Annotated in this window: 53 protein-coding genes and 1 pseudogene (2 of these 54 only partly in view); 27 read left to right on the top strand and 27 right to left on the bottom strand. The window is 58.9% G+C overall.

Features of this window, described 5'->3' with window-relative positions:
• Positions 1-831 carry the 3' portion of a heat-inducible transcriptional repressor HrcA gene (hrcA, locus tag SULPSESMR1_RS15690; protein ID WP_089421714.1) on the top strand. Its footprint begins 234 nt before the window's first position, so 831 of the gene's 1,065 nt are visible here — the last part of the coding sequence; its start codon lies beyond the left edge, outside the window; the stop codon is at positions 829-831.
• A 9-nt stretch (positions 832-840) separates the two neighbouring features.
• Positions 841-1,404: a nucleotide exchange factor GrpE gene (locus SULPSESMR1_RS15685; RefSeq protein ID WP_089421713.1), complete on the top strand. Its 564-nt coding sequence runs from the start codon at positions 841-843 to the stop codon at positions 1,402-1,404.
• Between the two features lie 31 nt (positions 1,405-1,435).
• Here SULPSESMR1_RS15685 and mutS read toward each other — a convergent pair whose 3' ends face one another.
• Positions 1,436-4,066, bottom strand: a complete 2,631-nt coding sequence (gene mutS, locus SULPSESMR1_RS15680; RefSeq protein WP_240311431.1) for a DNA mismatch repair protein MutS — start codon at positions 4,064-4,066, stop codon at positions 1,436-1,438.
• Positions 4,067-4,188: 122 nt separating this feature from the next.
• Here mutS and SULPSESMR1_RS15675 point away from each other — a divergent pair, with 122 nt between their 5' ends.
• Entirely contained in the window at positions 4,189-6,444 is a 2,256-nt protein-coding gene (locus SULPSESMR1_RS15675) for an NADP-dependent malic enzyme (protein WP_089422359.1), read from the top strand.
• Positions 6,444-7,319, top strand: coding sequence for a ribokinase (locus SULPSESMR1_RS15670; RefSeq protein ID WP_089421711.1), 876 nt, complete (start codon positions 6,444-6,446; stop codon positions 7,317-7,319). The genes SULPSESMR1_RS15675 and SULPSESMR1_RS15670 overlap by 1 nt, the downstream gene beginning before the upstream one ends.
• Here SULPSESMR1_RS15670 and msrA read toward each other — a convergent pair.
• Entirely contained in the window at positions 7,316-7,960 is a 645-nt protein-coding gene (gene msrA / locus SULPSESMR1_RS15665) for a peptide-methionine (S)-S-oxide reductase MsrA (RefSeq protein WP_089421710.1), read from the bottom strand. The two genes, SULPSESMR1_RS15670 and msrA, sit on opposite strands and share 4 nt — an antisense overlap.
• A gap of 101 nt (positions 7,961-8,061) precedes the next feature.
• Here msrA and SULPSESMR1_RS15660 point away from each other — a divergent pair, with 101 nt between their 5' ends.
• A complete protein-coding gene (locus tag SULPSESMR1_RS15660) occupies positions 8,062-8,772 on the top strand; it encodes an HAD family hydrolase (RefSeq protein WP_421086562.1) in 711 nt (236 codons plus the stop codon).
• On the opposite strand, the gene SULPSESMR1_RS15655 is transcribed toward SULPSESMR1_RS15660, so the two are convergent.
• Positions 8,762-9,982, bottom strand: coding sequence for an argininosuccinate synthase (locus tag SULPSESMR1_RS15655; RefSeq protein ID WP_089421709.1), 1,221 nt, complete (start codon positions 9,980-9,982; stop codon positions 8,762-8,764). The two genes, SULPSESMR1_RS15660 and SULPSESMR1_RS15655, sit on opposite strands and share 11 nt — an antisense overlap.
• A gap of 114 nt (positions 9,983-10,096) precedes the next feature.
• Between SULPSESMR1_RS15655 and ilvA the strand changes: the two genes are divergently transcribed.
• Together ilvA and SULPSESMR1_RS15645 are read left to right on the top strand one after the other, a co-directional pair.
• Positions 10,097-11,323 (top strand): threonine ammonia-lyase IlvA, encoded by a 1,227-nt coding sequence (gene ilvA / locus SULPSESMR1_RS15650; protein ID WP_089421708.1) that lies wholly within the window; start codon positions 10,097-10,099, stop codon positions 11,321-11,323.
• A gap of 10 nt (positions 11,324-11,333) precedes the next feature.
• Positions 11,334-12,146: an SDR family NAD(P)-dependent oxidoreductase gene (locus SULPSESMR1_RS15645; protein WP_089421707.1), complete on the top strand. Its 813-nt coding sequence runs from the start codon at positions 11,334-11,336 to the stop codon at positions 12,144-12,146.
• Here SULPSESMR1_RS15645 and SULPSESMR1_RS15640 read toward each other — a convergent pair.
• Entirely contained in the window at positions 12,143-12,475 is a 333-nt protein-coding gene (locus SULPSESMR1_RS15640; RefSeq protein ID WP_089421706.1) for an Hpt domain-containing protein, read from the bottom strand. The genes SULPSESMR1_RS15645 and SULPSESMR1_RS15640 overlap by 4 nt on opposite strands.
• Before the next feature lie 158 nt (positions 12,476-12,633).
• On the opposite strand from SULPSESMR1_RS15640, the gene SULPSESMR1_RS15635 reads away from it, so the two are divergent.
• Positions 12,634-13,914 (top strand): PP2C family protein-serine/threonine phosphatase, encoded by a 1,281-nt coding sequence (locus SULPSESMR1_RS15635; protein WP_089421705.1) that lies wholly within the window; start codon positions 12,634-12,636, stop codon positions 13,912-13,914.
• Here the strand turns inward: SULPSESMR1_RS15635 and SULPSESMR1_RS15630 are convergent.
• The gene (locus SULPSESMR1_RS15630) at positions 13,893-14,339 is read right to left on the bottom strand and encodes an NUDIX domain-containing protein (RefSeq protein WP_089421704.1); all 447 of its coding nucleotides are present in this window, start codon (positions 14,337-14,339) and stop codon (positions 13,893-13,895) included. The genes SULPSESMR1_RS15635 and SULPSESMR1_RS15630 overlap by 22 nt on opposite strands.
• Positions 14,340-14,416: 77 nt before the next feature.
• On the opposite strand from SULPSESMR1_RS15630, the gene SULPSESMR1_RS15625 reads away from it, so the two are divergent.
• The 5 genes from SULPSESMR1_RS15625 to SULPSESMR1_RS15605 all read left to right on the top strand — a co-directional run bounded on the left by SULPSESMR1_RS15625 (position 14,417) and on the right by SULPSESMR1_RS15605 (position 20,956).
• Positions 14,417-15,406, top strand: coding sequence for an Hsp33 family molecular chaperone HslO (locus SULPSESMR1_RS15625; protein ID WP_089421703.1), 990 nt, complete (start codon positions 14,417-14,419; stop codon positions 15,404-15,406).
• A complete protein-coding gene (locus SULPSESMR1_RS15620; protein WP_198362809.1) occupies positions 15,378-15,989 on the top strand; it encodes a CoA pyrophosphatase in 612 nt (203 codons plus the stop codon). The genes SULPSESMR1_RS15625 and SULPSESMR1_RS15620 overlap by 29 nt, the downstream gene beginning before the upstream one ends.
• On the top strand, positions 15,968-17,140 hold the full coding sequence (locus SULPSESMR1_RS15615; protein ID WP_089421702.1) for a CCA tRNA nucleotidyltransferase: 1,173 nt from the start codon (positions 15,968-15,970) through the stop codon (positions 17,138-17,140). The genes SULPSESMR1_RS15620 and SULPSESMR1_RS15615 overlap by 22 nt, the downstream gene beginning before the upstream one ends.
• Positions 17,141-17,288: 148 nt before the next feature.
• The gene (locus SULPSESMR1_RS15610) at positions 17,289-19,127 is read left to right on the top strand and encodes an ABC transporter ATP-binding protein (protein WP_089421701.1); all 1,839 of its coding nucleotides are present in this window, start codon (positions 17,289-17,291) and stop codon (positions 19,125-19,127) included.
• Positions 19,124-20,956, top strand: coding sequence for an ABC transporter ATP-binding protein (locus SULPSESMR1_RS15605; protein WP_089421700.1), 1,833 nt, complete (start codon positions 19,124-19,126; stop codon positions 20,954-20,956). The genes SULPSESMR1_RS15610 and SULPSESMR1_RS15605 overlap by 4 nt, the downstream gene beginning before the upstream one ends.
• A 61-nt stretch (positions 20,957-21,017) precedes the next feature.
• Here the strand turns inward: SULPSESMR1_RS15605 and SULPSESMR1_RS15600 are convergent, their stop codons facing one another.
• From SULPSESMR1_RS15600 to SULPSESMR1_RS24975, 4 genes are all read right to left on the bottom strand, one after another.
• Entirely contained in the window at positions 21,018-22,550 is a 1,533-nt protein-coding gene (locus SULPSESMR1_RS15600; RefSeq protein WP_162791906.1) for an alkaline phosphatase D family protein, read from the bottom strand.
• 814 nt (positions 22,551-23,364) lie between these two features.
• The gene (locus SULPSESMR1_RS15590) at positions 23,365-25,074 is read right to left on the bottom strand and encodes a sensor histidine kinase (protein ID WP_157729029.1); all 1,710 of its coding nucleotides are present in this window, start codon (positions 25,072-25,074) and stop codon (positions 23,365-23,367) included.
• Positions 25,075-25,100: 26 nt separating this feature from the next.
• Positions 25,101-25,658: an RNA polymerase sigma factor gene (locus SULPSESMR1_RS15585; RefSeq protein ID WP_089421697.1), complete on the bottom strand. Its 558-nt coding sequence runs from the start codon at positions 25,656-25,658 to the stop codon at positions 25,101-25,103.
• Positions 25,655-25,819, bottom strand: coding sequence for a NepR family anti-sigma factor (locus tag SULPSESMR1_RS24975; protein ID WP_114284807.1), 165 nt, complete (start codon positions 25,817-25,819; stop codon positions 25,655-25,657). The genes SULPSESMR1_RS15585 and SULPSESMR1_RS24975 overlap by 4 nt, the downstream gene beginning before the upstream one ends.
• Before the next feature lie 108 nt (positions 25,820-25,927).
• On the opposite strand from SULPSESMR1_RS24975, the gene SULPSESMR1_RS15580 reads away from it, so the two are divergent.
• A complete protein-coding gene (locus SULPSESMR1_RS15580; protein WP_089421696.1) occupies positions 25,928-26,743 on the top strand; it encodes a response regulator in 816 nt (271 codons plus the stop codon).
• Between the two features lie 64 nt (positions 26,744-26,807).
• Here the strand turns inward: SULPSESMR1_RS15580 and SULPSESMR1_RS15575 are convergent, their stop codons facing one another.
• Positions 26,808-27,176, bottom strand: coding sequence for a hypothetical protein (locus SULPSESMR1_RS15575; RefSeq protein ID WP_089421695.1), 369 nt, complete (start codon positions 27,174-27,176; stop codon positions 26,808-26,810).
• Positions 27,177-27,271: 95 nt separating this feature from the next.
• Between SULPSESMR1_RS15575 and SULPSESMR1_RS15570 the strand changes: the two genes are divergently transcribed.
• Entirely contained in the window at positions 27,272-28,000 is a 729-nt protein-coding gene (locus SULPSESMR1_RS15570; protein WP_089421694.1) for a Crp/Fnr family transcriptional regulator, read from the top strand.
• Positions 28,001-28,045: 45 nt separating this feature from the next.
• Here SULPSESMR1_RS15570 and SULPSESMR1_RS15565 read toward each other — a convergent pair whose 3' ends face one another.
• A complete protein-coding gene (locus SULPSESMR1_RS15565) occupies positions 28,046-28,894 on the bottom strand; it encodes a formate/nitrite transporter family protein (RefSeq protein WP_089422355.1) in 849 nt (282 codons plus the stop codon).
• A gap of 136 nt (positions 28,895-29,030) precedes the next feature.
• Between SULPSESMR1_RS15565 and SULPSESMR1_RS15560 the strand changes: the two genes are divergently transcribed.
• The 4 genes from SULPSESMR1_RS15560 (at position 29,031) to SULPSESMR1_RS15545 (ending at position 32,208) form a co-directional block, all read left to right on the top strand.
• Entirely contained in the window at positions 29,031-30,257 is a 1,227-nt protein-coding gene (locus tag SULPSESMR1_RS15560; RefSeq protein WP_089421693.1) for a DUF2254 domain-containing protein, read from the top strand.
• Positions 30,258-30,326: 69 nt separating this feature from the next.
• Positions 30,327-31,022 carry a fumarylacetoacetate hydrolase family protein gene (locus SULPSESMR1_RS15555; protein ID WP_089421692.1) on the top strand — a complete coding sequence of 232 codons (696 nt, stop codon included), beginning with the start codon at positions 30,327-30,329 and terminating at the stop codon, positions 31,020-31,022.
• Positions 31,019-31,663 carry a maleylacetoacetate isomerase gene (gene maiA, locus SULPSESMR1_RS15550; RefSeq protein WP_089421691.1) on the top strand — a complete coding sequence of 215 codons (645 nt, stop codon included), beginning with the start codon at positions 31,019-31,021 and terminating at the stop codon, positions 31,661-31,663. The genes SULPSESMR1_RS15555 and maiA overlap by 4 nt, the downstream gene beginning before the upstream one ends.
• Before the next feature lie 86 nt (positions 31,664-31,749).
• The gene (locus tag SULPSESMR1_RS15545) at positions 31,750-32,208 is read left to right on the top strand and encodes a c-type cytochrome (protein WP_089421690.1); all 459 of its coding nucleotides are present in this window, start codon (positions 31,750-31,752) and stop codon (positions 32,206-32,208) included.
• Here the strand turns inward: SULPSESMR1_RS15545 and SULPSESMR1_RS15540 are convergent.
• From SULPSESMR1_RS15540 to SULPSESMR1_RS15505, 8 genes are read right to left on the bottom strand one after another with little or no spacing between them, the layout of a single operon-like run.
• Complete coding sequence (locus tag SULPSESMR1_RS15540; RefSeq protein WP_089421689.1) at positions 32,205-33,581, bottom strand: tetratricopeptide repeat protein; 1,377 nt, start codon at positions 33,579-33,581, stop codon at positions 32,205-32,207. The genes SULPSESMR1_RS15545 and SULPSESMR1_RS15540 overlap by 4 nt on opposite strands.
• Positions 33,574-34,575: a P1 family peptidase gene (locus SULPSESMR1_RS15535; RefSeq protein ID WP_089422354.1), complete on the bottom strand. Its 1,002-nt coding sequence runs from the start codon at positions 34,573-34,575 to the stop codon at positions 33,574-33,576. The genes SULPSESMR1_RS15540 and SULPSESMR1_RS15535 overlap by 8 nt, the downstream gene beginning before the upstream one ends.
• A gap of 4 nt (positions 34,576-34,579) precedes the next feature.
• Complete coding sequence (locus SULPSESMR1_RS15530) at positions 34,580-34,930, bottom strand: cupin domain-containing protein (protein ID WP_089421688.1); 351 nt, start codon at positions 34,928-34,930, stop codon at positions 34,580-34,582.
• Positions 34,927-35,667 (bottom strand): SDR family oxidoreductase, encoded by a 741-nt coding sequence (locus tag SULPSESMR1_RS15525; RefSeq protein WP_089421687.1) that lies wholly within the window; start codon positions 35,665-35,667, stop codon positions 34,927-34,929. The genes SULPSESMR1_RS15530 and SULPSESMR1_RS15525 overlap by 4 nt, the downstream gene beginning before the upstream one ends.
• 22 nt (positions 35,668-35,689) lie before the next feature.
• Positions 35,690-37,138: an aldehyde dehydrogenase family protein gene (locus SULPSESMR1_RS15520; RefSeq protein WP_198362808.1), complete on the bottom strand. Its 1,449-nt coding sequence runs from the start codon at positions 37,136-37,138 to the stop codon at positions 35,690-35,692.
• Positions 37,116-38,738, bottom strand: a complete 1,623-nt coding sequence (locus tag SULPSESMR1_RS15515; protein ID WP_089421685.1) for an ABC transporter ATP-binding protein — start codon at positions 38,736-38,738, stop codon at positions 37,116-37,118. The genes SULPSESMR1_RS15520 and SULPSESMR1_RS15515 overlap by 23 nt, the downstream gene beginning before the upstream one ends.
• Positions 38,735-39,550 carry an ABC transporter permease gene (locus SULPSESMR1_RS15510; RefSeq protein ID WP_089421684.1) on the bottom strand — a complete coding sequence of 272 codons (816 nt, stop codon included), beginning with the start codon at positions 39,548-39,550 and terminating at the stop codon, positions 38,735-38,737. The genes SULPSESMR1_RS15515 and SULPSESMR1_RS15510 overlap by 4 nt, the downstream gene beginning before the upstream one ends.
• Positions 39,547-40,494 (bottom strand): ABC transporter permease, encoded by a 948-nt coding sequence (locus tag SULPSESMR1_RS15505; RefSeq protein WP_089421683.1) that lies wholly within the window; start codon positions 40,492-40,494, stop codon positions 39,547-39,549. The genes SULPSESMR1_RS15510 and SULPSESMR1_RS15505 overlap by 4 nt, the downstream gene beginning before the upstream one ends.
• Positions 40,495-40,620: 126 nt before the next feature.
• Between SULPSESMR1_RS15505 and SULPSESMR1_RS15500 the strand changes: the two genes are divergently transcribed.
• Complete coding sequence (locus SULPSESMR1_RS15500; RefSeq protein WP_089421682.1) at positions 40,621-41,748, top strand: acetoin utilization protein AcuC; 1,128 nt, start codon at positions 40,621-40,623, stop codon at positions 41,746-41,748.
• Here SULPSESMR1_RS15500 and SULPSESMR1_RS15495 read toward each other — a convergent pair whose 3' ends face one another.
• Both SULPSESMR1_RS15495 and SULPSESMR1_RS15490 read right to left on the bottom strand, forming a co-directional pair.
• Positions 41,749-42,156 carry a (R)-mandelonitrile lyase gene (locus tag SULPSESMR1_RS15495; RefSeq protein ID WP_089421681.1) on the bottom strand — a complete coding sequence of 136 codons (408 nt, stop codon included), beginning with the start codon at positions 42,154-42,156 and terminating at the stop codon, positions 41,749-41,751.
• A gap of 69 nt (positions 42,157-42,225) precedes the next feature.
• Positions 42,226-43,704 (bottom strand): ABC transporter substrate-binding protein, encoded by a 1,479-nt coding sequence (locus tag SULPSESMR1_RS15490; RefSeq protein WP_089421680.1) that lies wholly within the window; start codon positions 43,702-43,704, stop codon positions 42,226-42,228.
• A gap of 131 nt (positions 43,705-43,835) precedes the next feature.
• Between SULPSESMR1_RS15490 and SULPSESMR1_RS15485 the strand changes: the two genes are divergently transcribed.
• Positions 43,836-45,086: an Hsp70 family protein gene (locus tag SULPSESMR1_RS15485; protein WP_089421679.1), complete on the top strand. Its 1,251-nt coding sequence runs from the start codon at positions 43,836-43,838 to the stop codon at positions 45,084-45,086.
• Here SULPSESMR1_RS15485 and SULPSESMR1_RS15480 read toward each other — a convergent pair.
• From SULPSESMR1_RS15480 to SULPSESMR1_RS15470, 3 genes are read right to left on the bottom strand one after another with little or no spacing between them, the layout of a single operon-like run.
• A complete protein-coding gene (locus SULPSESMR1_RS15480) occupies positions 45,083-46,357 on the bottom strand; it encodes an acetylornithine deacetylase/succinyl-diaminopimelate desuccinylase family protein (protein WP_089421678.1) in 1,275 nt (424 codons plus the stop codon). The genes SULPSESMR1_RS15485 and SULPSESMR1_RS15480 overlap by 4 nt on opposite strands.
• 39 nt (positions 46,358-46,396) lie before the next feature.
• The gene (locus SULPSESMR1_RS15475) at positions 46,397-47,500 is read right to left on the bottom strand and encodes a CaiB/BaiF CoA transferase family protein (protein ID WP_089421677.1); all 1,104 of its coding nucleotides are present in this window, start codon (positions 47,498-47,500) and stop codon (positions 46,397-46,399) included.
• Entirely contained in the window at positions 47,493-48,746 is a 1,254-nt protein-coding gene (locus tag SULPSESMR1_RS15470; RefSeq protein ID WP_089421676.1) for an aminotransferase class V-fold PLP-dependent enzyme, read from the bottom strand. Before SULPSESMR1_RS15470 ends, SULPSESMR1_RS15475 begins: the two co-directional genes overlap by 8 nt.
• Before the next feature lie 103 nt (positions 48,747-48,849).
• Here SULPSESMR1_RS15470 and SULPSESMR1_RS15465 point away from each other — a divergent pair, with 103 nt between their 5' ends.
• The gene (locus SULPSESMR1_RS15465; protein ID WP_089421675.1) at positions 48,850-50,067 is read left to right on the top strand and encodes a class I SAM-dependent RNA methyltransferase; all 1,218 of its coding nucleotides are present in this window, start codon (positions 48,850-48,852) and stop codon (positions 50,065-50,067) included.
• A gap of 104 nt (positions 50,068-50,171) precedes the next feature.
• On the top strand, positions 50,172-50,669 hold the full coding sequence (locus tag SULPSESMR1_RS15460) for a L,D-transpeptidase family protein (protein WP_089421674.1): 498 nt from the start codon (positions 50,172-50,174) through the stop codon (positions 50,667-50,669).
• Between the two features lie 168 nt (positions 50,670-50,837).
• Here the strand turns inward: SULPSESMR1_RS15460 and SULPSESMR1_RS15455 are convergent.
• Positions 50,838-51,350: pseudogene (locus SULPSESMR1_RS15455) on the bottom strand (CAP domain-containing protein); the annotation flags it as partial.
• A 169-nt stretch (positions 51,351-51,519) separates the two neighbouring features.
• On the opposite strand from SULPSESMR1_RS15455, the gene SULPSESMR1_RS15450 reads away from it, so the two are divergent.
• Positions 51,520-52,110: a L,D-transpeptidase gene (locus SULPSESMR1_RS15450; protein ID WP_089421672.1), complete on the top strand. Its 591-nt coding sequence runs from the start codon at positions 51,520-51,522 to the stop codon at positions 52,108-52,110.
• Between the two features lie 138 nt (positions 52,111-52,248).
• Complete coding sequence (locus tag SULPSESMR1_RS15445) at positions 52,249-52,428, top strand: hypothetical protein (RefSeq protein ID WP_089421671.1); 180 nt, start codon at positions 52,249-52,251, stop codon at positions 52,426-52,428.
• Between the two features lie 104 nt (positions 52,429-52,532).
• Here SULPSESMR1_RS15445 and hemH read toward each other — a convergent pair whose 3' ends face one another.
• Positions 52,533-53,594, bottom strand: coding sequence for a ferrochelatase (hemH, locus tag SULPSESMR1_RS15440; RefSeq protein WP_089421670.1), 1,062 nt, complete (start codon positions 53,592-53,594; stop codon positions 52,533-52,535).
• Positions 53,595-53,646: 52 nt separating this feature from the next.
• On the bottom strand, positions 53,647-54,465 hold the full coding sequence (locus SULPSESMR1_RS15435; protein ID WP_089421669.1) for a methyltransferase domain-containing protein: 819 nt from the start codon (positions 54,463-54,465) through the stop codon (positions 53,647-53,649).
• A gap of 14 nt (positions 54,466-54,479) precedes the next feature.
• On the opposite strand from SULPSESMR1_RS15435, the gene SULPSESMR1_RS15430 reads away from it, so the two are divergent.
• Together SULPSESMR1_RS15430 and grxC are read left to right on the top strand one after the other, a co-directional pair.
• Positions 54,480-55,214 (top strand): ComF family protein, encoded by a 735-nt coding sequence (locus SULPSESMR1_RS15430; RefSeq protein WP_089421668.1) that lies wholly within the window; start codon positions 54,480-54,482, stop codon positions 55,212-55,214.
• 35 nt (positions 55,215-55,249) lie between these two features.
• Positions 55,250-55,403, top strand: the 5' portion of a protein-coding gene (gene grxC / locus SULPSESMR1_RS15425; protein WP_089421667.1) for a glutaredoxin 3. It continues 104 nt past the right edge of the window; only the first 154 of its 258 coding nucleotides appear in the window; it begins with the start codon at positions 55,250-55,252; its stop codon lies off the right edge, out of view.

The raw sequence follows: 55,403 nt of genomic DNA, 5'->3' as shown, positions 1-55,403 counted from the left end.
GGTTTGCGGATGTTCGTAGACGGGTTGATGGAAGTGGGCGTGCCTGACTCGGCTGACCGTGAAAAAATCGATGCGACGCGCGGTGGCAATGAACGCGATGTTGCGGGGCTGTTGGATCGGGTGGGGTCCGCCCTGTCTGGCGTGACGCAGGGTGCATCATTGGTGCTGGCACCCAAACACGAGGCGCCGATCAAACATATCGAGTTTGTCTCGCTTGGGCATGACCGCGCCCTTGGTGTGCTGGTGCTGGCTGACGGGCATGTTGAAAATCGCCTGTTTACTCCGCCGCCCGGTCAAACTCCCAGTTCCATGCGAGAGGCCGCGAACTTCCTGAACGCGCTGATTGAGGGCAAAACCCTGAGCGAAGTGCAATCGGTGATACAGGTCGAGATCAAGAAGCGCCGCCGCGAGATCGACAGTCTGGCAGCCGAACTGGTGCAGCAGGGGTTGGCCGTTTGGGACGGTGATGACGACCGTAATCAGCGGCTGATCGTGCGGGGAAGGTCGAATCTGCTGGGGTCTGCAGGCGAAGGCGAGGATCTGGACCGAATCCGCACGCTGTTTGACGACCTTGAACGCAAGCGTGATATCGCCGAATTCCTTGAACTGACCGACGAAGGTCACGGCGTGCGCATTTTTATCGGTTCAGAGAACAAACTTTTTTCACTTTCGGGTTCCTCTCTGGTGGTTTCCCCATATATGAACGCAGATCGAAAGATCATCGGAGCGGTCGGGGTCATCGGACCCACGCGCCTGAACTATGGGCGCATCGTTCCGATCGTGGATTACACGGCGCAATTGGTGGGCAAATTGCTGACCGATAAAAGTTAGAGGTGAAGAATGGCGGAGCCGAAAGAAAACGATTTCCTGGACGACATCGATGCGGTTGAAGCGGATGAATATGCCGACGAAATGGCCGAGATTGATGACGAGGCGTTGGAGCTGGACCAGCTGCGGGCTGAGCGGGATCAATTGAAAGACCGGTTCATGCGTGCGCTGGCAGATGCGGAAAACGCGCGCAAGCGGTCGGACAAGGACCGTCGCGAGGCAGAGAACTATGGTGGGTCCAAGCTGGCCCGCGATATGCTGCCAGTATACGACAACATGAAGCGCGCGCTTGAAGCCGCAACCGAGGACCAGCGCGATGTGGCCGGTCCTTTGCTGGAAGGCATCGAACTGACCATGCGCGAGCTGCTGAGCGTGTTCAAGAAACATGGTATCGACATGATTTCGCCCGAGGTGGGCGATAAATTCGATCCGCAGCACCATCAGGCGATGTTCGAGGCACCCGTGCCCGGCACAAGGGCAGGCGAGATCATTCAGGTCGCCGCCGAAGGGTTCATGTTGCACGATCGTTTGCTGCGCCCTGCGCAGGTTGGCGTGTCTTCGATGCCTGCATCGTAAAAGAACCCAAAAGCAAGTTCGAAAGGGGCGGTCAGGTTTTGGCCGCCTCTTTCAGTTTATAAAGCGCTTCTAGCGCTTGTTTCGGCGTCATCTCGTCCGGATGCAGTGCGCCTATAATCTCTAATAAAGGGCTTTGTGCCTGTTTCAGAGCAGGCGGTGCAGCCTGCATGCTGAACAGTGGCAGATCGTCGATCAATGCCTTTTGCGTGGCGCCGCCTTCGCGTTCGCCCTTTTCCAGCGCTTCAAGAACAGTGCGGGCGCGGGCGATGACCGAGGGTGGCAGTCCGGCCAGTTGGGCGACCTGCACACCATAGGACCGGTCAGCAGCACCCTTTTGCACCTCGTGCAAGAACACCACCTCGCCATCGAATTCCTTGACCGCGACGGTGGCATTGTCGACATGGTCCAGCTTGCCGGCAAGGGCAGTCAGTTCGTGGTAATGGGTGGCAAACAGCGCGCGACTTTTGTTGGCGTCGTGCAGGTGTTCCAGCGTGGCCCATGCGATGGACAGACCGTCATAGGTGGCAGTGCCACGTCCGATTTCGTCCAGAATCACCAGCGCGCGATCGTCCGCCTGATTCAGGATCGCAGCAGTTTCCACCATCTCGACCATAAATGTGGATCGTCCGCGTGCCAGATCGTCGGCTGCGCCAACGCGGCTGAACAACTGACTGATAACACCGATGCGCGCAGAGGTCGCGGGCACATAACTGCCCATTTGCGCCAACAGGGCGATCAGCGCATTCTGGCGCAGGAATGTTGATTTACCCGCCATATTCGGACCGGTTAGCAGCCAGATGTTTGATCCGTCTTCGGCAGTCAGGTTGCAATCGTTGGCGATGAACGGCTCGCCCGAACCGTCGCGCAGGGACTTTTCCACAACAGGGTGACGCCCGCCAACAATGTCAAAGGCACGACTGTCATCCACGCGCGGGCGACACCAGTCTTCGGCCCGTGCCAGGCGGGCCAGCGCGCAAGATACGTCAAGTTCTGCCAGTGCAGTCGCGGTTTGGAAAATCTCGGCGGCCTTGGCCAAAACAGTCTCGGAAAGCATTTTATAGAGACGCTTTTCCGTCTCGATCGCACGGTTGCCTGCGTTCAGAATCTTGGTCTCCATCTCGGACAGTTCGACCGTGGTAAAGCGCACTTGGTTGGCTGTGGTCTGACGATGGATAAAGGTTTCGGACAGCGGCGGTGACAGCATTCTTTCCGCATGGGTCGCCGTGGTTTCGATGAAATAGCCCAGAACGTTGTTGTGCTTGATCTTCAACGAGGTGATGCCGGTGATGTTGGCAAAGTCTTGCTGCATGGCGGCGATTACCGACCGACCCTCATCTCGCAGGGTGCGGGCCTCGTCCAGATCTGGGTCATAACCCGTCGCGATAAAGCCGCCATCGCGAGCCAGCAGCGGCGGTTCGGCCACCAGCGCGTCGTCCAGCAGGTTGATCAGATCTTCCATCCCACCCATGCGGTTCAGTGCGTCCGCGACACCATGTGGTGCGTCGGGGCCCAAACCATCCTTGGCGATAGAGGCGGCCTGTATCAGACCATCGCGAATGGCTGTCAGATCGCGTGGGCCGCCACGGTCCAATGACAGCCGCGACAGGGCGCGGTCCAGATCGGGGACATGGCGCAGCCGTTCGGTCAGACCATCAGAGAGACTGTTTTCAAGGAAAAAACTGACAGAATCCAACCGGTCCTGTACGATGCGCACATTGCGCGAGGGACTGGCAAGGCGCCGTTCCAACAAGCGTGCACCGCCGGCGGTCAGTGTTTTATCAATGGTAGCCAACAGCGATCCGGCACGACCACCGGACAGCGCGTGGGTCAGTTCCAGATTGCGCCGTGTGGCCGCGTCGATCTGAACTTGCCCCAACTGGTCCTCTTGTTGCGGGGTTCGCACCAAGGGCAGTTTGCCCTTTTGCGTGATGTTTAGATATTCAACAATCGCACCCATCGCTGAAATCTGAGCGCGATCAAAGCTGCCGAATGCGTCCAGTGTCTGCACCGCGAACAACTCGCACAGCCGTTTTTCGCCACCAGTGCTGTCAAAGCTGGCGCGCGACAACGGCGTCATCGAGATACCGAAATCAGAGACGAATTCGGATAATTTTGCCTCGGATGCATCCATAACGATCAATTCCGACGGGGCCAGCCGTGCCAGTTCCGGCCCCAGACGCATCTGGTCCAGTGGCATCACCCGAAAGGCACCTGTGGACATATCCAGCCACGCCAGCGCTGACGCATCGCGCACCTGTGCGAAGGCTGCCAGATAGTTGTGCTGCCGCGCGTTCAGCAGTGAATCTTCGGTCAGGGTGCCGGGGGTGACCAGCCGCACAACACCGCGTTTGACCACAGATTTGTTGCCGCGTTTCTTTGCTTCGGCGGGGTTTTCCAACTGCTCGCAGACGGCCACGCGAAACCCCTTGCGGATCAGCGTCAGCAAATATCCTTCTGCGGAATGTACGGGCACGCCGCACATGGGAATATCGTCGCCGTCATGTTTGCCGCGTTTGGTCAGGGCAATGTCCAGTGCTTCGGCAGCTGCCACCGCGTCTTCAAAGAACATTTCGTAAAAATCGCCCATCCGGTAGAACAGCAGCGATCCGGGATGCGCCTGCTTGATCTCCAGAAATTGCGCCATCATCGGCGTTACCGTCATACCTGCCCCCATGCGAACCAGCGCGACCTTACAAACGCCAGAGGCCGAGCGAAAGCCAAAGCTGATTGAGCGCGGATCATCGCTCGGTTATGAGAGGTCAATGCATTGGAGGAATGTTGCACATGTCGAAGACCAAAGTCACAGCAGAAGAGGCTCTGGCCTTCCATCTTGAGCCCACGCCGGGAAAATTCGAGATTACTGCAACGGTACCCATGACCACCCAGCGCGACCTAAGCCTGGCCTATTCGCCCGGTGTCGCTGTGCCCTGCGAGGCGATCGCGGAAAACCCCGAGACGGCGTATGACTATACCAACAAGGGCAATCTTGTGGCGGTCATCTCGAACGGTACGGCTGTTTTGGGTCTGGGCAATCTTGGGGCGCTGGCGTCCAAGCCGGTAATGGAAGGCAAGGCGGTTCTGTTCAAACGCTTTGCAGACGTGAACAGTATCGACATTGAACTAGACACCGAAGACCCCGACGAATTCTGCCGCGCCGTGCGACTGATGGGGCCGACATTCGGTGGCATCAATCTTGAGGATATCAAGGCACCCGAATGCTTTATCATCGAACAGCGTCTGAAAGAGGAAATGGACATTCCCGTTTTCCACGACGACCAGCATGGCACAGCCGTGATCTGTGCTGCTGGATTGATCAACGCGCTGCACCTGTCGAACAAAAAGATTGAAGACGTCAAAATCGTGCTGAACGGTGCAGGGGCGGCAGGAATTGCCTGCCTTGAGTTGCTCAAATCGATGGGCGCGCGACATGAAAACTGCATCATGTGCGACACCAAGGGCGTGATTTTTCAGGGCCGCACCGAAGGCATGAACCAGTGGAAGTCGGCCCACGCGGTCAAGACCGAACTGCGCACGCTGGAAGAGGCGATGGTGAACTGTGACGTGTTTCTTGGCGTGTCGGCCAAGGGGGCCGTAACGCCCAAGATGGTCGCCTCAATGGCGGACAATCCGGTGATCTTTGCGATGGCCAATCCCGACCCTGAGATTACGCCCGAAGAGGCGCATGAGGTGCGGGTGGATGCGATCGTGGCCACAGGTCGCAGCGATTATCCAAATCAGGTGAACAACGTGTTGGGCTTTCCCTATCTGTTCCGCGGGGCGCTGGACATCAACGCACGCGCGATCAACGACGAGATGAAGATTGCTTGCGCCCATGCTTTGGCGCAACTCGCCCGTGAAGATGTGCCGGACGAGGTGGCGCTGGCCTATGGCAAGAACCTGACCTTTGGGCGCGATTACATCATTCCGACGCCGTTCGATCCGCGTCTGATCCACCGTATTCCGACAGCCGTGGCCAAGGCGGGCATGGACACGGGTGCGGCGCGCCGTCCGATTATCGATATGGAAGCCTATGAACTGTCGTTAAAGTCGCGGATGGATCCCACCGCAAACATCCTGCGGGGCATCAATGCGCGGGCCCGTGCTGCGCAAGCAAGGATGATTTTTGCTGAGGGTGATGACCCTCGCGTGTTGCGCGCAGCGGTGATGTACCAGCGCTCTGGCTTGGGAAGCGCGCTGGTCGTTGGACGCAACAGTGACGTCAAGGCCAAGCTGGAAGCAGCAGGCTTGGGCGATGCAGTGCGCGAGATTGAAGTGGTCAATGCCGCCAACACCCAGCATCTAGAATCCTATAAAACATTTCTCTACGAACGACTGAAGCGGCGCGGATTTGACCGGTCGGATATTCACCGTCTGGCTGCGCGCGACCGGCATGTGTTCTCGTCTCTGATGCTGGCGCACGGACATGGTGATGGACTGGTGACCGGAGCCACGCGTAAATCGGCGCATGTGCTGGAACGAATCAACAATGTCTTTGACGCTGATGCAGAACATGGCGCTGCGGGCATCACGGCGCTGTTGCACAAGGGGCGCATCGTGTTGATTGCCGACACGCTGGTGCACGAATGGCCGGACGAGGAAGATCTGGCGAACATCGCCGAACGCGGTGCGGTTGTCGCCCGTCATCTGGGGATCGAACCGCGCGTGGCTTTTGTTAGCTTCTCGACTTTTGGCTATCCTGTGTCCGAGCGGGCGGAAAAGATGGCGTTGGCGCCCAAAGTTCTGGACCGGCGCGGCGTTGATTTCGAATATGAGGGCGAAATGACCGTTGATGTGGCAATAAACGCCAAGGCACAGGGGGCTTATCCGTTTTCGCGTTTGACGGGGCCTGCGAATATCCTGGTCGTGCCTGCCCGCCACTCGGCCAGCATTTCGGTCAAGCTGATGCAGGAAATGGGCGGGGCGACTGTGATCGGGCCGATTTTGTCGGGCGTGGACCGGTCGATCCAGATTTGTTCGACGGTTTCAACCGCCAACGACATCCTCAACATGGCCGTGCTGGCCGCCTGCAAGGTTGGCTGATGGCGATCTGGAATCTTGGGTCGATTAACATCGACGTGGTTTACCGGCTGCCGCATCTGCCTGCGCCCGGTGAAACACTTGCTGCGACCAAGGTGACACGCGGATTGGGTGGCAAGGGTGCGAACATGTCTGTTGCCGCCGCCCGTGCTGCGGCGCGTGTTGCGCATATCGGTGCGGTGGGGGCTGACGGTGGTTGGGCCGTGGACCGGTTGATGGAATACGGTGTCGACGTGCGCCACGTTGCGCGTCTGTCTGGCGAAACCGGCCATGCCATCATCGCCGTCGATGATGCGGGCGAGAACAATATCATTCTTTATTCCGGGGCCAACCGCACTCTGGCCGATGACATGATCGCGGGGGCTTTGTCCTCTGCTGATCATGGCGACACGTTGTTGATGCAGAACGAAACCAACGGCCAGACCGAGGCTGCGAAAATTGCCAGCCAACTGGGTCTAAAAGTGGTCTATGCTGCCGCACCCTTTGACGCGGATTCAGTGCGGGTGGTCATGCCCTACCTGGATATGTTGGTACTTAACGCGGTTGAGGCGGCACAGCTGAGCGACAGTCTGGGGGCGGAATTGGGCGATTTGCATATCTCGCAGATTGTGGTGACGCGTGGTGCGGATGGCTGCGACCACTACGACAACATTCGCAAAACCAAGGTGCATTACCCGTCGGTCAAGGTCGATCCGGTTGATACCACCGGTGCGGGTGACACGTTCACCGGCTATCTGGTGGCGGGGTTGGACCGGGATTTACCCACTGCGCAAGCGATCAAACTGGCCATGACCGCTGCGGCGATCATGGTGACACGCCACGGCACGGCCGATGTGATCCCAGACCTAAAAGACATCGAAGATTTTAAACTGGGTTAACTGCCGGGCAAAAAGGGCGCGTCACTGCCCCAAAGTTGCTTTACCCGTTCGTCACGTCCGCACGCCTCGCGATATGCGGTGTAGGCGTTGGCTTTGGTCTTTGGGCCGAAACGGGTCAGGATCAAGCTGGATTGTTTATAATAATCTTGATGATAGGCATCTGCCGGATAAAATGGTTGCGCTGAAAAGATGGGCGTAACGACAGTCTTTCCCAGGGCTTCTTGGGCGTTGGCTTTGGCCTGTTCTGCTGCCTGCTTTTGTGCGGTGTCAGCGGCAAAGATCGCGGTGCGGTAGCTGTCGCCGCGATCACAAAATTGGCCGCCTGCATCCAGTGGATCAACCGACCGGAAGAACAGGTTCAGCAATGTGTCGGCTTGTACCACCGCAGGGTCATAGGTGATCTGTACCACCTCGTAGTGGCCGGTGCCGCCCGCGACGACCTCTTTATAGGTCGGATCGGACACCGTACCACCGGCAAAGCCGGACACCGCGCTGGTCACGCCATCGACCTTTTCAAAATCGGCCTCTACGCACCAGAAACAACCGCCCGCGACGGTCAGTGTTTTAAGGTCTGCGGCCTGCGCCGCGGTGGAAATGCCGATGCAAGCAGCAGTGATCAAAAACAGTCGTTGAATATTCATGACAAACTCCCTTTGTTCAGAAATAGGGGAAAGGCTGCCCCACTCAAGAAATCGGGGTGGAAAGTCACGCCAAGGTGAAGTCGCGTCAGAAGGATCAGCGCATGAAAACCAAACGGATCGCAATGTGGTCGGGGCCACGCAACCTGTCCACTGCCATGATGTACAGCTTTGGTGCACGGGTGGATTGTAAGGTTGTGGACGAACCGTTTTACGCGGCATACCTGCATGCGTCCGGTATCGAACATCCCATGCAAGCCGAGATTCTGGCAGCTCAGCCGATTGACGGTTACAAGGTCGCTGAAACGCTGGTTTCCCCCGTGTCAGAGCCTGTATTTTACCAAAAGCACATGGCCCATCATATGGTCACCGGTGTCCCGCGCGACTGGATGAAGCAGGTCACCAACGTGTTTCTAATCCGTCATCCTGCCCGCGTTCTGGCCAGCTATGCGCAAAAACGCGAGGGGCCAAGTCTGAACGATATCGGCTTTGTCCAGCAGGCCACGCTGTTTGATGCAGCGCAGTCGCCAGTGGTGATCGACTCCGCCGACATTCGCGACAACCCCGAGGGGATGCTGCGCGCGCTGTGCGACGCCATCGGGATAGAGTGGGATGCGGGAATGTTGAATTGGTCTGCCGGGGGTCATGCCGACGACGGTGTTTGGGCATCGCACTGGTATGGCGCAGTGCATCAGTCAACAGGGTTTGCAGGGTCCGAGGGCCCGCTGCCGGATTTGCCGCCCGAATATCAGGACATCGCCAATGCAGCGATGCCCCATTATATTCGGATGGCAGAGAAAAAGCTTAGGATTTAAGGCGACGATCCCGTGCCGCCAGCAGCTTCAGTCGCAGGGCGTTCAACTGAATGAACCCTGCGGCGTCTTTCTGGTCATAGGCGCCTGCGTCATCTTCAAAGGTTACGTGCGCTTCTGAATAGAGGCTGTGTTCAGACCAGCGGCCCACCGTGCGCGCCAAACCTTTGTACAGCTTCAAGCGGACAGTGCCTGTCACATGCTCTTGGCTGCGGTCGATCAACGCTTGCAGCATCTCGCGCTCGGGTGAGAACCAGAATCCGTTATAGATCAGTTCCGCATAGCGCGGCATCAATTCGTCTTTCAGGTGGGCAGCGCCGCGGTCCAGCGTGATCTGTTCAATCCCGCGGTGCGCTTCCAGCAGGATGGTGCCGCCTGGCGTTTCGTAGATGCCGCGCGATTTCATGCCGACAAAACGACCCTCAACCAGATCAAGACGGCCAATGCCGTGCTTGCCGCCCAGTTCGTTCAGCTTGGTCAGAACCGTCGCAGGCGACATCGCTTCGCCGTTAATAGAGACTGCATCGCCCTTCTCAAAACCGACTTCGATGTATTCGGGCGTATTTGGCGCATCCTCTGGGGCGACGGTACGCTGATAGACGTAATCGGGCGCGTCCTGCGCGGGGTCTTCCAGCACTTTGCCCTCGGACGAGGTGTGCAACAGGTTCGCATCAACCGAAAACGGCGCTTCGCCGCGTTTGTCCTTGGCGATCGGAATCTGGTTTTTCTCGGCAAAGTCGATCAGCTTGGTGCGGCTGGTTAAATCCCATTCACGCCATGGCGCGATCACTTTGATGTCGGGGTTCAGCGCATAAGCTGCCAGTTCGAACCGCACCTGATCGTTGCCCTTGCCCGTGGCACCATGGGCCACCGCATCGGCACCTTCTTTTTCAGCAATCTCGACCAGACGCTTTGAAATCAGCGGCCGTGCGATGGATGTGCCCAGCAGGTACAGCCCTTCGTACAGCGCATTGGCGCGGAACATCGGGAAAACGAAATCTCGCACGAATTCTTCGCGCAGGTCTTCGATATAAATCGACGACGCACCCATCAGCTCGGCCTTGGCCCGTGCGGGCTCCAGCTCTTCGCCCTGACCCAGATCAGCGGTAAAGGTGACGACTTCGCAACCGTATTCGGTTTGCAGCCATTTCAGGATAATCGAGGTGTCGAGGCCGCCGGAATAGGCCAGCACTACTTTCTTTGGCGCGCTCATTGGTTCTTTCCACATTATGGTTTTGCTGGCCGCGATATAAGGTTTCGGCCCTAGGGGCAAGATTGACCCTTGCAGGCGGGGCGCTTAGGGCTGGAATGACCTGAAAGGACTGCCATGACGTTCAAAGATGATGCACGGGCTGCCACCGCCGCGATGCGCAGCGTATTTCCCGCGACCCCGCTGTTGCGCAACGATCTGCTGTCGGCCCGTTATGACGCTGATATCTGGTTGAAACGTGAAGACCTTAGCCCTGTGCGGTCCTACAAGCTGCGCGGTGCGTTCAATGCGATGCGCAAGGTCATTCCGGGCCAAACAGTTTTTGTCTGTGCCTCTGCGGGCAACCACGCGCAGGGCGTGGCGTTCATGTGCCGCCATTTTGGCGTGCGCGGTGTGATCTTTATGCCAGTGACGACACCTCAGCAAAAGGTGCAAAAGACACGCATGTTTGGCGGTGACGCAGTCGAGGTGAAGCTGATTGGTGACTATTTCGACAATACGCTGGCCTCGGCGCAGGCGTTTTGCGCGCAAGAGGGGGCGCATTTCCTGTCGCCCTTCGACGACGAGGATGTGATCGAAGGCCAAGCCTCGGTTGCAGTCGAGATCGAGGAACAGTTGGGCCGTGTGCCGGATCGTATCGTGCTGCCCGTGGGCGGTGGCGGATTGTCGTCGGGCGTTTACAGTTATTTCGGGGGCGACACGCGCTATACCTTTGTCGAACCTTCCGGTGCTAAAAGTCTGGCAGCGGCGGTCGAGGTTGGTCAACCGACCGAGGTGAAGCCGGTCAATACATTCGTTGACGGGGCAGCCGTTGCTACCATCGGTGTGCGGACGTTCGCGCGGCTGCGCGGTATCGACCGCAGTGATGTGATCGACCTGTCTGAAGATCGCATCTGCACCACGATTCTGGAAATGCTGAACGTCGAAGGTATCGTTCTGGAACCCGCAGGTGCGCTGTCCATCGAGGCGCTGGGCGATCTGCGGGACGAGATTCGGGGCAAAACTGTGGTCTGTGTCGCTTCTGGTGGGAATTTCGATTTCGAGCGTCTGCCCGAGGTCAAGGAACGGGCGCAGCGGTACTCTGGCGTCAAAAAATACTTTATCCTGCGGCTGCCGCAGCGTCCCGGTGCGCTAAAGGATTTCCTGTCGCTTTTGGGGCCGAACGACGACATTGCGCGGTTTGAATATCTGAAGAAATCGGCGCGCAACTTCGGTTCGGTCCTGATCGGGATCGAAACCAGCGCGCCCGAGAATTTCACCGATTTCTTTGCACGGCTGGATGCGGGCGGGTTTGCCTATACGGACATCACCAACAACGAAACTGTAGCACAATTTGTCATCTAGGGAGAGAGACATGGATTTTCAGGGCAAAGTTGTCGTCGTCACCGGCGGGGCCAGCGGCATTGGCGCGGCGATGGTACGGAAGTTCGCGGCGCTGGGTGCGCAGACCTGCGTGGCTGATCTGGATATGGATGCAGCCCAGGCGCTGGCCGATCATGTGGGCGGTATGGCAATGCGCTGCGATGTGACGTCCGAGGGTGACATTATAGCAATGTGCAATGGTGTTACTGCGACTTTGGGCCCGATTGATGTGTTTGTGTCAAACGCGGGTCTTGGCCGTGGTCAGCCCAGCCACGCAGCGTCAGCGACTAATGAGACATGGATGCTGAACTGGAATGTACATGTGATGGCGCATGTTTATGCGGCACGCGCATTGCTGCCGCAGATGATCGAACGCGGCTCGGGATATTTCGTTAATGTCGCTTCGGCGGCGGGGTTGCTGAACCAGATTGGCGATGCGGCCTATTCGGCAACGAAACACGCCGCCGTCAGTTTTGCCGAATCGCTGGCGATCAGCCACGGTAATGACGGGATTGGCGTGTCGGTGCTGTGCCCACAGTATGTGGCGACGCCGCTGATTGATCTGTCGGATGCGGATGCTGCACATCATGTGTCATTGATGACGGCAGATGACGTGGCGCAATCCACCATTGACGGGATCACCGGCAAACAGTTCCGAATTCTGTCGCACCCCGTGGTCAGCGAATACGTCAAGGCGCGCGCGCTGGACCCCGATGGCTGGCTGGAAGGTATGCGCAGGCTAAAGGCCAAGGCCGAACGTGAGTTGGGACAGGCGGGCATCAAGGATTTCTACAAGCTGGTCTAAGCGGCCAGCACGCTGTCTTTCTGGGCCAGAAAACACGCCTTGGACTTGCTATAGCTGTGCAGCATCTGCGGGATGTCCACTTGATCGGCTTGCCCCTGTCGGGCCATCCGTTCGCCAGTCTGGCACAGGGCCGAGAAATCGGAAAACCCTAAGTTCAGCGCGCAACTTTTCAAAAAATGTAGGTCATGTTCAAGATTGGACGTGGCCCGTGACCGACGCAGTCGCTCAGTCACCTCTTCCACCTCTTCGATAAACAGGGCGATTACCTCGTCCATTTCGTTGGCGCCGATTTGGTCGCGCAGCGCGGTTACCTGAGTCCAGTCAATCATCGCAGCCCCCTTTTGGATTGTTCGGGGCAGGATGGATGACAGGGGTAAACATCAGGTGAGTCATTTCAATTTTAGGAAGGTTTCGGGAAATGATGACCAATCGTTAACGGTGCAGGGGCCACAAACGGTCAGATATAAAATTGATTGGATACCTATAGATGCAGTCCCCCGCCCCGTCATCTTCGCCGGAGCACCACAGCGACGCACCCCGGCGGCGGCGATTGGCGTTGATCGTAGACGACAGCCGCCTGCAACGTCGCATCCTCAGCACATCCGTGCGCGCGTGGGGCTTCAACGTGATTGAAGCTGCGTCGGGTGATGCTGCGCTGGAAATGTGCCGCGAGGTGACCCCCGATCTGGTCCTCAGTGACTGGATGATGCCGGGGATGAACGGGCTGGAATTTTGCGATGCCTTTCGCAAGCTTGGGGGGGACGATTACGGCTATTTTATCCTTCTGACCTCGAAGTCGGAAAAAGAGGAAGTGGCCTGCGGGCTTGAAGCGGGTGCCGACGATTTTGTCAGCAAGCCGGTAGATTTGAACGAGTTGCGCGCCCGGATCACGGCAGGCGACCGTATTTTGCAGATGCAACGCGAACTGACAGGCAAGAACCACCTGATTTCGCAAACCCTGCTTGAGCTTCAGCGCCTCTATGACAGCATCGACAAGGATCTGCTCGAGGCGAAAAAGCTTCAGCAATCTTTGGTGCGCGAACGCTCGGTCGCCTTTGATCAGGGGCATGTGTCGCTGCTTTTGCGGCCCAGCGGCCATGTGGGCGGCGATCTGGTGGGGTTCTTCCGGTCGGGCGACGGGCACCTTGGGCTTTATGCCATTGATGTATCGGGCCACGGGATCAGTTCGGCGCTGATGACGGCGCGACTGGCGGGTTATCTTTCGTCTACGGCGCCTGATCAAAACGTGGCGCTGATGCCCAACGGCGACGGCACCTATCGCATCCGCCCGCCGCTGGCGGTCATGCGGGCGATTAACAACCTTGTACTTAATGAAATGGACACCGAGCATTATTTTACGATGATCCTTGCCGATGTCGATCTGGCCACCGGCAAGGTTGCGTTGGCGCAGGCGGGGCATCCGCATCCTGTGGTGCAGCGCAGCGATGGCCGCATCGAACAGATTAGCCCTGGCGGCTTTCCCGTGGGGCTGATCCACGACGCCGAATTTTCGCAGTTTGACCTGCATCTTGGGGCAGGGGACAGGCTGTTGTTGTGTTCGGACGGCGTTACAGAATGTCCAAACGATGCTGGCGATCTGCTGGACGAGGGCGGGCTAGAGGCGATCATGCGCGATCTTCAGGGGGTCAATGGCCCTTCATTCTTCGAGGCGCTGATCTGGAAGCTGAGCGAATTTGCTGGCAATCAGGATTTTCCGGATGACGTGTCGGGTGTGCTTTTTGAATATCAGACCGAACTTGAGGCATAGCGCTGAAGGAACAACCGGTCGCCATCGTTGCCGATGCTTGCAATCGCCTCGGCCCATGGTAGCACCAACGACACGTGGTCGGGTTCAATCGGATCGGAAATGCGCCGGGTCGGGCGGGCGACAAAAACCGTACACAGTTTTTCGGCCCACATATCGTACTCGGGCATATAAACAAACCGCCGGAAAGCACCCAGTCGCAGGGGCTGTGCAATCGCCCAACCGGTTTCCTCGCGCACTTCGCGGTGCAGGGTCTGTTGCGGGGATTCGCCGGGATCAATGCCGCCACCCGGCAATTGAATGTCCAGCCAGTCGCCCTGCTGTCCGGTCAGCAAGACGCCACCTCGTACCGGTAAAATCGCATAGGCGCCGGAACGCTGTGTGTATTTCCGATCCTTGATCGGGGGTGGTCCGACACGACGGATCATGGGCTACCTCTTTTACTGCGGATTGCGTCACCTATATTGACGCGATATGCCAACGACCGGCGCATAAGGAAACCCCAATGACTCTCGGAAACCAACTCGTGTGGGACGACACGGTCCTGCCTTTTCAGCTTGATGCCTCGGACATTCGTGGCCGCGTGGCGCGGCTGGACGGTGTATTGGGCGGAATTCTCAAACAACATGACTACCCCGCTCAGGTTGAAGCGTTGGTCGCCGAGATGGCGCTACTGACCGCGTTGATCGGCCAAACCATCAAACTGCGTTGGAAGCTGTCGCTGCAAGTGCAGTCCAAAGGCGCTGTGCGGATGATCGCAACAGACTACTACGGCCCGACCGAAGAGGGAGAGCCCGCACGCATCCGCGCCTATGCCAGCTACGATGCCGACCGGCTGACCGACGGCGCACCGTTTGAAAATGTGGGCGAAGGTTACTTTGCCGTCATCATCGACCAAGGTCAGGACATGGCCCCCTATCAGGGTATCTCGCCATTGGTGGGGCCGACGTTGTCCTCCTGTGCCGAGGTGTATTTTGCACAGTCCGAACAGTTGCCGACCCGGTTCCAACTGAGCTTTGGCAAAAGCACCGAAGGCAACGGTGAAGAGCATTGGCGCGCAGGGGGTGTGATGTTGCAGCACATGCCCGAGGCTTCGCCGCTGATGGCCAAGGTCAAAGGCGAGGGGGACATCCTCAAGCCGTCCGATTTGCTATCGGATGACAAACACGAAAACTGGCGTCGCGTGAACATCTTGCTGGACACGGTGGAAGATCTGGAACTGATCGGCCCGCAAGTGCCGCCAAACGATCTGTTGCTGCGCCTGTTCCATGAAGAACTGCCGCGCGTGTTCGATCCGCAGGCCGTCCGCTTTGGTTGCACCTGTTCCGAAGCGCGTGTGCGTCAAAGCCTGTCAATCTATTCGGCACGCGACATCGAGACGATGACGACCGACGATGGCCGCGTGACCGCCGACTGCCAGTTCTGCGGGGCGCATTACGATCTGGACCCGAAGACAGTCGGCTTTGATGCAGAAGCGGGCCCAAGTGACGTTTGACCTGAATGATATCAAGGCCGCGCTGGACCGTCCGGGGCGGCCTTCGTCCGACTTTGATATGAACCCCGATGTGATCTTGCCAGCGGGGCGCAAGCTGCGTCCCGCCGGTGTGCTTGCAGCGGTGGTCGACGGGGTTGACGGGCTCGATTTGATCCTGACCACGCGATCTTCTGCGCTGAAACACCACCCGGGGCAGATCGCCTTTCCGGGGGGCAAGCAGGACGACACCGATTCAGACGTGACTGCCGCCGCCCTGCGCGAGGCGCACGAGGAAATCGGCCTGCCACCGGAGCTGGTGCAAGTGCTGGGCACCTTGCCCCCGCACGAGACAAGCACAGGGTTTCTGGTCACGCCGGTGCTGGCCTATGTCGGAAACCCGTTCGAGATTTTGCCCGAAACGGGCGAGGTGGCCGAGGTGTTTCGGGTGCCGCTGGCGCATGTTCTGAATCCCGAAAATTACATTACTCAATCGCGCCGTTGGCGTGGGGCGATGCGCACCTATTATACTGTTCCTTACGGACCCTATTACATCTGGGGTGCAACCGCGCGTATGTTGCGGGTATGGACCGACCGGATGATATGAAATTGCCCGCTGATGTGCCTTGGCTGAACGATGCCGGGGCGCTGGCGTTGTGTTCAACGTTAGAATCTGCGGGATTTCAGGCGTTGTTTGTGGGTGGCTGTGTGCGCAATGCCGTTATGGGCATTGCAGCCAGCGATATTGATATTGCCACAGACGCAACGCCTGACGAGGTTCAAAAGGTCTGCAAAGCGGCGGGGTTCAAGACAATCCCGACAGGCATTGATCATGGCACCCTGACCGTTGTGATCGGCAGTGAACCCTATGAGGTCACTACTTTTCGCAACGATGTCACGACCAATGGCCGTCACGCCGTTGTCGCGTTTTCGACTCACGTGGTCGAGGACGCCCGACGGCGCGATTTCACGATGAATGCGCTTTATGCGCGGTCTGATGGAACGCTGGTTGATCCGCTGGGTGGTTTGCCCGATGCGTTGGCGCGTCGGGTGATCTTTATCAACGATGCTGCGGCCCGCATCCGCGAGGATTATCTGCGCATTCTGCGGTTTTTCCGGTTTTCGGCTTGGTACGCCGACCCGGTGCATGGCTTTGATGCGGATGCACTGGCGGCAATTGCCGAACATCTGGACGGATTGGCGCAACTCTCTGCCGAGCGCGTCGGGTCCGAGATGACAAAGCTGTTGGGTGCACCCGATCCCGCGCCCGCCGTTGCGGTGATGGAGCGTGTCGGGGTGCTGCCGCGATTGTTGTGTGGCGCACAGGCGCGGTGGCTGGCGCCGTTGATCCACGCCGAATCCATGCTTGACCTGTCACCTGATCCGATGCGCCGTCTGGTAGTTCTGGGGGGCGAGGATGTGGCCGAGCGTCTGCGTTTGTCCAAGGCGGATGCGCGTAAAACCCAGTTGCTGGGTGAACTGGTTGGCACAGCCGTAGGCGCGGCAGAACTGGGTTACCGGTACGGTCTGGCCACAGCACTGGACGTGATCGCTTTGCGGGCTGCGTTGTTCGAAACCCCTTTAAACAAGGGCGATGCGGCGGCAGCGACACGTGGCAGCGCGGCAAAGTTTCCGGTCGCTGCGCATGACCTGATGCCCGCCCTGCACGGCCCTGCACTGGGTGCGAAATTGAAAGAACTGGAAACGCGCTGGATCGCTTCCGGTTTTATCCTGACCCGCGCGCAGCTTTTGGGCTGACATTTGCGGGTTTTGCCGCTATCTGGAATACAGACATGAGGAGAGTGCGAGATGTACCGCGGGATTTGGTTCACTTAACCACAGCTGTTTGATCGGGCTGCAAGCTTGGGCAGTCCGCAGTTGAATTCCGTCTTTCTACAGGTCTCCCATGTTCAAATACTTCGAAAACCTCGTCGACCCCTATGCACCTTTTGCTGAAACTAACACACCGCCCACGCGGTTGTGGCCGTTCATGCGCGCCTATGCCAAACCGTTCAAAACGGTTTTCATTCTTGCGGGCATTCTGTCCATCGTCATTGCCGCGATCGAGATTGGATTGATCTACTATATGGGGCGGGTCGTTGATCTGCTTCAGGGTGCGCCAGCCGAAGTATGGGCCGCCAACAAGGTTGAACTGATCGCGGTTGCGATCTTTATCCTGACGCTGCGCCCACTGATCCAGTTGCTGGACGTGATGCTGTTGAACAATACAATAATCGTCAATTTTGGCACGCTGATCCGCTGGCGGGCACACAAACACGTTTTGCGTCAGTCTGTTGGCTGGTTCGAGAACGACTTTGCCGGACGGATCGCCAACCGTATTATGCAAACGCCCCCCGCCGCGGGTGAGGTGGTGTTTCAGGTGTTTGACGCGATTTCCTATTCGCTGGCGTATATGATCGGCGCTGCGATCTTGCTGTCTTCCTCTGATGCGCGGCTGTTGCTGCCGCTGGTGATCTGGATGGTGCTTTATGGCATGTTGATCGTCTGGACGACCAAACGGGTCGGCCCCGCGTCCAAGGCGGCGTCGGATGCGCGCAGTACGGTCACGGGGCGTGTGGTTGATGCCTATACCAACATCCATTCAGTCAAGATGTTTGCCCATCATGACAGCGAGCTGGACTATGCCAAGGACGCGATCGAGAAGACGCGCAAGACCTTCCAGACCGAGATGCGGATTTACACCACGATGGATTTCTCGCTGGTGCTGCTGAATGGTCTGCTGATTGTCGGCGTTGTTGGCTGGGCGATTGCGTTGTGGGTGCAGGGGCAGGCGTCGGTTGGTACTGTTGCTGCGGCGACGGCGCTGGCGCTGCGGCTGAATGCGATGACGGGCTGGATCATGTGGGCGCTGACCACCTTCTTTCGCGAGCTGGGTGTCGTGGCCGAAGGGATGGAAACGATTGCACAGCCTGTAACGCTGGTAGATGCGCCAGACGCCAAACCGTTGGTTCTGACCGATGGCCGGATCGAACTGAAGGCGCTGACACACCATTACGGGCGGGACTATGGCGGGCTAGAAGCGCTTGATCTAACAATCCAGCCCGGTGAAAAAGTTGGCCTTGTCGGGCGGTCGGGTGCGGGGAAATCGACATTGGTAAAATTGCTGCTGCGGTTTTATGATCCCGAAAGCGGACGGATCGAGATTGACGGTCAGGACGTCACGCAGGTCACGCAGGATAGTCTGCGGTTGAACGTCGGCATGGTGCAGCAGGAAAGCAGCCTGTTGCACCGGTCAGTCCGCGAAAACATACTCTATGGCAGACCCGACGCAAGCGAGGCCGAAATGATCGCAGCAGCCAAACAAGCCGAGGCGCACGAGTTCATCACCACGCTGACCGACCCCAGTGGCAACATCGGCTATGATGCACAGGTGGGCGAGCGCGGCGTAAAGCTGTCGGGCGGTCAACGTCAGCGGGTGACACTGGCGCGGGTGATCCTGAAGAACGCGCCGATCCTGCTGCTGGACGAGGCCACCAGCGCGCTGGACAGTGAAGTCGAGGAAGCGATTCAGAGAACGCTTTACAAGATGATGGAGGGCAAAACGGTGATCGCCATTGCCCACCGCCTGTCCACCATTGCCGAAATGGACCGTATTCTGGTTCTGGATGGCGGCAAGATCATCGAAGATGGAAGCCATGACGCGCTTTTGGCCAAGGGCGGTCTATATAGCGAATTCTGGGCGCGCCAATCGGGCGGGTTCCTGAACCCCGAGGCTGTGACATGAACATTGCAAACTGGATCCACGCTTTTCGCCCCGCTGACGGGCCACCGCCGCGCACGCTGGGTGCGTTCATGCGTTGGGCGTTGTCGGGGGCGTGGCCTGCACTGTGGCTGGCCGCATTCTTCTCCGCAGCAGCAGGCACGATTGAGGCGGGAACGGCGTGGCTGTTGGGCAAGGTGATCGACGCCAGCACAGTCTTGGGACCGGACGGGTTCTTTTCGGCTGCCAACCTTGCGCTGATCCTTGGCGCGATTGCGTTTTTCCTGATCGCGCGGCCTTTGTTGTTTGGCCTGTCCTCGTCGGCCAACGCGATCATCGTTCAGCCGAACCTGAACCCGCTGGTGTTGTCGCGTCTGCACCGCTGGACGTTGGGTCAGTCGGTCCGGTTCTTTGACAATGATTTCGCAGGCCGGATCGCCCAAAAGCAGATGCAGACGGCGCGTGCCGTGACCGATGTGGTTGTGGAAATGATCAACGTCGTCGCCTTTGCGCTGGCGTCGCTGGCGGGGTCGGTTCTGTTGCTGGTGGCGATTGATTGGAAGATCGGTCTTGGCTTCATGGTGTGGCTGGCGGGGTATTTCCTGATGATCCGCTGGTTTTTGCCTCGCATTCGCAAACGGTCTGCGGCGCGTGCCGGTGCGCGGGCGATGGTGTCGGGGCAGATCGTGGATACGATCACTAACATCAAGACGGTCAAGCTGTTCGCCCATGATGAACACGAAGATCGCGCGGCGCTGGGCGCTATGGGCAACTTTCGTCGCACGGCACTGGATTTCGGCTATCTCGCGGCGGGGTTCCGGTTTTGCCTGATGACACTTGCGGGGCTGTTGCCGGTGATCTTGTTGGGCTGGACGTTGATCCTGTGGAATCAGGGTGTTGCCACACAGGGTGACATCGTGGCAGCGGGCGCCGTTGCCATTCGTATCGCGCAAATGACCGGCTGGGTCAGTTTTACGTTGATGGCGATTTATTCCAGTGTGGGCGAGATTGAGGACGGCATTCACACGCTGACCCCGCGCAATCGGACCGAAAACAACCCCGACGCCACTGATCTGGATGTGGTGAAGGGTGGTATCGTTCTGAAAAACCTGAACTTTGCCTACGGGCGTGAAGTGGGTGGAATATCAGGTGTGAACCTGCACATTGAACCGGGGCAAAAGATCGGTATCGTGGGCGCGTCCGGCGCGGGGAAATCGACCCTCGTCGCGCTGCTGTTGCGGCTGTACGAGACCGAAGGCGGCACCATCAGCATCGACGGGACCGACACCAGCACCGTCACGCAGGAAAGCCTGCGGCGCAGCATCAGTATGGTCACGCAGGAAACTGCGATGTTCAACCGCTCGGCGATGGACAACATCCGCTATGGCCGCCCCGAGGCGACGGATGAAGAAGTGTTTCAAGCTGCCCGCGAGGCCGAGGCGCATACGTTTATTCTGGATCTGGAAGATCACAAAGGGCGCACCGGATATCACGCCCATCTGGGCGAGCGTGGCGTAAAGCTGTCGGGTGGTCAGCGGCAACGGATTGCGCTGGCCCGCGCCATTTTGAAGAATGCGCCGATCCTGATACTGGACGAAGCGACCAGTGCGCTCGACAGCGAGGTCGAGGCCGCGATTCAATCCGCGTTGGACCGTGTGATGCAAGGCAAGACCGTGTTGGCCATTGCCCACCGTTTGTCGACGCTGACCGAGATGGACAGGATCATCGTGATGAATCAGGGCCGGATCGTTGAAGATGGCAGCCACGAGGCTTTGTTGAAGCAGGGCGGGCTTTATGCGCAGTACTGGCATCTTCAATCGGGGGGGTTCCTGCGGACTGAAGCAGCGGAATAACCTTGATGATGTAAAAACCGCCCGTTTGACTGGGCGGCTTTTCTATTTGTCGCCCACTGGATCAGGCCAGTTTCGGGTCCAGTTCCACCGACCACAATTCGACATCCGCGCTGTCCATCAGACGTACGGTCATCACACCTGTGTCGGCGGCGATGTCCACCTTGCCAAAGAACTGCATGCCGTCACTGGGCGGCAGGTTAGCCTGACCCGGCTCGGGGTGCTTGGCATAGCGCACTTCGGGACCGAAGGTGTTGTCGTAATCCGACGGGCCAAAGGTGCCCGCGTGCAGCGGACCCGAGACGAATTCCCAGAAGGGTTCGAATTCCTGAAATACGGCGCGATCAGGTGAATAGTGGTGGGCGGCAGTGTAGTGCACGTCGGCGGTCAGCCAAACCGTGTTGGTGATCTCGGCTGCCTTGATAAACGACAGAACTGCTGCAATGTCTTTTTCGCGACCCAGCACAGGGCCGTCGCCGTTCGACGAGTTTTCCATGTTGTCGCCATCGCGCACCATCATGCCGATGGGCATGTCCGACGCGATAACTTTCCATGTGGCAGTCGAATTGACCATTTCGCGCTTTAGCCATGCCAGCTGATCGGCACCCAGAAACGGTGTGCCTTCGGCTTCGGTGTTGGCTGTGTTGTCGCCGCGATATGTGCGCATGTCGATCACGAAGATGTCCAGCAACGGGCCGTAAGACACCTTGCGATAGACGCGCATCGGCTCGGACAGGCTTTGCCGCGTGGGCATCATTTCGTGGAACGCGCGGTGGGCGCGCGTTGACAACAACTGCATCGACTTGACGGTATAGCGGTCGTCTTCGGCTAGTACTTCGTTAGGATACCAGTTGTTGGTAACCTCGTGATCGTCCCACTGAGCGATGATCGGAACGGCGGCGTTCAGCGCCTTCACGTTCTTGTCCATATAGTTATAGAGGTGCTGGCCACGGAATTCGTCCAGCGTTTCAGCCACTTTGGATTTGGCGGGGGTGACCACGTTTTTCCAGACGGTGCCGTCTTCCAGTTCGACCTCTTCTTTCAGTGGGCCGTCGGCATAGACAGTATCGCCCGAGTGCAGGAAAAAATCGGGGTTGTGGCCCAGCATGGTGGCATAAGTGGTCATGCCGCCGCGGTCTTCGTCGATGCCCCAGCCTTGGCCGGCGGTGTCGCCGGACCAGACAAAGCTGATATCGCGGCTGCCCATCGGGGCCGTGCGGAATGTGCCGGTGGTTGGTTCGGACAGAGTGCCGTCGGGCAGATCGGACATGGTCACGCGGTAAAATATGTCCTGATCGCTGGGCAATCCGGTCAGGGCCATTTTGCCGGTGTAGTCGGTGGGCGATCCTACAGCCAAGGCAGGGACAGCGCGCGCGTCGGACATGTTTTCGGTGGTGGCCCATTCGACCAGCATCTTTGCCTCGCGGTCGGCGCGGCTCCAGATCACTGCGCCGTCGTGGGCAACGTCGCCGGACATTACGCCGTGGGTGATCAACGGACGCGATTGGGCGCGCGACAGCGAAGGCATGGACATCGAAACGCCAAGTGCGGCGGTGCCTAGCAGGGTCTGGCGACGGGTGAATGAAATACGTGGCATCGGGGAAGCTCCGTGGATGAATGTGATGTCCCGGATCGATGCGGTCTTTTGGTAACATTGGGGTGATGGTCAGGCGACAGAATTGCGAAATCTGCGCGTCTTGAACGGCGACTGTGACGGCGCGGTGCCTGAACGACAAACGCGTACCGATTTATTGGCCGCACCAGACGCCCACTCTATGCGAATGTGCCGGTATCACCAAGAAAACAGTACGCGTTTATCAGATGTAACAGTCTGCAAACGGGTGTCAGCCGAAATTGTTCCGCCCGTCGTCGCGTATTTGTCCATATTTTTCCGAAGGATCGAAATTCGAAGATTGCCGTTGTCCGTTGCGTTTGTTGGACGTGGCAAAGATGATCACAACCACCGAGATAAGTGCAAGTAACCCAAATATAAACACGTCGAAACTCATGTTATGTTCCTTTTTATGGCGCTTCGTTAAGTGGCATTGTTGATCCAACACCGAAATCCGGTCTGGGTTCCGTAGCTGGCACGTTGAATCCAATACAAATTGTCACAGTTGCGCTAACGCATCATTGAAGACGGATCTTCGGGCCGGATCGCCGGATCAAAGTCTGTCAGCAGCATCCGAAACCGCACACCACGCCGCAGAGTATGTTCGATCAGGTCAAACCATGACTTGCTAATGTTACGTGCACGTTCACCGTACAACGGCGTTGCGGGTGGAACGCGCGAAAGCCAGCCAGAATTCATCCGTCGGATCAAGAAACACGTTCTCAGGAGCGGGGTACGTTTCGGAAGCAGCCAGGAAAATCCTGGCATTGGTCAGATTGTGCGGCGCCTTCATGCGATATTAGTGATCGGCGGGTTCGTGAAAAACATCTTCGACATCAAAGGTTACCTCGGTGCGGTACACACGGTCCGTCGAGGTGGTTTCGATCCTGCCGTGCAATTGCGTCGCGAACGCACGGATCAATTGTGCGCCCAACCCTGCTTCGTTGGCTTCAACGTCGTTGATATCTGCGCCGACCGAGTTTTCGCAGATCAAACGCGCAGTCCCCGCATCAAGTTGCTTTAGCGAGACAAAAAGATGGGGCGTTTCACCCTCGGGGGCGCCCATGAACTTCAGCGCGTTGGTGCCCAGTTCGGATGCCAGCAACGTCAGCGGCACCGCTTGGTCAGGAAACAGCACAATCTCGTCAAAGTCGTGGCGATACTCCATTCCCTGCGGGTCATTCGCGGCCACCAGACGTTCGAACAGGTCGGGAATCAGAGTGCCGGCGTTGGTCTGGCTGAGATTTTCAGTTTGGTACAGGCTCTTGTGGACCGAAGACAGGCTCATCACCCGTTCTTGCAGGCTACGCAGGATATCGCGGGTTTCAGGTTCGGCTGCCCTGCGAATCTGCATGTTCATGATCGACGAGATCAACTGAAGGTTGTTGCGGACCCTGTGGTGGATTTCCTTGAGCAGGACGTTCTTTTCGCGCAGGGCATCTTCCATCTGTGCCTCGTCATCAAGCAAGTGAAAGGCCATTTCGGCCAGCGCGTCTTCAAGATCCTGCAATTCGGCGGATAAAGAAAGCTGGTCCGATGTGCTGGGCAGGCGGCGGGTACGCGAAAATGCCTGTACCTTGTTGCGCAATTGCTTGACGTGGCGCACCACCAGACGGTCGACCGCGAAATAAGCCACTCCAAGGCTGGCAACAAACATCAGCAACGGAAACAGCAGCGGCGTGCCCGACAGGCGACCAAATGCGGGCTTGCGATACTCAACCGGCCAGGCGGCCAGCGCATAGACCAACCCCGGCACGACGGGCACGACGGCAAAGGCCTGTTCCTGATCGAACTGGTTCTTGGCAATGAAAGTCTGCGTCCAGTTGCCCTTAAGCCGATCGAACTTGAAATCCTGTGGTACATAGATGGTCTGGTCTGTTGTCGACGAAACCGTGGTCAGAACATCGCCATTGTCGTTAAAGGTGGTCAGACTAAGCGGGTGGCGGGTGTTGGTCGGCAACCAAGGCGCGCCCAGCTTGGTGCGGGGCAGGGACATGGCGATATAGCCGCGAAAGGTGTCGTCCTGATACGAAGGGAACAGCACGTTGATAACGGCACCACTGTCCGGATTGGTGTTGCGCGTGGGGTCAATCCACATGCGCGGTGTGTCGAACTGCTGGGTCAGGTTCGACCAGTTGCTCAGGTCAGCGTCGGGTTCGCCAGAGGAACAGACCATCGTACCGCCGGGATTCAGGAACCCGACAAAGGAATAGCTTCCGGTTTCTTTGACATACTGGCTAAGATAGCTCCCGCAGCGTTCCGGTTCGACCAGCATCAGTTGCAGCACTGAGGTAAGCGCCTGCGCAGCCCCAAAAGCGCGCTCGAACATTTGCCGTTCGGAAACCGCCGCTGTGTTGGTCAGCGCCAGCAGCGCCAATTCCGAGCTGTTGTCGACTTCGCGCGACAGGTCGCTGGTTTGCAGAACGCTCATCACGCCGATGGGCAGCAGTGCCAAAGCAAGAAAAGCCGCGACCCGAACTCTCAGGCCGCGGGTCAGTTGTCTGGACAACGTTGTGACGCGTCCCCGATCAGGCATTAGAAGGATGAGGAGCCGTTGGCCGCCACCACAGCGACTGTTGCGCTATCGGTCATGATCATGGAATCCTTGTCATCTAGGTGCATCAATTCCGCCAGACGTTTGCGCCCGCGATTGGCACGGCTTTTGATTGTGCCTACGGCGACTCCACACATCTCGGCGGCCTCTTCGTAGGAAAAACCGGACGCGCCCACAAGGACAAGAGTTTCACGTTGCTCGTCTGGAAGCTGGGCAAAGGCCTTGCGAAAGTCGTTCATTTGCAAGCGGCCATCGTGGGCCGGCTTTTCAGCCATATTGCCGGTGTGCATGCCGTCCACGTCTGCCACTTCGCGTTTCACTTTGCGGCGGCTGGAATAGTAGGTGTTGCGCAGAATGGTGAACAACCAAGCGCGCATGTTGGTACCTTCTTGGAACTTCTCGATATTTGTCCAGGCTTTGACCACGGTATCCTGCACCATGTCATCGGCGACAGCGCCGTTACGCGTCAAACTCAGGGCGAACGCCCGCAGCGCTGGCAGATGATCTACCAGCTCGTCTCTCGGATTTGAATCGCTCATTTTTGTTCACCTGACCCCTTTTTGGTGTCTTGCTCCTGTAGCTGCGCAAGCAACTGCTTGAAGCGTTCGGGAACCTCTTCCTCGACCTTTTCCTGAAACACACGACGCAGATTGTCGTCGATCTGTTTGCGTGTTCCGGAATTCGGTTCGTTGTATGCCATTGTGATATTCGCCTAATAACAGAATTGTACTTTTGCGCACTTAGTTGGGAACTAAACACTGGATGCTGCGTTTGGTTCCCAAGAAATATGAAATTCGGGGAAATTAATATGACTTCTGAAAGCACTGTCCAGGATCGCACAGCCGAGATCGGCTCGGCGCTGCCGTATCTGCGCCGCTATGCGCGTGCGCTGACCGGTTCGCAAACCGGAGGCGACCGTTACGCTGCCGCGACGCTTGAAGCGATACTTGCGGACAGCGGTGCAATGGATTCCAACCTTGGCACCAAGACTGCCTTGTTCAAGGTGCTGCATGTCATCTGGCAGGCCAGCAAGGTTGATTCAATGGATTCATCCGACGACCTGATGGAAGGTGCCGCGCAAAAGCATTTGTCCAAACTTACAGACAACACCCGCGAGGCGTTGTTGCTGCACACCATCGAAGAATTTGGTTTTGGCGCTGTTGCCGACATCATGGGCGTTGACCGTGACGAGGCCGAGCATCTGGTCAACATCGCACACCGCGAGATGGCCGACAGCATTGCAGGCAGCGTTCTGATCATCGAAGACGAGCCGATCATCGCGATGGACCTGGAAAACCTTGTTGGAGAACTTGGCCACCGCATCACCGGCATCGCGCGCACCCGCGCCGAGGCCGTGAAGCTGGGCACGTCGGATAAACCCGATCTGATCCTTGCCGACATCCGTCTGGCCGATAACTCGTCCGGTATCGACGCGGTGAACGATCTGTTGAATCAGTTCGGCAATCTGCCGGTGATCTTTATCACGGCCTATCCAGAACGCCTGTTGACCGGCGAACGGCCAGAACCTGCGTTCCTGATCTCGAAGCCGTATAAGGATGATCAGGTGAAATCAGCCGTCAGCCAAGCCATGTTCTTTTCGACAACTGCTACGCTGAAAGTCTGAGGCTTCAGGCCGAAGCGAACGCACGGGCCCGTTGCAGTGATGCGGCGGGCTTTTGCGTGCAGGCTTAGGCCTGTGCATGGGGTGACAGGCCGATGTTGCCCAGCACGCGTTCGATATCTTCCGTGCTGAACGGTGCCGCAACGCGGTATGCATCATGCAGAACTTCGATGAAATCCAGATCCTCCACGCCGACACGCACTGCCGTGATGCAGCGATCTATCAGCAGGTCCATTAGCGCGGGATTGATGGTTCTTGCGGAATTGCCCAGCAAGAACACCACCTCGGGCGTGCCATTCGTTTTCAGCGCATCAACGGCTGTGGTCACGTCGTCCACTCGGTGTATTTTTGATTCAGGTACATAGTTTGAAAGAATCTGGGACAGATCTTCTGCAATCAATACTTCGCCCTGCACAATCAGGAATTTCGTCGTCATATCTGTTCTCAAGTGTCTGACAGGTGCCCTTTTGTGGAACATTATAAAAGGTGGTGCATTAAACTATGACATAGTGGAACAAAGGTAATCCCCTCATGGCAACAAAGTGCGCCAACTGCCCATTGCAGCGCAGTGACGTGTTCATTGATCTGGGTGAAGATGAAATCCGCTTCATGCAGAAGTTTAAAGTCGGCGAGCTTGAGGTGAACCCCGGCACACCGCTGTTGATGGAGGGGTCCAACAGCCCGCAGCTTTACACGGCGTTGCGAGGCATGGGGGTACGCTACAAGACACTGGCAAACGGCAACCGACAAGTGATCAACTTTGTCTTTCCGGGTGATTTTATCGGCTTGCAGGCTGGCGTAATGGGCGAAATGCAACATTCGGTCGAAGCCAAGTCGCCAATGACCCTGTGTGTCTTTGACCGCAGCGAATTCTGGAGCTTTTTCAAAACCCACCCCGAACGCGCCTTTGACCTGACATGGATGGCCGCCGCAGAAGAGCATTTTTTGGGCGAAGCATTGGCATCGGTCGGGCAACGCACCGCGTTTGAAGCAATTTCTTGGGCGCTGTGCAAGATCATGCTGCGCGGGCAGGCGCTGGGGTTGGCCATAGATCGCGTGATGCCGATACCCTTTCGCCAACAGGATCTGGCCGATGCGCTGGGTCTTTCGCTGGTTCACACCAACAAAACGCTCAGCAAGCTGCGCAATCGTCAGTTGGCGAACTGGGGCGATGAAATACTGGTGGTGAACGATCTGGGTGCTTTGGCCGATGCTGCCGGAATGACGCTGGAACCTTTGATGAAGCGCCCGATTATGTAAGCGCCCGCCGACACTGTGCAGTTACAACAGTGTCGGTGTTTCGTGCTACTGCTTTTCCAGAACGTCGTCTTTAACCTGACCCCACGCGATCATTGCAAAGACAGCAGTGCCGCCAACGATATTGCCTGCCAGCACCGGAATGAAAAACCCAAACAAGGCTTCGGAAAAGCCCAGCAGCCCTTGCACCCCAAGATAGGCCATTTCGACCGATCCCGCGACGATGTGGGTAAAGTCACCGGCCGCAATCAGCCACGTGAACGTCAGGATGGTGAAAAATCCCGAGTCGCTGGCTTGGGGCAGCATCCACACAATTGCGGCCACCAGAATACCCGCTGGAATCGCGCGGAAAAAGCTTTGGTCTGCTGGCATATGCACCGCATGTTCTGACAGGGACAGCAGCGCCGGCCTCAGATCTTCGGGAATCACAGGCGTATAGGCAAACAGCGTGGCAATACAGAATGCGCCCAGCACGTTGGCAGCCAGAACGACCACCCACAGGCGCGCTACACAACCGAATGTGTGCGTGGTTGGCAACACCATCAACGGCAACACCGTCGTTATGGTATTCTCGGTGAACAGTTGCATCCGGCACATGATGACCAGCAAAAAGCCCAGCGAATAGCCAAAGTTCTCGATCAAAAAGGACCATGACGCATCTGGTAAATAGGTGCGCAAGATCGCCTCGCCCAATACCGAAAAGCTGATCATGATCCCCGCAGCCGTCCCCGACCAGAACAGCGATCGCTTGCTGCGTGCCAATTCTTCTTCGCCGTCGCGGCGGATCACTTCATAGATAAGTTTCGAAGACAGCCTTGCCGCCCGCTCGACTGACTCGCGTTCGGTCTCTTCTTCCAGAGGTGCGGCACCGGGATCGCTTTCGTGGGTGGATACCATTTTCTTTTCGTCCCGGTTGCTCATCAGGGGATAACACCACGGCATCCCGTTCGGTTCCGTGCAAACCTCAAAGTCTTAGCCATTGTCGTTGACGCGCACTGCCCCACATTGCAGCGTGTTATTAATGGAGAGTTAAATGTTCGGTTCGCGCGCCTATGTTCTGAAAATCGCACAGGATGTGCGGTCCAGTTACTGGTTTATTCCGTCCACTCTGGTGGTTGCGGCCTTGTTGCTGTCTGAACTGACGCAGTGGATTGACCACAATCCCGACATGCTGCCAGCGACGTTGCCTGACGATTTTCTGGATACCCAAGTCGATGGCGCACGCCAGACGCTGGCGGTGATTGCGCAGTCTATCATCGGGGTTACGGGCGTCATGTTCTCGATCACGATGGTGGCGGTGTCGTTCGCATCGGGCAATTTCGGGCCGCGTCTGATTGGAAATTTCATGCGCGACAAGGGCAATCAGATCAGTCTGGGCGTGTTGATCTCGTCCTTTGTGTATGCGCTGATGATTTTGCGTTCGGTGCAAAGCTCTGGCGACAACGGGTTGGAATCCTTTGTGCCGCAATATTCGATGTTGGTGGCGATCTTGTTGATGCTGATGTCGGTGGGAACGCTGATCTATTTCCTGCATCACATTCCTGAAACCATCAACGTGTCGAATATTTCCGCTTCATTGGGCCGCAGACTGGCGCAGGGAATAGAGCGGATCATAGACACCCATGCCGACCGGACGCAGCAACCATCCGAAGACCCAGCCAAAGACGCCGTCGAAACCGAACTCAGTCTTGGGCGGGCGGGCTATGTCCAGCAGCTTGATCTAAGTGGCCTGAGCAAATTGGCCGAGGATAACGACTGGGTGATCAACGTCACCGTCAAGATCGGCAGTTTTGTCAGCTCGCACGAGACTATTCTGACGGTCCATTCCGCCAGCGCACCGACGCCTGAGCAATGTGATCAGCTGTGTTCCAACTTTGCCGTTGGCGAAGAGCAGACCGAGGCGCAGGACATCACCTTTATGATCGACCAATTGGTTGAAATGGCGGCGCGCGCGCTGTCTCCGGGGGTGAATGATCCGTTTACGGCGATCAACTGTCTGAACTGGCTGCGCAACGGCATTGGCGTTGCGTTGCAATACAAGGGCGGCCTGAATCCGGTATCGCGCTCGCGCGTGCATTATCGCAGCGTGACGCTTGAGCATTTGCTGAACATCAGTTTCCGCGCGGCCGCACCCTATTGCATGTCGGATCAGATGGCGCGGGAACATTGGATGTTCTGTGTGCGCAGTCTTCTGGATACGGCATCAGGCGATCACAAAAAGTCAGTGGCGACCCTTTTGAAGGACTTCGAAAAAGCCTGAGTGTGGGAATTTGCCAATCGCTGCGACTTGGCCCACAACGGGTTGAAAGTTGTTCGAAAGGTCTTTGACATGAGCTTTGTTTTCCCTCCCGCCCCCCAAGCTTCACTGGCCGTCGCAGGTCGTACCGAGCGCTTTCCCGTGCGCCGCGTTTTTTGTGTCGGTCGCAACTATGTCGCCCACGCCCGCGAAATGGGCAACGACCCGGATCGCGAACCGCCGTTCTTTTTCACCAAGCCTGCGGATGCCGTCGTTGATACGCCCTGCACTGTGCCCTATCCGTCGCTGACCGAAGACCTGCATTTCGAGATCGAGTTGGTTATCGCAATCGGCAAGGGCGGGGCCGACATAGCGCCTGCCGATGTGCCTGCGCATATCTGGGGGGCGTCGGTCGGCATTGATCTGACGCGCCGCGATTTGCAGAATCTGGCCAAACAGACGCGCCGCCCTTGGGACTGGAGCAAGGCCTTTGACCAATCCGCCCCGATTGCGCCCATCGTGCCAGTTGCAGATGTTGCCAGCCTTGAACGCGGGCGCATCTGGCTGGCAGTCAATGGCGAAGTACGGCAGGACGCGGATATTGCCGATCTGATCTGGCCGGTGTCGGAACATATTGCGACGCTCAGCGAGGCGATGACGCTGGCCCCCGGCGACATCATCATGACGGGCACGCCAGCGGGTGTGGGTGCGGTGCAGTCGGGGGATGTGATGACCGGCGGCGTCGACGGTATTGCCGAATTGCAGGTTACCATCGGGCCACGCGCATGACCCTTGTTCTGCACAACTACTTCCGCTCGTCCACGTCCACACGGGTGCGGGCGGCGCTGAACCTCAAGGGACTGGATTTCGACTATGTTGCGCATGCGCTACTGAAGGACGAACAACGCGGGGCAGAACATCTGGCACTGAACCCACAAGGGCTGGTGCCGACCCTAATCACGGACGACGGCCCGCTGCCGCAATCGCTGGCGATCATCGAATGGCTCGATGAAACCCACCCACAGCCCCCATTGCTGCCTGCGGATGCATGGGGGCGGGCGCGGGTGCGCAGTCTTGCACATATTATCGCGTTAGACGTACATCCCGTGAACAACCTGCGTATTCTCAAACATCTTGAAACCGAATACGGCGTTGATGCTGATGGCAAAGCGGCGTGGTTCCGCAAATGGGCCAAAGCTGGCATGGAAAGTCTTGAGGCGCGGTTGTCGTCCGAGGCGCAGACCGGCACGTTTTGCCACGGCGAGATACCCGGACTGGCTGATCTGTGTCTGTTCGCGCAGGTGCTGAACAACGGACGGTTTGGCGTGGGGCTGGACGATTATCCCACCATCGCGCGTATCCATGACGCCTGTATGGCGCTGCCTGCCTTTGAACGCGCGGCCCCGGCCAACCAGCCTGACGCCGTGTGATGCGACACCGTGGCACGCAGCGTTCGCAGGGGTGCGTGCTAACCTCAGGTCAGCCAATCCAGAAGCCAATTGATCGGAGTGATCCAATGAAATCCATGTTTCGCGTTCTTGCTGTTCTTGCCCTTACCACACCTGCCTTTGCCGATAGCCACGATGCGGGAGATGCCGATGCGGGAGCCAAGACCTTTGGCAAATGCAAAAGCTGCCACATGATCTCGAACGGCGACGAGGTGATTGAAAAAGGCGGGCGTACCGGGCCGAACCTTTACGGTGTCATCGGGCGTCAGGCCGGGACCGTTGAAGGCTTTAAATATCAAAAGGCCCTCATCGCTGCGGGCGAGGCGGGTCTGATCTGGGATCAGGCGCTGCTGACGGAATATGTTGCCGACCCGCGTGAATTCCTGCGCGAGTTTCTGGATGATTCCAAAGCCAAGTCGGGTATGGTTTTCAAGCTGAAGAAAGGTGGCGCAGACGTCGCCGCCTATCTGGCGCGCGTTGGTCCCGAAGCCGCCCCCGCAGAAGCGCCCGCCGACAGCGACAGCTAATCGAACGAATGACCGGCGGTGCGGGCCTGTGCCTGTGCCGCCAGTTCCGGCAGACCGTTGCGGGTGTAAACCTCGGCCAGCATCCGGTTCAGCGGCACGCCGTCCGGATCATATGTGCGCCGCATTTCCAGTACTTGCTGGGCGCGCGCCATATCCCCGTTCGCCATCAGCGCATCCAGATGGATCTGGTCGAACAGATCGCGCTGGGCGTGGCTGCCGCCACATTCGGCCAGACGGGGCAGGGCAATGCCCATCAACCGCGCAGCCTGTGACCAGTTCCCGTCTGCATGGGCCACGATCCCTTGGGCTGCAGGCAGGGCCACTTCGGCCCATGCGCGGTGATCGTACTGCGTGGTGTCTGCAGCGCGTGCAGTGATCGCGTCCATCATAACGCCCAGCGCGGCACGATCGTCGGTGCGACCCAGCGCATAGAGATATTGTAGCGTCAGGAACGGGCTGACCGTGTCGGCACCTCTTTGGGCCACATGCGCGACCACATCGGCCCAGCGGTCGCCCACGTCGATGCCCGCAAAGTCCAGCCGCGCCAGCAGCGACACAGCCCCGACCTGATCCTGACTATAGTCTTTGGCCAGACCCCAGACGTTTTCGTCATAGGCCCGCAGCACATCATCATGCCGTCCCTGACTGATGTAGAACAGCGCCAGATGCCACCAGTTGTGGCTGCGCATAAAGCTGTTCAGATCGCGCCATGTGTCCGCCACGCTTTCCAGAAAGGCCGTGCCACCAGCCACGTCGCCGCGTGTCAGATAGATATGCGCCAGCGCGTGATGCGCCCACGGCTCGTCGTGGCGCAGTTTCATCGCGCAGCGCGCGGCAGCTTCGGCTTGATCCAGCAGGTGACATTCCTCGTATCCGAACGCCAGCATCCCGTGGGCATAGGCGATGTCGTCGGACGCCGGAAAAGCGCGGGTGGCGATCCGCAGCATCGCGGGAAAATCGCCAATGTTGAAAGTGTGGTACTGGCCCAGTTTCAGCATCACCATATCACGGGGAAAGCGGCGAATGGTTTCTTCGCACAGGGCAATCAGTTCGGGGATTTTACCGTCGTGAAACAGTCGTGCGGCGTTCACAGTGGCCTGTTCACGCGGGGTGGCATTCGGGGCGGCTGTCTCGGCTGCCTTCAGGAACGGCGCGGCCAGTTGTGGCGCAACAGGGGCTTCCAGCAGCATATACAGAATCGCGGCATAGGCGTTGACCAGCGGACAGTCGGGTGCGGCCTCGGCTGCTTTCAGGACATTGGCGGCCTTGGTCTGGAAGCTGATAAAGCCGTGTACGAAATCGTCGATTCCTTGCAGGGTGGCGGCGTCTGCACCGGTGACAGGTAGGCCATAAAGGTCGGACATCTCAGGCATTAAAGTCACTCCAGCAGGGCAGCAGATCGTCAGGTTCGGGATGAGCCAGATAGACGCCCCGTGCAATGGCGCGCGACAGGCAAATGGCTGCGGCGTGGCCGATCATCGTCAGGTCGCGGTGTTCGTCGTGCATGGATCGTGCCCCCGTAGACAAGGCAAAGACCAGATCGCCGTCGGCCGGACTGTGCGCAGGCACACAGGCGCGCCCGATGCCGTCATGTGCGGCCCATGCCATGCGCTGGCACTGTGCTTTGGACAGGGTGGCGTCGGTGGCAACGATGGCAATTGTGGTATTGGCGCGCTCCATCACTGCATTGGCTTTGCGGCTGTCAAATGTGCGACCCAGTCCGCTGGCGGGATCGGGGCCCGCACCGCCAAATTCGTCTTCGATTTCAAAAGGCGCCGCCCAAAAGTGTTTGTCGCCCGGTGTGGTCACGGCCCCCATCGGGTTTGCGGCAACCAATGCTGCCACGGTCGTGCCATCCGGCAGCACAAGCGAAGCCGAGCCAAGCCCGCCCTTCATCATCGCAGTCATCGCACCGGTGCCCGCGCCGACGCTGCCCAGATCGAAGGTGTCGCTTGCAGCGTCGTGTGCTGCGCGGCCCAGCTTGCGATAGGGGTTTTCGCCCCAATCCTTGTCGCCACCTGACAGCAGGTCAAAGATGATTGCACCCGGAACCAGCGGAATCACCGCATCGGCCACACGGTAGCCGCGCCCCGCAATCCTCAGCCCGTCGACCACGCCCGAACAGGCATCCAGCCCATAGGCAGACCCCCCCGACAGCACCAGTGCATCGACCGCCGCAACCGATTTATCCGGTTGCAGCAGATCCGTTTCGCGCGAGCCGGGCGCGCCGCCCATCACCGCAACCGACGCTGTGAACGGTGCATCGGCCGTGACCACAGTTGCCCCCGATTTCAACGCCTGATCGGTGGCGTTGCCAACGCGCAGGCCGGGGACGTCAGTCAGCAGGTTGCGGGGACCGGGTTTTATCATGTCAAATCCGTGGTTTGGGGGCGGCGGTGGCAGGATCGCCGGTATTTGGCACGCCCTTGGGTTCGATCAACAACACCTTGCATTCCATCTCGGCGCGGGGGCGGTGGGTGACCCCACGCGGTACGATGAACAATTCGCCCGCGCTGACACGGTGTTCGGCGTCTTCCAGATCCATGACCATTTCGCCTTCGAGAACCAGAAAGAAGTCATCGGTGTCCGCGTGCATGTGAAAGGGAAATTCGCCCTGAAACTTCACCACCATCACATCGTTGTCGTTGTAGTCGGCCACCACATGCGGATCCCAATGGGTGCTGAATTGCGCCAGCTTGGTCGCCAGATTGATTGTCTTCATATGCAACGGCCCCCGTCTACTTCCATGGCGACGCCTGTGATCATGCTGGCCTCGTCCGAGCATAGAAACAGTGCGGCGTTTGCTAGATCTTCGGGTTGGGAAAAGCGGCCCAGCGGGATCGTTGACAGGAATTTGGCGCGGATTTCCGGCGTGTCCTCGCCCATGAACGATTTCAGCAACGGGGTTTCGCCTGCTACGGGGTTCAGCGCGTTCACCCGCACGCCGCTGGGGGCCAATTCCACCGCCATCGTGCGGGTCGCGGTGATCATCCACCCCTTCGAGGCGTTGTACCAGTTCAGGTTCGGGCGTGGCGACACGCCTGCGGTCGACGCGATGTTCAGAATTGCCCCCGTGCCGCGTTCTTTCATGTGGGGTACAAGGCTGCGGGCGGTCAGATAGACCGACTTCATGTTGACGTTGAACACACGGTCAAAGTCATCCTCGGTCACGTTTTCCATCGGCTGCGGCATGTGGGTGATGCCCGCGTTGTTGACCAGAATATCAACCTGTCCCAGTGCCTTTAGCGCGGTGTCGGCCATCGCCTGCACCGACGCGCCACTGCCTACGTCCACCTGACAATATTCGGTGCCCAGATCGGCAGCCACTTTCGCCGCGCCTTCGCCGTTGATGTCGGCCACCAGAACGCGGGCCCCTTCGGCGGCAAAGCGGCGCACGATGCCTTCGCCAAAGCCCGAAGCGGCACCTGTTACGATTGCTGTTTTTCCTTGTAGTCGCATGTTTCTCTCTCCCTGCGTAAGATCAGCCGTGATGGGCCGCTACTGTTTTGAGTGTGGAAAAGCCGTAGAGCGCCTCGAACCCTTTTTCGCGACCATGTCCCGATTTGCCGGTGCCGCCAAAGGGCAGTTCGACTCCGCCGCCTGCGCCGTAGTTGTTGATGAACACCTGTCCGGCGCGCAGCGCTTTGGCCAGTCGCATCTGGCGCGCGCCGTTCGCGGTCCAGACTGCGGCAACCAGACCATAGTCGGTGCTGTTGGCGATCTGCACGGCCTCTTCTTCGGTGTCGAAGGGGATCAGCACCTGAACGGGGCCAAAAATCTCGTCGCGGGCCAGCGTGTGGTCGGGCGGCACGTCTGCAAACAGCGTTGGCAGTATATAGGCCCCGTTTTCCGATGCGTTTTGCAACTGTCCGGTGGCGGCGATGGTCAGATCGGCGCCCTTGTCCAGAAACCCCTGAACAATGTCGCGCTGGCGGTTGGAAATCAGCGGCCCGACGCGCAGGTTGTCCATCGCGGGGCCAACGGTCAGCGCGCGGTATGCTTCGGCCATGCGGTCGCGCACGGCATCGTAAACGCCGCGTTGCACAAGGATACGGGACGAGGCCGAGCATGTCTGGCCCGCGTTCTGGATGCCCGCGTTGACCAGAAACGGCAGGGCCGCGTCGATGTCGGCATCGTCAAACACCAGTTGCGGAGATTTGCCGCCCAGTTCCAGCGTCACGGGCACCACGTTGGCCCCCGCAGCCTGTTGCACCAATGCGCCGGTGCCGACCGATCCGGTAAAACTGATGTGGTGGATGCCGGCGTGACCCGAAAGCGCCGCGCCCGCTTCTACGCCAAGCCCCGTGACGACGTTCAGCGCACCATCGGGCAGACCGACCTCCTGGCAGATGCGGGCAAAGGCCAGCGCGGTCAAACAGGCCTCTTCCGCCGGTTTCAAAACACAGGCGTTGCCCATCGTCAGCGCCGCGCCGACGCTACGCCCGATGATTTGCATCGGATAGTTCCACGGCACGATATGGCCCGTGACCCCATGCGGTTCGCGCAAGGTATAGACGGTGTAGCCGTCCAGATAGGGAATGGTTGCGCCATGTACCTTGTCGGCGGCACCGCCATAGAATTCCATGTAACGGGCCAGCGCCACCGCATCGGCGCGAGCCTGTCCCAGCGGTTTGCCGACGTCGCAGGCTTCGATTTCGGCCAGCGTGTCGACATAGTCCAGCACACGGCGGCCGATTTCGGTCAACAGCCGGCCGCGTTCCAGCGCGGTCATGCGGCCCCATTCGCCGTCCAGCGCGGCCTGCGCGGCGGTCACGGCGGCGTCGATGTCATCGCTGGTGCCGCGGGCGATATGGGCCAGTTCGCTGCCGTCCGACGGGTTGGTCAGCGCAATTGTCTGCCCACTGGCGCAGGGCTGCCAAGTGCCACCAATCAGGATTTCAGTGGGGTCAAACCAAAGGGAAGTGGACATAGTCAGCAGCCTTGTCTGTCAGATCGGGCAACGCAGGCGCTGCGGCGATCAAAGTTTGGGTGTAGGGGTGTTGCGGGTTGGAAAAGACTTGTTCGGTCGCTCCGTGTTCGACGATCTGGCCCGACTTCATGACCAACACGCGGTCGGTCACCGTGCGCACCACGCTCAGGTCGTGGCTGATGAACAGATAGGTCAGGTCGTATTGGCGACACAGGTCGGCCAGCAGGTCAAGGATTTGCGCGCGCACGGAAACATCCAGCGCACTAACCGCCTCGTCAAAGACGATGATTTCGGGGCGGATGATCAGGGCGCGGGCAATGGCGATGCGCTGGCGCTGTCCACCAGAGAATTGATGCGGGTACTTGTCCGCATCAGCAGCAGACAGGCCCACGGCCTCAAGTGCTTCCGCAATCAGATCGGTGCGGGCCTGCCCTTTGGGCGGATCATCCAGCAGATAGAACGGTTCGGTGATCAGCCGCGATACGCGATGGCGGGGGTTGAAGCTGCCGTAAGGGTCCTGAAACACCACCTGCATGTTCCGGCGCACAGCAAGGTTGGCCTTGCCCGCCGAAAACACCGGCGCGCCGTTCAGGGTGATGCTGCCGCTTTGCACGTCCTCAAGACCCAAAATCGCCCGTGTCAGGGTCGATTTTCCACAGCCGCTTTCGCCGACAAGGCCAAGACGCTCGCCCTTTTGAATGTCAAAGCTGACGTTTTTTACAGCGCGGAACACGCCCGGAGCGCCGAATACGGATTTGCGCGGGGTGCGGTAATCGCGGCTGACTCCATCAACTTTCAACAAGGCGGCAGCAGGTTTTAATGGCGGCAGGTCCACCTGATGGGTCGAGGCGGCGAACAGCAATTTGGTATAGGGGTGGCGCATGTTGTGCAGCAGATGGGCGGTGTCGCCCTGTTCGACGATTTCGCCGTGCTGCATCACCACGATGCGGTCAGCCATTTCCGACACAACAGCCAGATCATGGGTGATCATCAACAGACCCATGTCATCCTCGCGCGCCAGTTTCGCCAGTAGCTCGAGGATTTGCGCCTGTGTGGTGACATCCAGCGCCGTGGTCGGCTCGTCTGCGATCAGCAGCGCAGGGCGCAGGGCGATGGCCATCGCGATAACCACCCGCTGGCGCTGGCCGCCGGACAGTTCGTGCGGAAAGCGGCCCAATGGAAAGCGGTCTTGGGGCAGGCCGACGCGGGTCAGGGTCTCGGCGGCGGCTTTCATCGCCTCGGCGCGGGTGCCCGCGCCGTGGATCAGGATGGTTTCGGCCACCTGATCACCGATGGTTTTCACCGGATTAAGTGCGGTCATCGGTTCTTGGAACACCATGCCGATGGCGTTGCCGCGCAGGGCACACATCTGTGCCTCGGTATGGGTCAGCAGGTTGGTATCCTGCAGCATGATCCGTCCGGTGGCGTGCGATCCGTCGGGTGTCAGTCCCATGATGGAAAAAGCGGTCATCGATTTGCCCGAGCCGCTTTCGCCGGTGATCGCCACGATCTCGCCCTTGGCGACCTCGAACGTGACATCGCGCAGAACCGGATGGTTGTGGATGCCTATTGTCAGGTTTTGAACGCTCAGCAAACTCATATCCGTGACACCCGCAATTTGGGGTCCAGCATGTCGCGTAATCCGTCACCGAGCAGGTTCAGACCCAGTACGGTGACGATGATCGCACAGCCGGGGATCAGCGCCATATGCGGTGCGATGCTGACCAGCGTTTGTGCATCGGCCAGCATCCGGCCCCAGCTGGGCGTGGGCGGCTGCGCCCCCAGTCCGACATAAGACAGCGCCGCTTCGGCCAGAATACCCAGGCTGAACTGGATGGTGGCCTGCACGATCAGCAGGTTGGCGACGTTGCCCAAGACATGCTCGAACGCGATGCGCGCGTCGCCCTTGCCCGAAACCCGTGCCGCCATGATGAACTCGCGCGCAAGGATCGGCAGCGCACCGCCACGGGTGACGCGGGCAAAGACCGGAATGTTGAAAATCCCGATGGCGATGATCGCATTGATCGCACTGGCACCGAAAACCGCGGTGATCAGGATGGCGATGACCAGACTGGGAAAGGCAAAGACCAGATCGTTGCCGCGCATGATCAGCTCGTCGATCCAGCTGCCATTGCGTGCGGCGGCCCACAGACCCAGCGGCACGCCGATCAGCATCCCGATGCCCACCGCGACAAAGGCCACGGCAATCGAAGTGCGTGCGCCCACCATGATCATCGACAGGATATCGCGCCCGAAATGGTCGGTGCCCAGCCAGTGCGTGGCATTGGGTGTTTGCAGCTTTTGCGGGATGTCCATCGCGGTGTGCGCAAAGGGCGTCCAGACAAAGCTGAGCAATGCGGCCAGCACGACCAGAGCTGTCAGCATCCCGCCGATGATCATGTTGCGGCTCATGTGCGGCTCCTCAGTCTGGGATCGACAAGTGCATAGGCCAGATCGACGGCAAAATTCACCATGATCACGGTAAAGACCAGCAGCATCACCACACTTTCCACCACGATCAGATCCCGCGCACTGATCGACTGGAACACCAGCCGCCCCAGTCCAGGCAGGTAAAACACCTGTTCGATGATGATCGCCCCCGCCAGCAGGAACGAGAATTGCAGCCCGATGATGGTCAGCACGGGAATCATCGCATTGCGCAGCCCGTGCCGCCACAGCGCCTGCCCGCGCGTCAGCCCCTTGGCCCGGGCTGTGCGCATGAAATCTTCGCCCAGCACATCCAGCAGGGCCGACCGCATCACCCGCGACAGGATCGCCGCTTGCGGCAAGGCCAGCGAAATTGCGGGCAAGGTCAGCGACCACAGGCCCGCGCCCAGACCATTGTCCCAGCCGGCAAAGCCTCCGGCACTGAACCAGCGCAGGTTGATCGCGAACAGCAGCACCAGCATCATTGCAAACCAGAAATTCGGGATCGCAACGCCCAGTTGCGTGGCGCCCATCACGGCTGTATCGCCCGCCTTGCCCCGACGCGAGGCCGCATAGATGCCCGTGGGAAAGGCGATGACCGTGCTCAGCGTCAGCGCATAGATCGCCAGCGGCAGCGAGACCCACAAACGCTCTGCGATCATCTGCGCGACCGGTGTGCGATAGGTGTAGGATGTGCCGAAATCGCCGGTTAGCAGGCCACCGACCCATGACAGGTAACGCTGCCATTTCGGCACATCCAGCCCCAGCTCGGTCCGCAGCGCAGCAATGGTGTCGGGTTGCGAGTTGATGCCCAGCATAAAGGTCGCCGGATCACCCGGCGCCACCTCGATCACGAAGAAAATCACCAGCGACGCAACGGCCAGACTGATGCAAAGCGAAAGAAGACGTTTGAGGGTATATCTTAGCATTGCGCGCACGTTAGGGATGGATTGCGACAGGGTCTAGCGCAGACAGCGAAACAAATGCAGGGACGCTGCGGTAATTTGTGTTGGCTACGGTTCTGGTTGTCCGTTGATGTGGTGTAAGATGGTGTCATGTGCGCCCTTTCCCCTTTGCCGCGTCCGCTGTTCATCGGGCACGAGATTTACCGCGCCTCGACCTATGGGCGCTGGCATCCTTTGCGGGTGCCGCGTGTGTCGACGGTGATTGATCTGTGCCGTGCGCTGGGCTGGTTGCCGCCCGGTGTCTATGTCACCAGCCCCCGCGCCAAGCCTGCGGCACTGACCGGATGGCATACACCCGACTATATCGCCGCTTTGGTCCGCGCCGAGGCCGAACAGGTTGTCAGCGACACAGTGCGGGCGCGTCACCATCTGGGTACGCCCTCCAATCCGGTCTTTGCCGAGATGTTCCGCCGTCCGGCAACGGCAGCGGGCGGGTCGCTGCTGGCGGGCGAATTGCTGGCGGGTGGGGGTGTCGTGTTTCACCCCGCAGGCGGCACGCACCACGGGATGCCGGACCGTGCGAGCGGATTTTGTTACCTCAACGATCCGGTTCTGGCGATCCGGTCGCTGCGTGCCAATGGGGCCGCGCGCATCGCATATATCGACATCGACGCGCATCATGGTGACGGGGTGCAGCGCGCATATCAGGATGATCCTGATACATTGGTTCTGTCGGTCCACGAAGCAGGCTTGTGGCCACGCACCGGCATGTTGAACGAGACGGGCGCGGGCAATGTGTTCAATCTGCCTGTGCCGCGGCATTTGAACGACGATGAAATGGTCATGATCCGCGACGCACTGATCCTGCCCGCGATTTCCGCGTTCCGGCCCGATGCGATTGTGCTGCAATGCGGGGCGGATGCGGTGGCAGATGATCCGCAATCACATCTGTCTCTGTCGAACAATGCACATTGGCAGATTGTGGCGGGTCTGATGGGCATGGCGCCGCGCCTGCTGGTTTTGGGCGGCGGCGGCTATAATCCGTGGTCGGCCGGGCGCCTTTGGGCGGGGGTATGGGCCACGCTGAACGGCCACACGGTGCCCGCTGTGTTACCGGATGCCGCGCAACAGGTGCTGCGCGGCCTGACGTTTCAGGGCAACAAACGCGGTCGCAACCCCGATCCCGCTTGGTTCGCGACCTTGCGCGATACGCCAAGGGGTGGGGCGTTGCGCGATCAGGTGCGCAAGGATGTGGCGCAGCTGGCGGCGCGGTTGTGATTATTCTTGTGGCGCAATCGCATAGTCGGCGTCGCTGACATGCTCCAGCCAATGCGCGGCCGAGCCGTCTAGCGCCTCTTGCATTGCCATATGCACCATTTCGGTATCGGGGGCGGCCCCGTGCCAATGTTCTTCGTGCGGAGGGATCCACACGGTATCGCCTGCTGAAATAATGCGCGGTGCCTGTCCGCGCAGGGCTATGCGCCCTTCGCCTGACATCACATGAAGGGTCTGGCCCAGCGGGTGCGTATGCCATGCAGTCCGCGCAGCGGCGGAAAAGGTAACGATCAAAGCGCGCAGTCGTGCTGGTTCGGGGGCTGTCACAACCGGATCCTGCCAGACCTCGCCGGTGAAGTATTCGGCGGGTGCCTGCGTGCGGGGCCGTGAGCCGTATTTGTGAATGTCCATGGCGCATCTCCTGTGGGGAAAAGGAAAAGGGCGACGTTGCCGCCGCCCTTGATCACATTTCAGGACCGGTTATTCCGACCAGCTGACACCGGTCAGGTCGGTCGCTTGGGTCGGGGCATTGGTCCACAGACCCTGAAGCTCGGCCTTGGCGACCGACATCATGGCCAATTGGAACAGGTAACCGTTCACGTACTCCTCGGAGATCATGCGCTGTGCGTCGCCCAGCATTTGCGTGCGTATGTCGGGATCTGTGGTGCCGTTCAGTTTGGTCAACAGGGCCTGAAAATCCGGGTTGTCGTACTGGAAATAGTAATCCGGATTGGCATAGATGCCGATGTCCATCGGTTCGGTATGCGAGATGATGGTCAGGCCAAAGTTCTTGCCCTTGAACACCGTTTCCAGCCACTGCGCCCATTCGACGTTGATGATCTCGGCTTTGATACCAACCTCGGCCAGTTGTGCCGCGACAATCTCGCCGCCGCGACGGGCATAAGAAGGGGGTGGCAGGTGCAGCGTGGTTTCGAACCCGTCGGCAAAGCCAGCTTCGGCCAGCAGCGCCTTGGACTTTTCAGGGTCATATTCGCTCATGCCGGTCAGATCGACATAGGCTGGGTTGTGGGGCGCAAAATGCGTGCCGATGGGCGTGCCATACCCGAACATCGCACCGTCGATGATCGACTGACGGTTGATCGCGTGGGCCAGTGCCTCGCGCACCTTGATGTTGTCGAACGGCGGCAGCGCATTGTTGGTGGACAGGATCGTTTCGCCCTCGGTGCTGCCGACCAGCACCTGAAAACGCGGGTCCGCCTCGAATTGTGGCAGGTTCTCGGGGGCGGGAAAGCCTGCAAAGGCGTCCACATCCTCGGCCATCACGGCGGCAAAGGCGGCGGTCGGGTCCGAGATAAATTTGAACGTTGCTTTGGCCAGCGCGGGGGCGTCACCCCAATAGGCGTCGTTGCGTTCCAGTTCGATCTTGTCGCCCTGCACCCAGTTCACGAATTTGAACGCGCCGGTGCCGACGGGCATTTGTTTGATGTTTTCTATGCTTTCAGGGGCCACAATTACCGCGTCACCCCATGCCAGATTGAACAGCAGGCTGCCGTTCGGTTCGGACAGGGTGACCTTGACCGTTAGGGGGTCGATCACTTCGACATCGGAAATGCCTGTATAAAGCGCCTTTTGCGCGTTCACGCTGTCTTCGGCGCGGGCGCGATCAAGGCTGAATTTCACATCTTCGGCGTCCATCGTGGTGCCGTCGTGGAAGGTCACTCCGTCGCGCAGCTTGAATGTATATGTCAGGCCGTCGTCGGAAATTTCCCAGCTTTCGGCCAGACCAGCCACGATCGACCCGTCGCCCATGAACCGCGTCAGACCCTCGAAGACATTGGAATACAAAACCGAATCAATGGCACCGGCGGCGGCGCTGGTCGGATCAAGGTGGGGAGGTTCAAGTTGCATGGCGACGGTGATGTCGTCCTTGGCCAAAGCCGATCCGGCGATCAGCGCAGCAGAGGCAACCCCCAGCAAAAGCGAACGGATGTGAAACATTATCAAGACTCCCGGTTGGTTTTTTTGAAAGGCTAGCCACTTCCTTTGACTTTGACCAGCGCCGCCGTGTTGCACCCGCATGACCAAGGGGTTATGGCGGCGGCTTTCGCGTATTTTCAGGCAGTGATCACATGGCAACCCTTGGTATTGACTTCGGTACATCGAATTCGGCGGCAGGCTATGCAGTGGATGGGCAGACGCGGTTGGTCGCACTTGAGCGCGGCGAACAGACGTTGCCCACGGCGGTGTTCTTCGATTTTGACTCGCGCAAGACACTGTATGGACGGCCTGCCAATGCGGCGCTGGTTGCGGGGGACGAGGGGCGGTATATGCGCGCGCTCAAAAGCTTGCTGGGTACGTCGCTTATGCGCGAGCAGCGGATGCTGCTGAACGAACGGCAGGATTTTATCACCATCGTTGCGCGGTTTCTGGCCACGTTAAAGGCACGCGCCGAAGCGGAAAGCGGGTTGCAGTTCAACACGGCGCTGTCGGGGCGTCCGGTGTTGTTTCACAGCGCCAATGCCGAACGGAACGCGCAGGCGCTGGTTGATCTGACCGAATGCTACCACGTTGCGGGTTTTGATGCGGTCAAATTCATGCCCGAACCTGAGGCCGCCGCGCTGGCCAGTCGCGCGGCTTTGCAGGCGGGCGATTTGGGGCTGGTGATCGACATCGGCGGGGGTACGTCGGATTTTACCGTGTTCCGGCATGGTGCAGATGCGGGCATCGACATTCTGGCCAGTCATGGCGTGCGATTGGGCGGCACCGATTTTGACCGGCGGTTGTCGTTGGATCATGTGATGCCCTTTCTGGGACTGGGCAGCGACATCCGCCACGCTTTTGGCGATCAGGTGCATGCAGCGCCCCGTGCGCTGTTTGCCGATCTGGCCACATGGCAAAAAATTCCGTTTCTCTATGCCCCCGACAGCCGCCGCGCGGCGCGGGATCTGGCAAAACATGCGGTACAGCCCGAATTGTTGAACCGTCTGGTGCGGGTGCTGGAAGACGAACTGGGCCACGATCTGGCGTTCGCAGTCGAAGCGGGCAAAATCGCGGCGAACGACCCCAATGGAACAGCACTGCCCGAGATTAATATCTCGTTGTTAGAGACTGGATTAACCGTTCCGCTGCCTGCTGCGATGATGTGGGCCGGTTTGGCCGATATGGCCGATCAGGTGGGCGAGGCGGCGTTGCAGGCCGTGGCCCAAGCGCAGGTCGCACCCGAAGACATTGACAGGTTGATTTTTGTCGGCGGTTCCAGCCTGATGGCGGTGATACAGGGCGCTTTGACCCAGCGCTTTCCACAGGCTGATGTGCATCGGGGCGCGGCTCTGACGGGCATTGTCGAAGGATTGGCACTGGCAAGCGAGACGGCTTTTTAGCTCTTTGATAGCAAAAGCGTCTCTAACGCGGCACCCATCACCTTGGCGCTGTCGATCATGTCGTCGATGCCGATGTATTCGTCGGGCTTGTGCGCCAGTTCCAACAGGCCGGGGCCATAGGCGATGCAATTCTTCAGCTTGCCGATGCGGTCGATGTGTTTTTGGTCATACGATCCGGGCGAAGCGACATAGGTGGGCGGTTTGCCCATGACCTCTTCGATGGCCTTTGCAACAGTCTCTACCACCGGTGCAGTTTTGTCTGTCATCGAAGGTATCACGCTGTTCAGCTCGGTCAGTTCGTATTCGAAATCGGGGCGTGTTTCGCGCAGACCTTCCAACAGCGCTTTGACCTCGTCGCGGACCTGATCCAGCGTTTCCTCGACCAGATAGCGGCGGTCGATCACGATGCGGCAACTGTCGGGCACACAATGTGCGGGCAGACCGGTGAAATCGTCGGTTTGTTCTTTTTGGCCGCCATGGATCGAATTGATGTTCATTGTCGACTGCCGCGCCCCTTCGGGCACGACGGGCATATCGGTGAACCGCGCGGCCATCGCAGGGAAAAGCTTGGTTTCGAATTCGGATAGCACCGCCCCCATGTGGCGGACCGCGCAATCGCCCAGAAACGGCATCGACCCGTGGGCGATCTCGCCCTTGGTTTCGATCTCGGCCCACCAACCGCCACGGTGGCCCAGACAGATACGGTCTTTTTGCAGGGGTTCGGGGATAATGACGTGTTGCACCTTGTTAGGGTCGAAAAATCCCTGTTCGGCCAGATAGGCAACACCGCCATAGCCGCCCGATTCCTCATCGGCCGTGCCTGAGATTTCGATCGCCCCTTGAAAATTGGGGTGCTCTTCGATGAACGCCTCGGCTGCGATGATCGACGCCGCCAATCCACCCTTCATGTCGCAAGCACCGCGCCCGTAAATCTTGCCGTCGGAAATGTCACCGCCAAAGGGGTCAAAGGTCCAACCCTGACCCACTTCGACCACATCTGTGTGGCTGTTGAAGTGCACACACTCTCCCGTTTGCGCCCCGTCACGCCGTGCGACGATGTTCCAGCGGGGATATTTCTCGCTGTCGCCAGGCGTGCCAAATGCACGGATCAGTTGCGTCTGAAACCCATGCTTGGACAGGCGTTTATCAAGGAAATCACAGATTTCGCGATAGTTTTCGCCCGGAGGGTTCAAAGTGGGGATGCGGATCAAGTCCTGCGTCAGCTGGATCAAGTCGTCGCGTTTGTCGGTGATGCGGTTGGTGAGTGTCATGGTGATACCTTTGAATCTTGGTTCGGGAATGGCAAGGCGTCAGGCCCAGGATTTCAGCACGTCTTCTACGGTTATCATACCCGCATCACCATGGGTTGGCGGGTCCGAAGGTGTGTGGGAAAAGCGTGGTACAGGGCCAGGTTGGACAATGCCATCGGTGGCGACAAAGGTGCCGCGGGCGACGTTGTGCGGGTAATCCGGCGCTTCGGACATAGATAGAACGGGGGCAAAACAGGCATCGACACGTTCCAGAATTTCCTGCCAGTGAGTGCGGGGTTTGCTGTGGAAAAGCGTCTCTAACGCGGCCTTCATTGCGTCCTGATCGCCGTATTGATCAGCAAATCGCGGATCATCCGACAGGCCCAGTTGCGCCAGCAGTTCTGCAAAGAACTGCGGTTCGAGCGGGCCAAGGGCAACATAGCCGCCACAGGCTGTTTCATAGCAACGATAGCTGGCAAGGCCTCCGTTCAGAATGTTGCCGCCGCGTGCCTCATCTTTGTGCACACCTGCGGCCATCAGGCCGTATTGCATCAGCATCATCAGGGCTGCTCCGTCAGACATGCAGGCATCGACGACTTGGCCCTGACCGGTCCCGCGCGCGTGTAAAACGCCGGCCAGTACACCGGCCAGCAGCATCATGCCGCCGCCCGCCAGATCGGCGATGATGTTTTGCGGTGGCGGTGGTGGCGCGCCAGCCGGGCCGATCGACCATAGTGCGCCGGAAATCGCCATATAGTTCAGGTCGTGGCCCGCGCGGTCGCGCAATGGTCCGTCCTGTCCCCAACCAGTCATGCGCCCGTAAACCAACGCAGGGTTCGCGGCCATCATATGCACAGGACCAAGGCCCAGACGTTCCATGACACCGGGGCGAAACCCTTCGATCACCACTTCGGCCTTGGCGATCAGGGTTTGTGCCTGCGCCCGATCATCGGGGTTGCGCAAATCCAGCGTGACGCTTTGGCGCGAGCGGTCGTACAGGTTGTGCTTTTGTGCGATCCCGAACATCGGCTTTTGACCGGGGCGGGCGATGCGAATCACTTCCGCACCCATGTCGGCCAGCATCATGCAGGCGAAGGGCGCAGGCCCAAGACCCGCCATTTCCACAACGCGCAGCCCGCGCAGGGGCCCGTTGCGGTCAAGCATCGTCGGACATCTTTTTCATGGCGGACAGAAACGCGGTGACCTCGGCTTCGGAGTTGTAGTGACACAGTGACACGCGCACCGCTGCGGGCAGACCCAGAGGATCAAGCACATTGCCCGAATAATGGTCGGCCTTGCGCACATGGGTGCGGATGCCTTGGGCATTCAGGCGGGCGACGATGTCAACGGCGGGGATGGTGTCCATTGCAAAGCACACCAGACCCTCGCGGGCCGGATTGTCATCGCCGCCAATGATCTGCACGCCAGGCAAGTCGGTCAGGCCGGGCAGGTTGCCAGTGCCGTTCAACATGGTCTGGGTCAGGTGTATTTCATGTGCGTGTATCGCGTCGCCTGCCGCTTCGATGCGCGCGCGGCGGTCGGGGGCCTCAGAGACTTGCCCGCCCAGCCAGTCGAAATAGCCGACCACATCGGAAAATGTCGCATAGGCGCCGGTGTCGCGGGTGCCCATTTCCCAGTTTTCCAAAGGCCCGCCCAACAACGCCTCAAGCGGAAGCTGGCTGAGCCGGTCGGACGCCCATGCAATGCCGTAGCCATGGCGCGAAAATACTTTGTAGGGACTGACCACATAGCCGTCGATGTCGGCGGCGTCGATGTCGATGCCGCCGTGACTGGCATGCTGGATACCGTCCACAATGATCAGGCAGTCGGGCGACACAGCGCGGATCGCCTGCGAGATTGCGGCGACGTCCATGCCCATGCCGGTCACGGGCGAAGTGTGCAGTATCGTGGCCACGCGCACATCAGGCGTCATTACGGCAGCATAGTTCTGGGCCGTGACCAGCCCGCGCGCGGTGTCATGTGGCACGCTGATATAACCCACACCCGCCTTTTCGGCCCAGATCTGTGCCGCACTGCGTGATGCGGGGTGTTCGATGGTCGAGCCGATAACGGTGCCCTTGGCCCCCATCACGGCGGTGCGGATCAGACGGAACAGCAGTTCGGTGCCGCTTTCGCCGACAAAGAACTGGCCCGAGGCTGTGTTGAAAAACGTGGCCATGTCGGATTTGGCCGTTTGGATAATCTTGACCAAAGCCTTGGCTGCCGGATTGTCGCGCCCTTGGTTGTCAGGAATTGCTGCGAATTTGGCAGAGGTGTCTACCGCCGTTTTCAGCGTCAGCGCGCCGCCCGCGTTTTCGAAAAAGATGCGTGGCCCTGCAAAGGGGCATTCATCGACATGCGCAAAACGGGCGCGGATCTCATCCAGAATGGGGGCAAGCGGTGACGGCATTTTGTGTCCTTTTGGTGCGTGGGACATTCGTCTGCCAAAATCGGGCGACGTGCAACTGTTCGATGGGGCTTCTGTGCGGCGATGCTTCGCGCTAAGACGCGGTATGACACAACATACAATCATCCGCCTTGGACATCAGGGCGACGGAATTGCCGAAGGTCCGGTTTTTGCCCCCCGCACATTGCCCGGCGAAGTGGTCAGCGGCACGCTGGACGACACGCAACTGAACGACATTCGGATCGAGGTTCCCTCGGGTGATCGCGTCGCAGCCCCTTGTCGCCATTACAAGGGGTGCGGCGGCTGCCAGTTGCAGCACGCAAGCGATGCGCTGGTGTCTGATTTCAAGGCGGACGTGGTCAAGGCAGCCCTTTCCGCACACCGGTTGCAAACCGAGGTGCGCTCGACGCTGACCTCGCCCGCACAATCGCGCAGACGGGCGACGTTTTCGGTGAAGCGTACCAAAAAGGGCGCAACGGCGGGTTTTCATGGCCGCGCGTCTGGCGTGATTGTCGAAGTGCCCGATTGCCTTCTGGTCGATCCCGCGTTGCTGCCCGCACTTGAGGTGGCCAAAGCGCTGGCGTTGGTCGGAGCCAGTCGCAAGGGCGAAATGTCGGTGGCCGCGACGCTGTCGGGCGAAGGGCTGGATATTTCGGTGCAAGGCGGCAAGCCACTGGACGGGCCGCTGCGGGTGCAGTTGGCGCAGGCGACTGAAACCCACGGGCTGTGCCGTCTGGCATGGGAGGGCGAAGTGATCGCCGCGCGCGCGCAGGCATGGCAGGCCTTTGGGGCGGCGCGGGTCGTGCCGCCACCCGGTACTTTCTTGCAGGCAACCTTGCACGGCGAGCAGACTTTGCAGGCTTTGGTTCTAAACATATGCGCGGGGGCCAAGTCGGTCGCGGACCTGTTCGCGGGGTGCGGGACGTTCAGTTTTCCGCTGTTGGCGCAGGCCGAGGTGCACGCCGTCGAAGGCGACGCCGAGATGACAGCGGCGATGGCCGCTGGCTGGCGTGCAGCGGGTGGTTTGCGCCCTCTGACTTCAGAGGCACGCGATCTGTTCCGCCGCCCCTTGCTGCCCGACGAGCTTAAGCGGTTTGACGCAGTGGTGATTGACCCGCCCCGTGCGGGTGCGGCGGCGCAAGTGGCGCAGATTATTGAGAGTGCGGTGAAAACAGTGGCCTATGTTTCATGCAATCCTGTGACGTTTGCACGGGACACGGCGCAATTGGTCGAGGCGGGTTTTGTGCTGGAATGGGTGCAGCCGGTGGACCAGTTTCGTTGGTCGTCCCATGTGGAACTGGTCGGCAAGTTGACGCGCGTCTGAGCTGCTTTTGTGCGATAACGGCTTGGTGGATGCGCAGATTCGGTGTACCGATGCAGTGCAGTAAATGGTAGCCTGATAACAGGCACGCAAGGCAGGACTATACAATGAAACGCAGGGCATTGATCCTTGGTGGAGTCGCGGCGGCGATTGTGCCCGCATGTACCCCAAGTAAATTCAAACGCTACAACGGCCCTGCCGTTACCTTTGTGGTGGTGAACAAATCCAGACGCGAGATGTTCCTGTTACACAAGGACCGCGTGTTAAAAGCCTATGCCATCGACCTTGGGTTCGCGCCGATTGGCCACAAGCTCTTTGAGGGCGACGGGCGCACGCCCGAGGGGCTTTACCTGATCGACCGGCGCAACCCGAATAGCAAATTCCATCTGTCGGTTGGCATCTCGTATCCCAATGAAAACGACCGCGCCGCGGCAGAGGCACTGGGCAAAAAGCCCGGCGGTGATATCTTTATTCACGGAAAATCAGAGAAACGGAAAAAGGGCCGGAACGACTGGACCTGGGGCTGTATCGCCGTGACCGACAAAGAGATCGAAGATGTCTATGCGATGGTGGGCGACGGCACGCCGATCCAGATCAACGCATAGTCATAAGAACGCGACGGGCCGATGGCCCGCCGCAGGGCTGGCTGATTATTCGGTGGTTTCGACAATTCCTGCGGCGTCATCCGCAGAAGTTGTGGTTTGGTCCACACGCGCAGGGACACGGCGCGACGCTGCCGGATTGGCCTGTGGTACGATCGCGGTGCTGTTCGGGTTGCCCATGACCATTGTCCACCAGATCTTGCCGTTGCTTTCCTGATGCCACGAGAAACCCATTTGACTGGCATCACGAGCCAGAATGGTGCGGCGTGTGTCGGGCTGTGCCATCCACGCGGCCAGTGTTTCCAGCTCTGATTCGTAGGTTTCAGAGATGTTTTCGCCCACAAGACGCCCCGGATAGCCAACGCGTTGCAGCCGGTCGATTGGCGAAGAGCCGTCGGAACCGAAGTGCCAAGGGCGGTTTTGCACCGACATATCGCGCGAGTGAGTCGCGGCGGCCGCGTTCAATTGCGGGTTCAACTCAACTGGTGCGGCCCCTTGGGCCTGACGCAGGGCGTTGACCGAATCAAGCATACGGTATTGCAGTTTTGATGTGTCCCCCGCACGGATGCGGTAGAGTTTTGGTGCTGATTGCCCATCCGAGGTCATCGTGGGTTGCGACGGGGGCACCGCGCAGGCGCTGAGGACCAGAAGGCCCGCCAGCAGCAGGGAAATAATACGGATCATGACAGGCTCCAGTAGGATTGGTTTCGAATTGGAATACAGTGCCACGCGTGGCAATTCAAACGCACATAGGCGTGAGCTTGCCAGATGACAGTTGTTTGAATTGCGACTGCGTCTTTCGCGCCATATATACAAGGGCAAATACAGCATCCGCTCAACAGGAGGACATGCAATGTCCAGCAAGCGCTTTGATTTCAAGAACCGCCGTGCCTTTTTGGCGGGCTCTGCCGCGTTGCTTTCAACACCGGCTTTGGCACAGATTCCTGCCGGTCAGGCAGAGCGTGATCCGACACAGTCCGTGCGCCGCAACGTTTCCAGCTTTCGGACGCTGGATTGGCAGCCCTATTTCGACAACCTGAAAAACGGTGCAATTCTGGTCGATATTGACAGTCGCGCGGTACACTACTGGAGCGAAGACCGTTCCGTTTATAAATTGTACCCCTCCAGCGTTCCGCTGACCGAAGATCTGACCCGTCGCGGTCGTACAAGTGTTGTGCAAAAGGTGACAGGCCCCAGCTGGCGGCCGACCCCGTCGATGTTGCAGCGCAACCCCGAATGGCCCGATTTTATCGGCCCCGGCCCAGATAACCCATTGGGAACGCACGCTTTGTACCTGAGCTGGACCTATTATCGTATTCACGGAACGCATGACACACGCAAAATTGGCCGCCGTTCGTCCAACGGATGCATCGGTTTGTACAACGAGCATATTCAAGAGCTATTCGCGATGGCGAAAGTGGGCACACAAGTGTTGCTAATTTGACGACATCGGACTGATTAGCGGCCTTTGTGCGGCAATGTGGGTTTGCAATCACCCTTATTTGCTGTTTACAACGAGATACGAGGTAAGTCTTGGGTGCGCGTCCGCACAATTGCTGGCGCGCTTTTTCTGGAGGTTAACATGAAAAAACTCGTTCTCGCCGCCGCTCTGACAGCTGCTGCAACTACCGCATTCGCCGGCGCTCCTGCCGATCCGATTATCGAAGCACCCGTCGTGGTTGAAGAAGCTACTTCTTCGTCTGCCGGCATCCTGCTGCCCCTGCTGCTTCTGGCACTGGTGGCTGCAGCTGTTGCTGACTAAGCGACGCTTCATACCAATAGAGAAGGCGGTACTTCGGTGCCGCCTTTTTTATGTCTGAAATTTGAATTGCTGCGGGGCTGAGGTCTAACGGCACTTGGGCGCGGCTAGACCAGCCAGCCGCGCAGGTTTTCCTCAATCACGTTCGACAGCGCCTGAATGTGCGCGGGATCGTCGTTCAGACACGGAATATAGGTAAAGCTTTCGCCGCCTGCGTGCTCGAAACTTTCGCGAATCTCTTCGTTGATCTCTTCCAGCGTCTCGATGCAGTCAGCCGAAAACGCAGGGGCGCAGACCGCGATGCTTTTCTTGCCGGCTTTGGCCTGCCGCGCCACTTCTTCGACCGTATAGGGTTGCAACCATTCCTCTGGGCCGAACTTTGACTGAAAGGTCGTCATAATCTCGGTGTCGTCCCAGCCCAGCCGTTCTTTCAGCCGGCGTGTCGTTTTCTGACACTGGCAATGATAGGGATCGCCCTGCATCAGATAGCGCTGTGGTACGCCGTGATAGGAACACAGCAGAATATCGGGCCGTTGGTCCATTTGCGCATAGCCACGTTCGATAGATTGGGCCAGCGCGTCGATATAATCCGCGCGATCAAAGTAGGGCGCAACGGTACGCGCAACAGGCTGCCATGTTTCTTTCTGCAGGGCGCTAAAGAACGCGTCATTGGCGGTGGCCGATGTGGCGCCAGCGTAATGCGGATACAGCGGGAAAAACAAGATCTTGCGGCAGCCCGCTTCGGTCAAAGCACGTACTTTCGACTCGGTCGACGGGTTGCCATAGCGCATGCAATAATCAACCATCACCGTATCGCCAAAGCGGCTTTTCATGGCTTGGGCGATCTTGGCTGTCTGCGCCTTGGTGATGGTCAGCAGCGGGCTTTCGTTTTCAGCTTCGTTCCAGATGGACTTATATGCGGCCCCGGAACTGAAGGGGCGCTTCGTCAGAATCACCGTCTGCAACAGGGGTTGCCACAGCCACGGCGAATAATCGATGACGCGGCGGTCAGACAGGAATTCGCTAAGATAGCGGCGCATCGACCAATAGTCATAGCCGTCCGGCGTGCCCAAATTGGCCAGCAACACGCCGACGCGCTCGGCGGGGATGGCCGGATGGTCTGGCGCTGCATGGGCAGGACGCTGGGCAATGGTCTGAGTGTCAGGCATAAGATCTTCCGCTGTTCGGGTCGACCGAGACATAGAGGGTTTTGGCGCAAGTTCAATCTGACAAGGGGCGTTCTGCGACATTGAGCGCATCTGCAAGCCGTTGTTGTGCCGATCCGGGGCGCAACGCCTTGGGCTGGCTGGGGTCGGGCGCCCATCCGGCCAGAAATACCAGATCGAATGTTGTACGGATACGGCCCGTATCTGTACCAAAGGCAGACTGATAGCGCGCGACCGCATCCATCATCACCGCTTTGCGCGTGGGTTTGCGCAGCCGCCCGGTCAGGGCGTTGGTTTCGCCCATCGCACGCAGGTCATGCATCAGATGCAGGGGGGATTTATAGTCCACCCGCTGGGTCAGAACATCCGCCACCGGCAGGGCAAAGCCTGCACGTTGCAGTAGCGCGCCAAGATCGCGGACTTCGCCCATGGGCGCGATGCGCGGGCTGAGGCCGCCGGTTATCGCTACTTCGGCCTCGGCCAGACAGGCACGCAGTTCGTTCAGGGTTTGACCACCGAAACACACACCCAGAAACAGGCCGTCCGGTTTCAGCGCGCGGTGGCATTGGATCAACTGACCCACAGGATCATTGGCCCAGTGCAGACCCATCGCATGAACCACCAGATCATGCGAAGCCGGCTGCAGATCCAATGTTTCCTGATCGGAAGCAACCGTACAATCCGGAACTAAAGTCCCCCAGACCTGTGGAAAGCCCGTGACCACGGCGGCCTTCGTAAACGACCTGTTAACCAGTTCCAGCCGATCCTGAATTTCATCGCGTGCCGTATGGTGCAGGAACAGGGCATCGGCCCGTGTCCGGTGGCGGTGCGCCGTCAATGCGGCGGTGTCGGTCAAGGGTGCGGGTGCGTTCATGGAGCTTAGATAGAATGGTTGCGACGCGGTTACAAACAGCCCTTTCCCTTCTCTATCCGGCGCGGTGTCTTGGCTGTGGCACCGTGGTCAACGACGACTTTGGCCTGTGCGGTAGCTGCTGGCGCGACACGCCTTTTGTGGGTGGGGCGATCTGTGATTCATGTGGGGCACCTTTGCCGGGGCAACAAGGCGTGGATGTGGCACATTGCGATTCCTGTCTGCGTGACCCGCCACCGTGGGATCAGGGGCGTGCGGCGCTGGTGTATCAGGATCGGGCGCGGACGCTGGTTCTGGGGCTGAAACACGCAGATAAACAAGAGGTTGCAGTGCCCGCGTCGGGCTGGATGGCCCATGCGGTGCGCGATATCGTTGTGCCGAACATGCTGGTGGTTCCCGTGCCGCTGCATTGGACGCGGATGCTCAAGCGGCGGTACAATCAGTCTGCGCTTTTGGCCAGCGCGTTGGCAAAGCGGCTGGAACTGCCCTATTGCCCCGACTTGCTGCTGCGTACCCGTCGCACGCGCAGTCTGGATGGGTTGGACCGGACACAGCGGCGGGCCATGCTGGACGGTGCGCTGAAGCTGAACCCGTCGCGCACGCACTGGATCGCTGCAGGCAGGGCAGTGCTGTTGGTTGATGATGTGATGACATCGGGTGCGACACTGGCCGAAGCGACCCGAACCGTTCATGCGTCCGGCGCAGGGCGGGTGTGCATGGTCGCACTGGCGCGCGTGACCAAAGAGACCTAGATATTGGACAACTGACCTATATCGAGGATACCAACATGAAACCTGTTGAAATCTACACGACGCCCATTTGCGGTTTTTGCCACCGAGCCAAACAGTTGCTGAACCAAAAGGGCGTGGACTTTCTGGAATTCGACGTGATGTCCAACCCCGAGCGTAAGGCCGAGATGGTCCAGCGCGCCAATGGCAGCC

The organism is Pseudosulfitobacter pseudonitzschiae (assembly GCF_002222635.1).
Taxonomy (GTDB): domain Bacteria; phylum Pseudomonadota; class Alphaproteobacteria; order Rhodobacterales; family Rhodobacteraceae; genus Pseudosulfitobacter; species Pseudosulfitobacter pseudonitzschiae_A.
The sequence above is the reverse complement of the archived record's forward strand: the minus strand, read 5'-3'. Positions and strand labels throughout refer to the sequence as shown.

Coding starts and splice junctions, on each gene's coding strand:
- SULPSESMR1_RS15685 (WP_089421713.1), top strand. CDS start 841: ATGGCGGAGCCGAAAGAAAACGATTTCCTGGACGACATCGATGCGGTT.
- mutS (WP_240311431.1), bottom strand. CDS start 4,066: ATGACGGTAACGCCGATGATGGCGCAATTTCTGGAGATCAAGCAGGCG.
- SULPSESMR1_RS15675 (WP_089422359.1), top strand. CDS start 4,189: ATGTCGAAGACCAAAGTCACAGCAGAAGAGGCTCTGGCCTTCCATCTT.
- SULPSESMR1_RS15670 (WP_089421711.1), top strand. CDS start 6,444: ATGGCGATCTGGAATCTTGGGTCGATTAACATCGACGTGGTTTACCGG.
- msrA (WP_089421710.1), bottom strand. CDS start 7,960: ATGAATATTCAACGACTGTTTTTGATCACTGCTGCTTGCATCGGCATT.
- SULPSESMR1_RS15660 (WP_421086562.1), top strand. CDS start 8,062: ATGAAAACCAAACGGATCGCAATGTGGTCGGGGCCACGCAACCTGTCC.
- SULPSESMR1_RS15655 (WP_089421709.1), bottom strand. CDS start 9,982: ATGAGCGCGCCAAAGAAAGTAGTGCTGGCCTATTCCGGCGGCCTCGAC.
- ilvA (WP_089421708.1), top strand. CDS start 10,097: ATGACGTTCAAAGATGATGCACGGGCTGCCACCGCCGCGATGCGCAGC.
- SULPSESMR1_RS15645 (WP_089421707.1), top strand. CDS start 11,334: ATGGATTTTCAGGGCAAAGTTGTCGTCGTCACCGGCGGGGCCAGCGGC.
- SULPSESMR1_RS15640 (WP_089421706.1), bottom strand. CDS start 12,475: ATGATTGACTGGACTCAGGTAACCGCGCTGCGCGACCAAATCGGCGCC.
- SULPSESMR1_RS15635 (WP_089421705.1), top strand. CDS start 12,634: ATGCAGTCCCCCGCCCCGTCATCTTCGCCGGAGCACCACAGCGACGCA.
- SULPSESMR1_RS15630 (WP_089421704.1), bottom strand. CDS start 14,339: ATGATCCGTCGTGTCGGACCACCCCCGATCAAGGATCGGAAATACACA.
- SULPSESMR1_RS15625 (WP_089421703.1), top strand. CDS start 14,417: ATGACTCTCGGAAACCAACTCGTGTGGGACGACACGGTCCTGCCTTTT.
- SULPSESMR1_RS15620 (WP_198362809.1), top strand. CDS start 15,378: ATGCAGAAGCGGGCCCAAGTGACGTTTGACCTGAATGATATCAAGGCC.
- SULPSESMR1_RS15615 (WP_089421702.1), top strand. CDS start 15,968: ATGGACCGACCGGATGATATGAAATTGCCCGCTGATGTGCCTTGGCTG.
- SULPSESMR1_RS15610 (WP_089421701.1), top strand. CDS start 17,289: ATGTTCAAATACTTCGAAAACCTCGTCGACCCCTATGCACCTTTTGCT.
- SULPSESMR1_RS15605 (WP_089421700.1), top strand. CDS start 19,124: ATGAACATTGCAAACTGGATCCACGCTTTTCGCCCCGCTGACGGGCCA.
- SULPSESMR1_RS15600 (WP_162791906.1), bottom strand. CDS start 22,550: ATGCCACGTATTTCATTCACCCGTCGCCAGACCCTGCTAGGCACCGCC.
- SULPSESMR1_RS15585 (WP_089421697.1), bottom strand. CDS start 25,658: ATGAGCGATTCAAATCCGAGAGACGAGCTGGTAGATCATCTGCCAGCG.
- SULPSESMR1_RS24975 (WP_114284807.1), bottom strand. CDS start 25,819: ATGGCATACAACGAACCGAATTCCGGAACACGCAAACAGATCGACGAC.
- SULPSESMR1_RS15580 (WP_089421696.1), top strand. CDS start 25,928: ATGACTTCTGAAAGCACTGTCCAGGATCGCACAGCCGAGATCGGCTCG.
- SULPSESMR1_RS15575 (WP_089421695.1), bottom strand. CDS start 27,176: ATGACGACGAAATTCCTGATTGTGCAGGGCGAAGTATTGATTGCAGAA.
- SULPSESMR1_RS15570 (WP_089421694.1), top strand. CDS start 27,272: ATGGCAACAAAGTGCGCCAACTGCCCATTGCAGCGCAGTGACGTGTTC.
- SULPSESMR1_RS15565 (WP_089422355.1), bottom strand. CDS start 28,894: ATGGTATCCACCCACGAAAGCGATCCCGGTGCCGCACCTCTGGAAGAA.
- SULPSESMR1_RS15560 (WP_089421693.1), top strand. CDS start 29,031: ATGTTCGGTTCGCGCGCCTATGTTCTGAAAATCGCACAGGATGTGCGG.
- SULPSESMR1_RS15555 (WP_089421692.1), top strand. CDS start 30,327: ATGAGCTTTGTTTTCCCTCCCGCCCCCCAAGCTTCACTGGCCGTCGCA.
- maiA (WP_089421691.1), top strand. CDS start 31,019: ATGACCCTTGTTCTGCACAACTACTTCCGCTCGTCCACGTCCACACGG.
- SULPSESMR1_RS15545 (WP_089421690.1), top strand. CDS start 31,750: ATGAAATCCATGTTTCGCGTTCTTGCTGTTCTTGCCCTTACCACACCT.
- SULPSESMR1_RS15540 (WP_089421689.1), bottom strand. CDS start 33,581: ATGCCTGAGATGTCCGACCTTTATGGCCTACCTGTCACCGGTGCAGAC.
- SULPSESMR1_RS15530 (WP_089421688.1), bottom strand. CDS start 34,930: ATGAAGACAATCAATCTGGCGACCAAGCTGGCGCAATTCAGCACCCAT.
- SULPSESMR1_RS15525 (WP_089421687.1), bottom strand. CDS start 35,667: ATGCGACTACAAGGAAAAACAGCAATCGTAACAGGTGCCGCTTCGGGC.
- SULPSESMR1_RS15520 (WP_198362808.1), bottom strand. CDS start 37,138: ATGTCCACTTCCCTTTGGTTTGACCCCACTGAAATCCTGATTGGTGGC.
- SULPSESMR1_RS15515 (WP_089421685.1), bottom strand. CDS start 38,738: ATGAGTTTGCTGAGCGTTCAAAACCTGACAATAGGCATCCACAACCAT.
- SULPSESMR1_RS15510 (WP_089421684.1), bottom strand. CDS start 39,550: ATGAGCCGCAACATGATCATCGGCGGGATGCTGACAGCTCTGGTCGTG.
- SULPSESMR1_RS15505 (WP_089421683.1), bottom strand. CDS start 40,494: ATGCTAAGATATACCCTCAAACGTCTTCTTTCGCTTTGCATCAGTCTG.
- SULPSESMR1_RS15500 (WP_089421682.1), top strand. CDS start 40,621: ATGTGCGCCCTTTCCCCTTTGCCGCGTCCGCTGTTCATCGGGCACGAG.
- SULPSESMR1_RS15495 (WP_089421681.1), bottom strand. CDS start 42,156: ATGGACATTCACAAATACGGCTCACGGCCCCGCACGCAGGCACCCGCC.
- SULPSESMR1_RS15490 (WP_089421680.1), bottom strand. CDS start 43,704: ATGTTTCACATCCGTTCGCTTTTGCTGGGGGTTGCCTCTGCTGCGCTG.
- SULPSESMR1_RS15485 (WP_089421679.1), top strand. CDS start 43,836: ATGGCAACCCTTGGTATTGACTTCGGTACATCGAATTCGGCGGCAGGC.
- SULPSESMR1_RS15480 (WP_089421678.1), bottom strand. CDS start 46,357: ATGACACTCACCAACCGCATCACCGACAAACGCGACGACTTGATCCAG.
- SULPSESMR1_RS15475 (WP_089421677.1), bottom strand. CDS start 47,500: ATGCTTGACCGCAACGGGCCCCTGCGCGGGCTGCGCGTTGTGGAAATG.
- SULPSESMR1_RS15470 (WP_089421676.1), bottom strand. CDS start 48,746: ATGCCGTCACCGCTTGCCCCCATTCTGGATGAGATCCGCGCCCGTTTT.
- SULPSESMR1_RS15465 (WP_089421675.1), top strand. CDS start 48,850: ATGACACAACATACAATCATCCGCCTTGGACATCAGGGCGACGGAATT.
- SULPSESMR1_RS15460 (WP_089421674.1), top strand. CDS start 50,172: ATGAAACGCAGGGCATTGATCCTTGGTGGAGTCGCGGCGGCGATTGTG.
- SULPSESMR1_RS15450 (WP_089421672.1), top strand. CDS start 51,520: ATGTCCAGCAAGCGCTTTGATTTCAAGAACCGCCGTGCCTTTTTGGCG.
- SULPSESMR1_RS15445 (WP_089421671.1), top strand. CDS start 52,249: ATGAAAAAACTCGTTCTCGCCGCCGCTCTGACAGCTGCTGCAACTACC.
- hemH (WP_089421670.1), bottom strand. CDS start 53,594: ATGCCTGACACTCAGACCATTGCCCAGCGTCCTGCCCATGCAGCGCCA.
- SULPSESMR1_RS15435 (WP_089421669.1), bottom strand. CDS start 54,465: ATGAACGCACCCGCACCCTTGACCGACACCGCCGCATTGACGGCGCAC.
- SULPSESMR1_RS15430 (WP_089421668.1), top strand. CDS start 54,480: ATGGTTGCGACGCGGTTACAAACAGCCCTTTCCCTTCTCTATCCGGCG.